The sequence below is a fragment of the Pseudomonas japonica genome (assembly GCF_900188455.1).
GTDB lineage: Bacteria > Pseudomonadota > Gammaproteobacteria > Pseudomonadales > Pseudomonadaceae > Aquipseudomonas > Aquipseudomonas japonica.
Genome location: NZ_FZOL01000007.1, coordinates 1 through 57,671 on the forward strand (window position 1 = coordinate 1; position 57,671 = coordinate 57,671).

The 57,671-nt window shown below is 62.5% G+C and carries 52 protein-coding genes, 2 tRNA genes and 1 pseudogene (1 of these 55 running past the window's edge); 21 read left to right on the forward strand and 34 right to left on the reverse strand.

All coding sequences use genetic code 11. The annotated features are described in order from the left end of the window. Window positions 1-209: pseudogene (locus tag CHB99_RS29930) on the forward strand (hypothetical protein); the annotation flags it as partial. A gap of 97 nt (window positions 210-306) precedes the next feature. Here CHB99_RS29930 and msrQ read toward each other — a convergent pair. From msrQ to mrcB, 9 genes are all read right to left on the reverse strand, one after another. Continuing rightward, complete coding sequence (gene msrQ, locus CHB99_RS10575; RefSeq protein WP_042125809.1) at window positions 307-927, reverse strand: protein-methionine-sulfoxide reductase heme-binding subunit MsrQ; 621 nt, start codon at window positions 925-927, stop codon at window positions 307-309. Further along, window positions 927-1,940: a protein-methionine-sulfoxide reductase catalytic subunit MsrP gene (gene msrP, locus CHB99_RS10580; RefSeq protein WP_042125808.1), complete on the reverse strand. Its 1,014-nt coding sequence runs from the start codon at window positions 1,938-1,940 to the stop codon at window positions 927-929. The genes msrQ and msrP overlap by 1 nt, the downstream gene beginning before the upstream one ends. A gap of 66 nt (window positions 1,941-2,006) precedes the next feature. After that, the gene (pssA, locus tag CHB99_RS10585; RefSeq protein WP_042125806.1) at window positions 2,007-2,864 is read right to left on the reverse strand and encodes a CDP-diacylglycerol--serine O-phosphatidyltransferase; all 858 of its coding nucleotides are present in this window, start codon (window positions 2,862-2,864) and stop codon (window positions 2,007-2,009) included. A gap of 147 nt (window positions 2,865-3,011) precedes the next feature. Beyond that, window positions 3,012-4,028: a ketol-acid reductoisomerase gene (gene ilvC / locus CHB99_RS10590; protein ID WP_042125804.1), complete on the reverse strand. Its 1,017-nt coding sequence runs from the start codon at window positions 4,026-4,028 to the stop codon at window positions 3,012-3,014. Window positions 4,029-4,082: 54 nt separating this feature from the next. After that, a complete protein-coding gene (ilvN, locus tag CHB99_RS10595; protein WP_042125802.1) occupies window positions 4,083-4,574 on the reverse strand; it encodes an acetolactate synthase small subunit in 492 nt (163 codons plus the stop codon). Between the two features lies 1 nt (window position 4,575). After that, window positions 4,576-6,300 (reverse strand): acetolactate synthase 3 large subunit, encoded by a 1,725-nt coding sequence (locus tag CHB99_RS10600; RefSeq protein WP_042125827.1) that lies wholly within the window; start codon window positions 6,298-6,300, stop codon window positions 4,576-4,578. A gap of 414 nt (window positions 6,301-6,714) precedes the next feature. Next, window positions 6,715-7,047 (reverse strand): YqcC family protein, encoded by a 333-nt coding sequence (locus CHB99_RS10605; RefSeq protein WP_042125800.1) that lies wholly within the window; start codon window positions 7,045-7,047, stop codon window positions 6,715-6,717. Further along, window positions 7,044-7,793 carry a tetratricopeptide repeat protein gene (locus CHB99_RS10610; protein ID WP_042125798.1) on the reverse strand — a complete coding sequence of 250 codons (750 nt, stop codon included), beginning with the start codon at window positions 7,791-7,793 and terminating at the stop codon, window positions 7,044-7,046. The genes CHB99_RS10605 and CHB99_RS10610 overlap by 4 nt, the downstream gene beginning before the upstream one ends. A gap of 25 nt (window positions 7,794-7,818) precedes the next feature. Further along, window positions 7,819-10,140, reverse strand: a complete 2,322-nt coding sequence (gene mrcB, locus CHB99_RS10615) for a penicillin-binding protein 1B (RefSeq protein ID WP_042125796.1) — start codon at window positions 10,138-10,140, stop codon at window positions 7,819-7,821. A gap of 118 nt (window positions 10,141-10,258) precedes the next feature. On the opposite strand from mrcB, the gene CHB99_RS10620 reads away from it, so the two are divergent. The 3 genes from CHB99_RS10620 (at window position 10,259) to CHB99_RS10630 (ending at window position 12,687) form a co-directional block, all read left to right on the forward strand. After that, the gene (locus tag CHB99_RS10620; protein WP_042125794.1) at window positions 10,259-11,821 is read left to right on the forward strand and encodes a bifunctional aminoglycoside phosphotransferase/ATP-binding protein; all 1,563 of its coding nucleotides are present in this window, start codon (window positions 10,259-10,261) and stop codon (window positions 11,819-11,821) included. A gap of 106 nt (window positions 11,822-11,927) precedes the next feature. Next, window positions 11,928-12,272, forward strand: a complete 345-nt coding sequence (locus CHB99_RS10625; RefSeq protein WP_042125792.1) for a pentapeptide repeat-containing protein — start codon at window positions 11,928-11,930, stop codon at window positions 12,270-12,272. 142 nt (window positions 12,273-12,414) lie between these two features. After that, a complete protein-coding gene (locus CHB99_RS10630) occupies window positions 12,415-12,687 on the forward strand; it encodes a TfoX/Sxy family protein (RefSeq protein ID WP_042125791.1) in 273 nt (90 codons plus the stop codon). Between the two features lie 180 nt (window positions 12,688-12,867). On the opposite strand, the gene CHB99_RS10635 is transcribed toward CHB99_RS10630, so the two are convergent. The 4 genes from CHB99_RS10635 to CHB99_RS10650 are packed head-to-tail and all read right to left on the reverse strand — an operon-like array spanning window position 12,868 to window position 16,456. Then, window positions 12,868-13,767, reverse strand: coding sequence for a ChaN family lipoprotein (locus CHB99_RS10635; RefSeq protein ID WP_042125789.1), 900 nt, complete (start codon window positions 13,765-13,767; stop codon window positions 12,868-12,870). Window positions 13,768-13,776: 9 nt separating this feature from the next. Continuing rightward, complete coding sequence (locus CHB99_RS10640; protein WP_042125787.1) at window positions 13,777-14,544, reverse strand: heme ABC transporter ATP-binding protein; 768 nt, start codon at window positions 14,542-14,544, stop codon at window positions 13,777-13,779. Continuing rightward, window positions 14,544-15,527: a FecCD family ABC transporter permease gene (locus CHB99_RS10645; RefSeq protein WP_167335868.1), complete on the reverse strand. Its 984-nt coding sequence runs from the start codon at window positions 15,525-15,527 to the stop codon at window positions 14,544-14,546. The genes CHB99_RS10640 and CHB99_RS10645 overlap by 1 nt, the downstream gene beginning before the upstream one ends. Window positions 15,528-15,577: 50 nt before the next feature. After that, window positions 15,578-16,456 (reverse strand): heme/hemin ABC transporter substrate-binding protein, encoded by an 879-nt coding sequence (locus CHB99_RS10650; protein ID WP_042125783.1) that lies wholly within the window; start codon window positions 16,454-16,456, stop codon window positions 15,578-15,580. Window positions 16,457-16,593: 137 nt separating this feature from the next. On the opposite strand from CHB99_RS10650, the gene CHB99_RS10655 reads away from it, so the two are divergent. Continuing rightward, window positions 16,594-16,914 (forward strand): Rieske (2Fe-2S) protein, encoded by a 321-nt coding sequence (locus tag CHB99_RS10655; RefSeq protein ID WP_042125781.1) that lies wholly within the window; start codon window positions 16,594-16,596, stop codon window positions 16,912-16,914. On the opposite strand, the gene sfsA is transcribed toward CHB99_RS10655, so the two are convergent. Both sfsA and CHB99_RS10665 read right to left on the reverse strand, forming a co-directional pair. Then, complete coding sequence (gene sfsA, locus CHB99_RS10660) at window positions 16,904-17,617, reverse strand: DNA/RNA nuclease SfsA (RefSeq protein ID WP_042125779.1); 714 nt, start codon at window positions 17,615-17,617, stop codon at window positions 16,904-16,906. The two genes, CHB99_RS10655 and sfsA, sit on opposite strands and share 11 nt — an antisense overlap. Beyond that, on the reverse strand, window positions 17,617-18,789 hold the full coding sequence (locus CHB99_RS10665; protein WP_042125777.1) for a pyridoxal phosphate-dependent aminotransferase: 1,173 nt from the start codon (window positions 18,787-18,789) through the stop codon (window positions 17,617-17,619). Before CHB99_RS10665 ends, sfsA begins: the two co-directional genes overlap by 1 nt. 213 nt (window positions 18,790-19,002) lie before the next feature. Here CHB99_RS10665 and dksA point away from each other — a divergent pair, with 213 nt between their 5' ends. The 15 genes from dksA to CHB99_RS10740 all read left to right on the forward strand — a co-directional run bounded on the left by dksA (window position 19,003) and on the right by CHB99_RS10740 (window position 39,907). After that, entirely contained in the window at window positions 19,003-19,449 is a 447-nt protein-coding gene (dksA, locus tag CHB99_RS10670) for an RNA polymerase-binding protein DksA (RefSeq protein WP_042125775.1), read from the forward strand. Between the two features lie 64 nt (window positions 19,450-19,513). Continuing rightward, window positions 19,514-20,401 (forward strand): tRNA glutamyl-Q(34) synthetase GluQRS, encoded by an 888-nt coding sequence (gene gluQRS / locus CHB99_RS10675; protein WP_042125773.1) that lies wholly within the window; start codon window positions 19,514-19,516, stop codon window positions 20,399-20,401. A 152-nt stretch (window positions 20,402-20,553) separates the two neighbouring features. After that, window positions 20,554-20,730 (forward strand): hypothetical protein, encoded by a 177-nt coding sequence (locus CHB99_RS10680; RefSeq protein ID WP_003250005.1) that lies wholly within the window; start codon window positions 20,554-20,556, stop codon window positions 20,728-20,730. Next, window positions 20,714-23,668, forward strand: coding sequence for a sensor histidine kinase (locus CHB99_RS10685; protein WP_167335867.1), 2,955 nt, complete (start codon window positions 20,714-20,716; stop codon window positions 23,666-23,668). The genes CHB99_RS10680 and CHB99_RS10685 overlap by 17 nt, the downstream gene beginning before the upstream one ends. A 22-nt stretch (window positions 23,669-23,690) precedes the next feature. After that, window positions 23,691-25,127 (forward strand): sigma-54-dependent transcriptional regulator, encoded by a 1,437-nt coding sequence (locus CHB99_RS10690; protein WP_042125768.1) that lies wholly within the window; start codon window positions 23,691-23,693, stop codon window positions 25,125-25,127. A gap of 716 nt (window positions 25,128-25,843) precedes the next feature. After that, window positions 25,844-27,232, forward strand: a complete 1,389-nt coding sequence (locus CHB99_RS10695) for a polynucleotide adenylyltransferase PcnB (RefSeq protein ID WP_042125766.1) — start codon at window positions 25,844-25,846, stop codon at window positions 27,230-27,232. A 5-nt stretch (window positions 27,233-27,237) separates the two neighbouring features. Then, window positions 27,238-27,714, forward strand: a complete 477-nt coding sequence (gene folK / locus CHB99_RS10700) for a 2-amino-4-hydroxy-6-hydroxymethyldihydropteridine diphosphokinase (RefSeq protein ID WP_042125764.1) — start codon at window positions 27,238-27,240, stop codon at window positions 27,712-27,714. 249 nt (window positions 27,715-27,963) lie between these two features. Next, a complete protein-coding gene (gene panB, locus CHB99_RS10705; RefSeq protein ID WP_042125762.1) occupies window positions 27,964-28,764 on the forward strand; it encodes a 3-methyl-2-oxobutanoate hydroxymethyltransferase in 801 nt (266 codons plus the stop codon). Next, the gene (panC, locus tag CHB99_RS10710; RefSeq protein ID WP_042125760.1) at window positions 28,761-29,618 is read left to right on the forward strand and encodes a pantoate--beta-alanine ligase; all 858 of its coding nucleotides are present in this window, start codon (window positions 28,761-28,763) and stop codon (window positions 29,616-29,618) included. The genes panB and panC overlap by 4 nt, the downstream gene beginning before the upstream one ends. Window positions 29,619-29,782: 164 nt before the next feature. Next, on the forward strand, window positions 29,783-31,447 hold the full coding sequence (gene pgi / locus CHB99_RS10715) for a glucose-6-phosphate isomerase (protein WP_042125758.1): 1,665 nt from the start codon (window positions 29,783-29,785) through the stop codon (window positions 31,445-31,447). Between the two features lie 141 nt (window positions 31,448-31,588). Further along, a complete protein-coding gene (gene acs, locus CHB99_RS10720) occupies window positions 31,589-33,523 on the forward strand; it encodes an acetate--CoA ligase (RefSeq protein ID WP_042125756.1) in 1,935 nt (644 codons plus the stop codon). A gap of 104 nt (window positions 33,524-33,627) precedes the next feature. Continuing rightward, window positions 33,628-34,497, forward strand: coding sequence for an oxygenase MpaB family protein (locus tag CHB99_RS10725; RefSeq protein WP_042125754.1), 870 nt, complete (start codon window positions 33,628-33,630; stop codon window positions 34,495-34,497). A gap of 108 nt (window positions 34,498-34,605) precedes the next feature. Further along, the gene (locus CHB99_RS10730) at window positions 34,606-35,784 is read left to right on the forward strand and encodes an acetyl-CoA C-acetyltransferase (protein ID WP_042125752.1); all 1,179 of its coding nucleotides are present in this window, start codon (window positions 34,606-34,608) and stop codon (window positions 35,782-35,784) included. A gap of 78 nt (window positions 35,785-35,862) precedes the next feature. Continuing rightward, entirely contained in the window at window positions 35,863-36,879 is a 1,017-nt protein-coding gene (locus CHB99_RS10735; protein ID WP_042125750.1) for a class I SAM-dependent rRNA methyltransferase, read from the forward strand. A gap of 100 nt (window positions 36,880-36,979) precedes the next feature. Beyond that, window positions 36,980-39,907 (forward strand): DUF748 domain-containing protein, encoded by a 2,928-nt coding sequence (locus tag CHB99_RS10740; protein ID WP_042125748.1) that lies wholly within the window; start codon window positions 36,980-36,982, stop codon window positions 39,905-39,907. 106 nt (window positions 39,908-40,013) lie between these two features. On the opposite strand, the gene CHB99_RS10745 is transcribed toward CHB99_RS10740, so the two are convergent. The 16 genes from CHB99_RS10745 to rlmE all read right to left on the reverse strand — a co-directional run bounded on the left by CHB99_RS10745 (window position 40,014) and on the right by rlmE (window position 55,973). Then, window positions 40,014-40,364 (reverse strand): BON domain-containing protein, encoded by a 351-nt coding sequence (locus CHB99_RS10745; RefSeq protein ID WP_042125746.1) that lies wholly within the window; start codon window positions 40,362-40,364, stop codon window positions 40,014-40,016. A 263-nt stretch (window positions 40,365-40,627) separates the two neighbouring features. Then, a complete protein-coding gene (gene pnp / locus CHB99_RS10750; RefSeq protein ID WP_042125744.1) occupies window positions 40,628-42,733 on the reverse strand; it encodes a polyribonucleotide nucleotidyltransferase in 2,106 nt (701 codons plus the stop codon). 253 nt (window positions 42,734-42,986) lie between these two features. Then, window positions 42,987-43,256 carry a 30S ribosomal protein S15 gene (gene rpsO / locus CHB99_RS10760; protein ID WP_009404303.1) on the reverse strand — a complete coding sequence of 90 codons (270 nt, stop codon included), beginning with the start codon at window positions 43,254-43,256 and terminating at the stop codon, window positions 42,987-42,989. Between the two features lie 151 nt (window positions 43,257-43,407). Next, window positions 43,408-44,325, reverse strand: a complete 918-nt coding sequence (truB, locus tag CHB99_RS10765) for a tRNA pseudouridine(55) synthase TruB (protein ID WP_042125742.1) — start codon at window positions 44,323-44,325, stop codon at window positions 43,408-43,410. A 3-nt stretch (window positions 44,326-44,328) separates the two neighbouring features. Then, window positions 44,329-44,730: a 30S ribosome-binding factor RbfA gene (gene rbfA, locus CHB99_RS10770; protein WP_042125740.1), complete on the reverse strand. Its 402-nt coding sequence runs from the start codon at window positions 44,728-44,730 to the stop codon at window positions 44,329-44,331. A 113-nt stretch (window positions 44,731-44,843) separates the two neighbouring features. Then, window positions 44,844-47,363 carry a translation initiation factor IF-2 gene (infB, locus tag CHB99_RS10775; protein ID WP_042125738.1) on the reverse strand — a complete coding sequence of 840 codons (2,520 nt, stop codon included), beginning with the start codon at window positions 47,361-47,363 and terminating at the stop codon, window positions 44,844-44,846. A gap of 26 nt (window positions 47,364-47,389) precedes the next feature. Further along, window positions 47,390-48,871: a transcription termination factor NusA gene (gene nusA / locus CHB99_RS10780; RefSeq protein WP_042125737.1), complete on the reverse strand. Its 1,482-nt coding sequence runs from the start codon at window positions 48,869-48,871 to the stop codon at window positions 47,390-47,392. A gap of 58 nt (window positions 48,872-48,929) precedes the next feature. Next, window positions 48,930-49,388 (reverse strand): ribosome maturation factor RimP, encoded by a 459-nt coding sequence (gene rimP, locus CHB99_RS10785; RefSeq protein ID WP_042125825.1) that lies wholly within the window; start codon window positions 49,386-49,388, stop codon window positions 48,930-48,932. Between the two features lie 130 nt (window positions 49,389-49,518). Further along, a tRNA-Met gene (locus CHB99_RS10790) sits at window positions 49,519-49,595 on the reverse strand. A 97-nt stretch (window positions 49,596-49,692) separates the two neighbouring features. Next, window positions 49,693-49,778 (reverse strand) — tRNA-Leu (locus tag CHB99_RS10795). A gap of 19 nt (window positions 49,779-49,797) precedes the next feature. Continuing rightward, window positions 49,798-50,184, reverse strand: a complete 387-nt coding sequence (gene secG, locus CHB99_RS10800) for a preprotein translocase subunit SecG (protein ID WP_042125734.1) — start codon at window positions 50,182-50,184, stop codon at window positions 49,798-49,800. 3 nt (window positions 50,185-50,187) lie between these two features. Further along, window positions 50,188-50,943 (reverse strand): triose-phosphate isomerase, encoded by a 756-nt coding sequence (tpiA, locus tag CHB99_RS10805; RefSeq protein ID WP_042125732.1) that lies wholly within the window; start codon window positions 50,941-50,943, stop codon window positions 50,188-50,190. A gap of 66 nt (window positions 50,944-51,009) precedes the next feature. After that, window positions 51,010-52,350, reverse strand: coding sequence for a phosphoglucosamine mutase (glmM, locus tag CHB99_RS10810; RefSeq protein WP_042125729.1), 1,341 nt, complete (start codon window positions 52,348-52,350; stop codon window positions 51,010-51,012). A 17-nt stretch (window positions 52,351-52,367) separates the two neighbouring features. Next, window positions 52,368-53,219 (reverse strand): dihydropteroate synthase, encoded by an 852-nt coding sequence (folP, locus tag CHB99_RS10815; RefSeq protein ID WP_042125727.1) that lies wholly within the window; start codon window positions 53,217-53,219, stop codon window positions 52,368-52,370. An 8-nt stretch (window positions 53,220-53,227) separates the two neighbouring features. Next, entirely contained in the window at window positions 53,228-55,135 is a 1,908-nt protein-coding gene (gene ftsH / locus CHB99_RS10820; RefSeq protein ID WP_042125725.1) for an ATP-dependent zinc metalloprotease FtsH, read from the reverse strand. A 211-nt stretch (window positions 55,136-55,346) separates the two neighbouring features. Then, complete coding sequence (gene rlmE / locus CHB99_RS10825; protein WP_042125723.1) at window positions 55,347-55,973, reverse strand: 23S rRNA (uridine(2552)-2'-O)-methyltransferase RlmE; 627 nt, start codon at window positions 55,971-55,973, stop codon at window positions 55,347-55,349. 103 nt (window positions 55,974-56,076) lie between these two features. On the opposite strand from rlmE, the gene yhbY reads away from it, so the two are divergent. Then, window positions 56,077-56,385, forward strand: coding sequence for a ribosome assembly RNA-binding protein YhbY (yhbY, locus tag CHB99_RS10830; protein WP_042125721.1), 309 nt, complete (start codon window positions 56,077-56,079; stop codon window positions 56,383-56,385). 12 nt (window positions 56,386-56,397) lie between these two features. On the opposite strand, the gene CHB99_RS10835 is transcribed toward yhbY, so the two are convergent. The 3 genes in view from CHB99_RS10835 to carB are tightly spaced (each overlapping or abutting the next) and all read right to left on the reverse strand, a layout consistent with a single transcriptional unit that may run on beyond the window. Continuing rightward, the gene (locus CHB99_RS10835; RefSeq protein WP_052419453.1) at window positions 56,398-56,847 is read right to left on the reverse strand and encodes a hypothetical protein; all 450 of its coding nucleotides are present in this window, start codon (window positions 56,845-56,847) and stop codon (window positions 56,398-56,400) included. Beyond that, window positions 56,825-57,307, reverse strand: a complete 483-nt coding sequence (greA, locus tag CHB99_RS10840; protein WP_170946377.1) for a transcription elongation factor GreA — start codon at window positions 57,305-57,307, stop codon at window positions 56,825-56,827. Before greA ends, CHB99_RS10835 begins: the two co-directional genes overlap by 23 nt. Beyond that, window positions 57,304-57,671: the 3' end of a carbamoyl-phosphate synthase large subunit gene (carB, locus tag CHB99_RS10845; RefSeq protein WP_042125719.1), read on the reverse strand. It continues 2,854 nt past the right edge of the window; the window shows 368 of its 3,222 coding nt (coding positions 2,855-3,222); the start codon falls outside the window, past its right edge; the stop codon is at window positions 57,304-57,306. Before carB ends, greA begins: the two co-directional genes overlap by 4 nt.

Below are 57,671 nucleotides of genomic sequence, written 5' to 3' on the forward strand. Positions count from 1 at the left end.
CTTCAACCGAGGCGCGCATTCTACGCTTTCCTCTAAGTCTGTCAAGCGTTTATTTTGAAGTTTTTCAGAATTTCTCGTTCAACTTCAAACACTTGACTCGCTGCGATCTCTCGTTAGCGGGAGGCGAATTCTACAGCGTTACAACCTGCTGTCAACTGCCTTTTTCAACCGCCTTCGTAGATGACCGAAGCACTCCCGATACCACCTGAAACATCCAACTCGTTGATTCTCAAGGAGTTTTCCGTTTCGACTGCGCCGGAAGTGGGGCGAATTATAGAGAGATAAAACAGCACGTCAACACTTTATTTAAACTTTTGTTACGGGGCGCATTTTTCGACTGCCAAACCGCGGCAAACGTTGGGTGATCGCAGGGACGCGCAGAAACAGCAGCCCCACGCCAATCAAGGCATAGACGCTCCACTCCTTGAGATCCGCGCGCACGATCCAGAGAAAATGCAGCAGCCCCAGGCCAAGAATCACGTACACCAATTTGTGCAGGCGCTTCCAGCGTGCCCCGAGCCGACGCTGGCTGTAACGGTTGGAGGTCATCGCGAGACTCAGCAACCCGAGGAAGCCCAGCACACCGACGATGATGTATGGCCGTTTGCGCAACTCCACCGCCAACTGCCCCCAGTCGAGACCAAGAATGAAGAAGAGATAGGCACTCAGGTGCAGTGCTATATAAGCAAAGCACCACAAGCCCAACTGCCGGCGGACCACGATCCAACCGGACCAACCTGTCATCCTCTGCAGCGGCGTCATCGCCAGGGTGATCAACAGAAAGATGAGCCCACCCAACCCGAGGCGATCCACCAACACCTTGCCCGGATCCGGTCCCAGCGCGAAGATCCACGCCTGATACAGCCAGAACAACGGCCATACGGCAGCCAGAACGAAGATGCACAGGCGCAACCATGGATAGCGCATCAGTAGTTCTTCCTCAGGTCGAGACCGGTATACAGCGAGCTCACCTCTTGCGCATAGCCATTGAACATCTGCGTCTCACGCACATTGGGGCTGAACAGACCGCTCGGTAAACGGCGCTCCCGTGCCTGGGTCCAACGCGGGTGATCCACCGAGGGATTGACGTTGGCATAGAAGCCATACTCCTCCGGCGCAATGCGTTGCCAGGTGGTTTGCGGCTGCTCGCTGACCAGACTGATGCGCACGATCGACTTGATGCTCTTGAACCCGTACTTCCACGGCACCACCAAGCGCAGCGGTGCGCCATTCTGGTTCGGCAGCTCGCGGCCATACATTCCCACCGCGAGAATCGCCAGGGGATTCATCGCCTCATCCAGGCGCAAGCCTTCAACATATGGCCAGTCGATCAGGGCAAAGCCGGAACGCTGCCCCGGCATGTGCTTGGGATCCTGCAGCGTTTCAAAGCGCACGTACTTCGCCTTCGACGTCGGCTCCACTTCCTTGAGCAACGCGGCAAGCGGAAAGCCCAGCCAGGGAATGACCATCGACCAAGCCTCCACACAGCGCAGCCGGTAGATCCGCTCTTCAAGCTGATAGGGCTTCACGAAGTCTTCGAGCGCGTAACGCCCTGGCTTGCCAACCTCACCATCGATGACAACGGTCCAGGGTGAGGTGGGCAAACCACCGGCATTCTCCGCCGGATCCCCCTTGTCAGTGCCGAACTCATAGAAGTTGTTGTAGTGGGTCGCGTCCTTGAACGGCGTGATGGCCTCCCCTTGCACGGTTACCGCCTGCCAGCGGGTGGCTGGCAATTTCTCGGTAAACCAGGCCGGCGCTGCACCCGGCTCCGCATCGGCATAACGCGACACCTCGCCCGCACCAGCCCACCCCGGCAGTCCGGCAATAGCCAGACCCGCCACGGAAGCACCGAGCAGAGAACGACGGGAAAGATAGAGCGACTCAGGCGTGACCTCCGACTCAGAGCAGTCGGAGGTCCGGGGGAACTTGATCAGCATGATGACTCCGCAGAACTGCAGGACAGATGCTGCAGTAGACTACGGAGTCTGAGAAATATTGCAGCCCTACTCCGCGTTTTTCCGGCGACGCATGCGTAACAAATATTGAGCCGGACCGGACGCCGCGTAGGCGAGGAAAATCAGCAGCAGGATACGCGGTGGATCACTGAAGACCACGGCAAATACCAATACCACGGCGAGAATCGCCACGAACGGCACGCGACCTTTCAGATCCAGCTCCTTGAAGCTGTTGTACTTGATGTTGCTGACCATCAGCATGCCTGCGCCCGCAACCAGCAACGCTACCAGGAACGACAACTTCGACCCCTGGATACCGTAGTCGCTGAAGGCCCAGACCGTACCGGCGACGACACCCGCCGCGGCCGGGCTGGCCAGGCCAATGAAGTAGCGTTTGTCGGCCTTACCCACCTGGGTATTGAACCGAGCCAGACGCAGTGCCGCACCGGCGACATAGATGAAGGCGACCATCCAGCCGACCTTGCCCATGTCACCCAGCGCCCAGCCGAACGCCAGTAGCGCTGGCGCCACACCGAAGGCGACCATGTCGGACAGCGAATCGTACTCGGCACCGAAGGCACTCTGGGTATTGGTCATGCGTGCAACGCGACCGTCGAGACCGTCGAGCACCATGGCGACGAAGATGGCGATGGCGGCGAAGGCGAAATACTTGCTCGCCTCGCGAGGATCACCGGCACTCAGGGCACTCTGGGCACTCATCGAGTTGATGATCGAATAGAAACCGGCGAACAGGTTCGCGGTGGTGAAAAGGTTGGGCAGCAGATAAATGCCGCGATGACGGACTTTGCGTCCTTCGGCGTCATGTCCTTCTTCGACATGTTCATCGATCGGTAGCAGGCTTTCGGCGTCAGAGGCCTTGTTCGGCTCTTCGGGACGTTCGCTCATGGAGATTACCTTGCAACGGTTTGGAAAGTTTCGACAATGGTTCGCGGCGAGGGTTCGCCGACAAACGGATGGAAAGCTTATACCAGAAGCTGACCCCGGAAATGAAAAAACGCGGCCGAAGCCGCGTTTTCATTGCATCAAAACCAATCAGTTCTTGGTCTTGTCGACGATCTTGTTCGCCGAGATCCAAGGCATCATCGAGCGCAGTTGCTCGCCGATGATCTCGATGCCGTGAGCGGCGTTGTTGCGACGCTTGGCGGTCATCGATGGGTAGTTGGTAGCACCTTCACTGATGAACATCTTCGCGTACTCGCCGTCCTGGATGCGCTTCAGAGCGTTGCGCATGGCCTTGCGGGATTCTTCGTTGATGACTTCAGGACCGGTCACGTACTCGCCGTATTCGGCGTTGTTGGAGATCGAGTAGTTCATGTTGGCGATACCGCCTTCGTACATGAGGTCAACGATCAGCTTCAGTTCGTGCAGGCACTCGAAGTAGGCCATTTCCGGCGCGTAGCCAGCTTCGACCAGGGTTTCGAAACCGGCCTTGACCAGTTCGACGGTACCGCCGCAGAGAACGGCCTGCTCACCGAACAGGTCGGTTTCGGTCTCGTCCTTGAAGGTGGTTTCGATGATGCCGGTACGACCGCCACCAACGCCAGCAGCGTAGGACAGCGCGACATTCTTGGCGTTGCCCGAAGCGTCCTGGTAGACAGCGATCAGGTCAGGGATACCACCGCCCTTGACGAACTCGGAACGAACGGTGTGACCCGGAGCCTTCGGCGCGATCATGATCACGTCGAGGTCGGCACGCGGAACGACCTGGTTGTAGTGGATCGCGAAGCCGTGGGAGAAGGCCAGGGTAGCGCCCTTCTTGATGTTCGGCTCGATTTCGTTCTTGTACAGGGTGCCCTGGAACTCGTCCGGGGTCAGGATCATGACCAGGTCGGCAGCGGCGACGGCGGTAGCGACGTCAGCGACTTTCAGGCCGTGGGCTTCAGCCTTGGCAACGGTAGCCGAACCTTTACGCAGACCGACGGTGACATCCACACCGGAGTCCTTCAGGTTGCACGCTTGAGCGTGGCCCTGGGAACCGTAACCGATGATGGCAACTTTCTTGCCCTGGATGATCGAGAGATCGCAGTCTTTGTCGTAGAAAACTTTCATGAAAATACCCCTGTTATCTCGGCCTTGTTCAGGCCATTCGCTAATTTTGTCGAGTTAGATGCTGAGCACTTTGTCGCCGCGGGCAATGCCGGTGACACCGCTACGCACGGTTTCCAGGATGGACGCGGTGCCAATTGCCTGAATGAAGCTGTCGAGCTTGTCGCTGGTGCCGGTCAACTGCACGGTGTACACGCTGGCGCTGACGTCGACGATCTGCCCACGATAGATATCGGTGGTGCGCTTGATCTCGGCACGCTGGGCGCCAGTGGCCTTCACCTTGACCAGCATCAGTTCGCGCTCGATATGAGCACTTTCCGACAGGTCGACCAGTTTGACCACCTCAACCAGTTTGTTCAGGTTCTTGGTGATCTGCTCGATCACCTCATCATGGCCCACCGTGGTCAGCGTCAGACGCGACAGGGTCGGGTCCTCGGTCGGTGCTACGGTCAGGCTTTCGATGTTGTAGTTGCGCTGCGAGAACAAGCCGACGACGCGGGACAGGGCACCGGGTTCGTTTTCCAACAGCAGGGAAATAATGTGCCGCATATCAGGTCCGCTCCGTCTTGCTCAGCCACATGTCGCGCATCGAACCATCCTTGATCTGCATCGGATAGACGTGCTCGCTGTTGTCGACCTGGATGTCGATGAACACCAGGCGATCCTTGAGGGCGAAGGCTTCTTCGAGCTTGGGCTTGAGGTCCTTCAGGCTGGTGATGCGGATGCCCACATGACCATAGGCTTCAGCCAGCTTGACGAAGTCAGGCAGCGACTCCATGTAGGAGTGCGAGTGACGGCTGTTGTAGGACATGTCCTGCCATTGGCGAACCATGCCCAGTACACCGTTGTTCAGGTTGACGATCTTCACCGGCAGGTCGTACTGCAGGCAGGTCGACAGTTCCTGGATGTTCATCTGGATACTGCCCTCGCCGGTGACACAGGCCACGTCGGCCTCCGGGAAGTTCAGCTTGACGCCCATGGCCGCCGGGAAACCGAAGCCCATGGTGCCCAGGCCGCCAGAGTTGATCCAACGGTTCGGCTTGTTGAAGCGGTAGTACTGCGCCGCGAACATCTGGTGCTGGCCCACGTCGGAGGTGACGAAAGCGTCGCCCTTGGTGACTTCGCAAAGGGTCTCGATCACGGTCTGCGGCTTGATGACGCTGCCGTCGCCCTTGTCGTAAGGGAACAGGCCGCGGTCGCCGCGCCACTCTTCGATCTGCTGCCACCAGGCATCGATGGCCGCCTTTTCAGGCTTCTCGCCGATCTCGCGAACGGCAGCGAGCATCTCGGTGAGCACGCTCTCGACCGGCCCGACGATCGGGACGTCGGCCTTGACGGTCTTCGAGATCGACGCCGGATCGATGTCGATGTGGATGATCTTGGCGTTCGGGCAGAACTTGGCCGGCCCGTTGATCACGCGATCGTCGAAACGTGCGCCGACAGCCAGGATCACATCGGCATGGTGCATCGCCAGGTTGGCGGTGTAGCTGCCGTGCATGCCGAGCATGCCGACGAACTGGCGATCGGTACCCGGATAGGCGCCCAGGCCCATCAGGGTGTTGGTCACCGGCACGTTGAGCAGTTGCGCCAGTTCGGTCAGCGGCTCGGAGCCACCACCGAGGATCACGCCGCCGCCGGCATAGATGATCGGACGCTTGGCCGCGAGGATCATTTCCGCCGCCTTGCGGATCTGGCCGGAATGACCACGGACCGCTGGGCTGTAGGAGCGCAGCTTGACCTTCTTCGGATAGACGTACTCGAACTTTTCAGCCGGGTTGGTCATGTCCTTCGGAATGTCGACGACAACCGGGCCTGGACGGCCGGACTGGGCGAGATAGAAGGCTTTTTTCAGGACTTCCGGGATTTCCGAGGCATGTTTGATCATGAAGCTGTGCTTCACGATCGGCCGGGAAATACCGATCATGTCGGTTTCCTGGAAGGCATCGGTACCGACCATGGTGCTGGGCACCTGACCGGAGAGGATGACCATCGGGATGGAGTCCATGTACGCGGTGGCAATGCCGGTGATGGCATTGGTCGCGCCCGGACCGGAGGTCACCAGTACCACACCGGCCTTGCCGGTGGCACGGGCGTAGCCGTCCGCCATATGGGTAGCTGCCTGTTCGTGACGAACCAGGATGTGGTGCACTTCCGGTTCTTTGAACAGAGCATCGTAAACATGAAGGAGAGCACCACCAGGGTACCCATAGATGTGCTTAACGCCTTCGTCACGCAAAAAGCGGACGACCATTTCAGCGCCAGATAAAAGCTCCACGTTGTTCACCTCTAAAACGCCAGAATACCGTTCGCTCCGGAACGGGTCTTAATAGGTTTACTGCCAAGCAGAGCATGAGCGACGGAATCGCCGAGTACGTCAGCACTGACTGAGCAAGTATTGGGAGCGCCCCAAAGTGTTGCGGGGTTTTCCCACCCAGCGCGAGGTAACGCGTTGCGGGGTGTAACAGGTCGGCGCGGGTGTGCGCCTCATGATCTGCTTAGCGGGTCTGCTTCTGGCAGTCCCCCTACAGCGGACTTTGGATTGTTCTGATTCGAACTGCGCAAGTCAAGTGACTTCATGGTTTAAATTCCGCCGCAACACCTCTGCCAGCCGGGCGGAAACGTTTGCGCATGCCCGCGCCAAACGAAACGGGGCCGCAAAAGCGGCCCCGAACGATAAACGGCAGAAAAATCAGGCAGATGGACTGATCAATTGATCGAACTCCGCCAGCAGCTTGCGCAATTGACGACTTTCCTCTGGGCGATCGACGTACACCGTCTCGGCCATCGCCAGGATGCCCGAGGCATTGGGTAGCGCCAGGCCACGCTCGAGGATCTCCTTCATCCGCGGCAGGAAGATCCACTGCAGCCACTGCTCGAAGCTCATGCTGTCGACGGCGAAGGGCACCGTACTGGCCAGCGCCTCGGCACTCGGGGCCACATCGCTCCACCAGCCCTGCACATGCAGTTCGCGCTCGATCAGCAGCAGGTGATCGGCGATATCCAGGATGCGCGGATCCATCACAGCGTGGCCTGGGCTTTCTGCCGCGCCAGGGCGGCGCCGGCGGCGTCACCCTGCTTGTCGCGGGCCTGGGCGATGATGTTCCACAACCCGGACTGCAGGTCGGGACGGCCATTGGCGTAAGTCAACGCGCGGCGCGCCAGTTGCTCGGACTGCGCGGCATCACCTTGAGCCAGGCGGACCTGGGCCAGACGGTAAAGCACCTGCGGCTCCCGCGGTGCGATGCGCTGCGCGCGCTCCAGGCTCGACGAAGCACCGTTGTAGTCGCCGCTGCCCTGCTGCTGCTGGGCAGTGGTCAACAGCGCCAGCACCGGACCATCCAGTTGCTCGTCCGCCGACAGGCCACCCGTGCTGCTGCTCGCCCGCGGGATGCCGGTCGGTGCGGACGGCATGGTGTAGCTGCCCGCGTTGCTGCTCGGGGCCGGGGTGAATGGCTGCGAAGTCACAGGCCCCGGCGTGATCGGCCCGGTGCTGATTCCGGACGGCGCGGTTGAGGCCGGGAAGGTCTGGATCGGCGTGGCACCGCTGCCTTGCGGGATCATCACGGTCACGCCGCTGTCCTGTGGAAGCGACTGGGTCTGGCTGGTGCCGCTGCGCACCGCCGCGGTGCCGGCACGATTGGCCTGGACCCGTTCACTGTTGGACACCCGGGTACCCGAATCCACCACCGGAATCGAGCCACGCTGCACGGTGGCGCAGCCGTTGAGCAAGGCCAGCGCCGTCAGGGCAGGAAACCACCATTTTTTCACGTCACGTCCTCTTGGCAATCGCCGATTAATTCATCCAGCCCTTGACCCAGTCCATGACCGAGTCGGCTGGTGTCTGTTCACCGCCACAGGCTGCGCCCGCGACCGGCTCGCTGCCGCGAATATACGGCATCTGCACCGCGCCCGGGCAGCTCGCGTCGGAGCCCTGGCCAGTACGCGGATCGACCCACGCCAGCACCACGTTATCCGGTTGCGGCATATCCAGCGGCAACGGATCGGCCTTGCGCATGAAGCTGGTCCACACCTGCAAGGCACCCGTGGCACCGGTAAATGGCGTCTTGCCGTTGTCGTCGCGACCGAGCCAGACCACCGCCAGCAGGTCCTGGCTGAAGCCAGCGAACCAACTGTCCCGCGAGTCGTTGCTGGTACCGGTCTTGCCTGCCAGGTTCAGCGAACTCGGCAGCACGCTGTAGACCGAGCGCCCCGTACCTTCGCGCATCACCCGCTGCATGGCGTTCTGCACCAGGTAGATGGAACCCGGGTCGAAACGCTGCTGGATCTGGAACGGATAGCGCTTGAGCGGTTCGCCCTCGGCGGTCAACACGCTGCGGATGCCGCGCATCGGTGTGTTGAAGCCACCATTGGCCAGGGTCTGGTACATGGTCGCTACTTGCATCGGCGACATGCCGCCGGCGCCCAGAAGCATCGACGGGAACGCTGGCCAGTCGACCTCGACACCCAGTCGTCCTATGGTTTTGAGCACATTCGGCACACCCAGTTCCAGACCCAGCTTGGCCGTCGACAGGTTGTAGGAGTTGGCCAGGCCCTGGTACAGGTAAATGGTGCCGTGAGGACGACGATCGTAGTTCTGCGGCTTCCACACCTGACCATCGGCGCCTTTGACCGAAAACGGCTCGTCCTGCACCCAACTGGTCAGGGTGTACTGGCTCGGTTTCTCCAGCGCGGTCAGGTAGACCGCCGGCTTGACCAGCGAGCCGATCGGACGCACCGCGTCGATCGCTCGGTTGAAACCGGCGAATCCGGCCTGACGACTGCCGATCAGGGCCTGAACCTCACCGGTTTCAGGATTGGTCACCACCATCGCCGCCTCGACTTCGTCCGCGCCCTTGCGCCCGCCCAGGCGCTTGAAGGTGTCAGCCATCGAGGACTCGGCCTTCATCTGCAGGATCGGGTCGAAACTGGTGAAGATGCGCAGCCCTTCTTCGGTGAGGTCTTCGTCGCGGTAGTCCTGGCGCAGTTGCCGCTTGACCAGATCGAGGAAGCCGGGGAACGAGCTATCGGCCAGGCTGCCACGCTTGGTCACGCCCAACGGCATCTTCTTCGCCGCTTCGACCGCTTCCGGCGTAGCCACGCCCTGCTCCGCCAGCAGGTCGAGGACCAGGTTGCGCCGCTGCAGGGCGCGCTCCGGATAACGCCGCGGGTTGTAGTAGGACGGCCCCTTGACCATCCCCACCAGCAGGGCCACCTGCTGCAGCTTCAGTTCCGACAGCGGCTGGCTGAAGAAGAACTGGCTGGCCAGACCGAAGCCATGCACCGCGCGCTGGCCGTCCTGACCGATGAACACTTCGTTCAGGTAGGCCTCGAGGATTTCCGGCTTGTCGTAATGCAGCTCCAGCAGCACCGCCATCATCGCTTCGGTGAGCTTGCGGCTGAGGCTGCGCTCGTTGGTCAGGAAGAAGTTCTTCACCAACTGCTGGGTCAGGGTACTGCCGCCCTGACGCATGGCGCCGGACGAGGTGTTGACCCACATCGCCCGGGCGATGGACTTGGGCGAGACCCCCAGGTGGTGATAGAAGTCGCGGTCTTCCACCGCCACCAGGGTTTCCAGCAGGTACGGCGGCACCTGATCGAGCTTGATCAGGATGCGGTCTTCGAGATTCTTCGGATACAGGCCGCCAATCAGCAGGGGTTCCAGGCGCACCACCGCCAGCTTGGCGTCGTTGGCCGCGCTGAGGCCGGCCACATAGTCGCCGGAGAAACGCACACGGACTTTCTGCGCAGCTTCCAGGCCTTCATAGAACTGGAAGCCGCGCGTGTTCAGGTCGACCGTATTGCCGCTGACCGCCGCCGCGCCGGGACCATTGGCCACGCTTTCACGGCGATAGCCGAGTGCATCGAGCTCGACGAGGAAATCCTCCTTGCTCAGCTTCTGACCGACGAACAGCTCCAGTGGCCGGGCATACACCTTGGCCGGAATGGTCCAGCGCTTGCCGGAGAATTTTTCCTGGACGATTGCATCGAGATAGACGGCAAAACCGGCAAGCACCACAAGACCGACCAGGCTGAGCTTGATGGCCCAGCCGAGCCAGGCGCGAGCGCGACCAGACGGTTGTTTTTTCGGGGTACGGGAGGATCGGGTACGTGTCATGGGCGCGGATTATACGCACTTTATCGTTCATCGACAGACGCCCTCCGGCGGTTTCCAGACGGCATGCTTGCCGCCATAATGGCCGATTGAAATCCCATTTGTCCCGGAAGGATCGCCCGTGAGCCAAGCCTTGATCGCAGCCCTGCAGAACCCCGCCCTATACCCCCATCCGGTGAAGGATTTCCGGGTTATCGAGACGCATATTTCCTGGGTCGTGCTCACGGGCGATTACGCGTACAAGGTCAAGAAACCGATGAATTTCGGCTTCCTCGACTTCACCGAGCTGTCCAGTCGTGAACACTTTTGCAACGAAGAACTGCGCCTGAACCAGCGCCTGACCGATGGCCTGTACCTGGATGTCCTGCCGATCACCGGCAGCGCCGAGGCGCCGCAACTGGGTGGCGCTGGCCAGCCGATCGAGTTCGCCCTGAAGATGCGCCAGTTCCCCCAGGAGCAGATGCTCAGCACCCTGCAGGCGAATGGTGAACTGACCGCCGCGCACATCGACCAGATGGCCAGGCAGATCGCCGAGTTCCACCTGCAAGCACCACGGGTCGCCGTCGAACATCCGCTGGGTACGCCGGAAAGCGTGATGGCACCGGTTGAACAGAACTTCGAGCAGATCCGTCCGTTCCTCAGCGACAAGGCCGACCTGCAACAGCTCGACGCCCTGCAGGCCTGGGCCCGCAGCAGCTTCGACCGTCTGCACAAGCTGCTGGCGGAGCGCAAGGCGCAAGGCTTCATCCGCGAATGCCACGGCGATATCCACCTGGGCAACGCCACCGTCATCGACGGCAAGGTGGTGATCTTCGACTGCATCGAGTTCAACGAACCGTTCCGCCTCACCGACGTCTACGCCGACACCGCCTTCCTTGCCATGGACCTGGAAGACCGCGGCCTGAAGTCGCTCTCGCGGCGTTTCGTCAGCCAGTACCTGGAACTCACCGGCGACTACCAGGGCCTGGAACTGCTGAATTTCTACAAGGCCTACCGCGCCCTGGTGCGGGCCAAGGTCGCACTGTTCAGCATGCCGGCCAACGCCGATGGCGTGCAGCGCGCCACCACCCTGCGCCAGTACCGCAACTACGCCAACCTGGCGGAGAGCTACAGCGCCATTCCTTCGCGCCTGCTGGCAATCACTCACGGCGTTTCCGCGGTGGGCAAGAGCCATGTGGCGATGCGCCTGGTCGAAGCGCTCGGCGCGATCCGCCTGCGCTCGGACGTGGAACGCAAGCGCCTGTTCGGCGAACAGAGCGCAGCGGCGGCAGGCCAGCTGCAAGCCGGCATCTATAGCACCGACGCCAACCAGGCCACCTATGCGCGCCTGCATCATCTGGCCGAAGTGATCCTGCGCGCTGGTTTCCCGGTGGTGATCGATGCCACCTACCTGAAACAGGCACAACGCCAGAACGCCGCCGACGTTGCCAGCGAGACCGGCGTGCCGTTCCTGATCCTCGACTGCAATGCACCGCAAGCCGTCATCGCCAGCTGGCTGGCGCAGCGTCAGGCGGACCAGAACGATCCGTCCGACGCCACCCTGGAAGTGGTTGCCGCGCAGCAGGCCAGCCGCGATGTCCTGAGCGCCGAGGAACTGCTGCAGAGCAAGCGCGTGGAAACCAACGAAAGCACCAGCCTCGACGACCTGGTCAAGCAGATCCGCCAACGCCTGCCAGGCCTGTAAAACCGCCAGAGGCGTGAAGCAGTCCACACTTCACGCCTCTGCTCCGCAGCTTCCGCACCGGGTGACACTATAATGCCATTACATGGCCACCCAGGAGGCGCGTTCCATGAATCAGCCACGGCAACTCGACAGCTCGCTGTACGCATTGATTCACAACGAGGACATCACCGGGTTCAACCGCGAGAAACCGCGAGACGCCAGCATCGATTTTCGTGATGGCGACTTCCGTGGCCTCGACCTGCGCAATCTCGATGCATCGGGCATCGACTTCAGCGGTGCCTACTTCCGCGCCGCCGACCTGCGCGGCCTCGACCTGCGCGACGTACCGCTGGAGGGTGCGAGCCTGGCCCACGCGCAGATCTCGGGGACCTGGTTCCCGCCAGAACTGAGCGCCGACGAGATCCTCATGTCGGTGAACTTCGGTACCCGCCTGCGCTATCGCACACGCTGAAACGCTCCGGCGCGCCCCGCCGGACAGCTTCTTCCCAGCGGCACTGGCAAATAGCCGCGTTATCGCCAAGTGCCGCTACACTCCTCATTGATTACCCGCGACTTCCTCCACAAGATCCGTTCAGCCGGCGCAAGGAGGCTTGATGAACGACGAACTCCAGCACCTGAAGAATCTTGGCAAGACCTCGGCGCAATGGCTGCACGCGGTAGGCATCCACAGCGCATCGGACCTCCGCCGCCTCGGTGCGGTGGATGCCTATCGGGCGGTACGCACGCGGGGATTCCGGGCATCGAAGGTGCTGCTGTACGCGATTGAAGGCGCTCTGCTGGATATCCACTGGAACGACATACCCTTGGAGCGCAAGAACGCCCTGAACCAGCAATTCGATGCGACGACCCAGCGGAAAAAAAATTGAAAAATTGTGGATTGGCCGATTGACTTCGAAATGAGAATCGTTATGATTATCACAACTGGTCGCGAGACTGGTTGGATAAGCTGAAAGACCTTGGTTCGGACTCTCAGATTATCTCCTCATCAGGCTAATCACGGTTATTGACCCGGCAGTTTTGCCGGGTCTTTTTTTGCCCGCGATTCTTCATTTCAGATCGGCGCAGTAGTCCCGCTTCGGCAGGGCTGCGGTGAACCAGACATAATCCGCTTCCTGCGCATCGACCGGCTCGCCGACCTGCACCAGCATCAGCACCTGGTTATCCGAGGCCGCACCGAGATCCGCCAGATGCAGCGGCACACCGACATCCTTGCGCGCGTGCTGCCCACCGGCCAGCAGCAGCGCCGGCGCGGGCGCCTGAAGCAGGCGCTGGGCCATGCGCCGATCACGTTGCTGCTGCACCGCGAGCATGGCGGGCAGTTGGCTCTCCGGAAGCATGCCGCAATGGCCCGCGCGCACCTCTTCCAGCAACACCTCCCGCACCGCCGGCGCGTTGGAGCGCGGGCCGCTCAATGCCGGGGGATTACGATAGATGCTCTTCATTTCGTCGCGATCAAGATTGGCCGCCAGCAGCGGATAGCCGCGGGTGAACGCGTCGCGCAGCAGCGGGGCATAGAACGTCCAGTCCCACCCCTGGCGCCAGTCGATGGCGGCGGCCAGATCATCCGACAATGGTTGCTGCTGACGTACTGCATCGACCTTGACCTGCTGCACCGGCTCGAGCATTTCCAGCAACAGGCTGCCCTGCGGCCGCTGCTGGTTCAGCGCCTGCAACAGCCAGAGCTGCAGCGCGTGGTGATCGGGATTGTCGTGCTGCTCGCCCACCACCACCCGCGGCGCCGCGGCCAGCCGCTCAACCAGTTGCGATGGTGTCAGCAGCTTGCCGCTGGCGGTTTCGCGGATCTGGCCCAGTTCGGCGTGCTCGCGCCCTTCCGGGCTCTGCCATTCCGGCAACGCCGGTAACGGCGGCAGCGCGGCAGTGGAGTGACATCCCGCCAGACTCCAGGCCAGCAGAAACAGGATGGCAAAAGACCAGGACCGGGACATGCGCAACTCCTATCGGGCAATGATGAGCGGATGCCCTCGCTCGGGATGAGGCTGGACCAGCACGTCGAGGCCGAACACTGCCTTCAGCGCCTCGGGCCGCAACACCCGCTCGGGCGTATCGAAGGCATGAGGCTGGCCGCTTTCCAGCAACAGGATACGATCACAATAGCGTGCGGCCAGGTTCAGGTCGTGAAGGATCACCAGCACCGCGGCGCCACGATCGGCAAACCCGCGCACCGCCTGCAGGGTGGTGTGCTGATGCAACGGGTCGAGCGCGGAAGTCGGCTCGTCCAGCAGCAGGGTCCTGCCCTCCTCGCCCGGCCACAACTGCGCCAGGACCCGCGCCAGATGCACGCGCTGACGTTCGCCACCGGAAAGTGCCAGATAGCTGCGCCCGGCCAGGTGCAAGGCATCCGTCGCTTGCAGCGCGGCGCTGACGATCTCCCGATCGCGGTCCTGCCCGGTGCGATGGGGCAAGCGCCCCATACCCACCACTTCCTCGACCTGGAAAGCGAAACCCAGGCTCGATGCTTGCGGCAGCACGGCCAGGCGTTGGGCGCGTTCATGCCCTGGCCAGTCCGACAGCGCACGCTCATGCAGCAACACGCGTCCACGAGTGGGTGCCAGTTCGCCACACAAGGCACCGAGCAAGGTGCTCTTGCCGGCCCCGTTGGGCCCGAGCACGCCCAGTACCTCGCCGGGTCGCACCCCGAGCTCGATGCCGTCGAGCACGGTGCTGCGCCCGCGAACCACCTGCAGATCCTCGACCTGAAGCATCAGGCACGCCCCCGCAACAACAAATAGAGAAAGAACGGCGCGCCGATGAAGGCGGTCACGATACCGATCGGCAGTTCCGCCGGCGCCAGCGCCAAGCGCGCGATCAGATCGGCGAACAGCAGCAGCGAAGCCCCCGCCAGCAAGGAAGCCGGCAGCAACACACGGTGATCCGGCCCGACCAGGAGACGTACCAGGTGCGGCACCACCAGGCCGATGAAGCCGATCAACCCCGCCGCCGCCACCGCCGCACCGACGCCCAGGGCGGTGCAGAACACCAGTTCACGCTTGAGTTTCTCGACGTCGAAGCCCAGGTGCCGCGCCTCCGACTCGCCCAGCAACAAGGCGTTCAGCGCTTCGGCGCGGCGCGGCAACCACAGCGCCACGGCACTCGCCACCAGCACCAGCGGCCACAGGCGCTGATAGCTGGCACCGTTGAGACTGCCCAGGTTCCAGAAGGTCAGGGTGCGCAGGGTGGCGTCGTCGGCCATGTAGGTGAACAGGCCCACCGCCGAACTGGCCAGCGCGGTCAGGGCGATCCCGGCGAGCAGCATGGTGGCGACGCTGGTCTGCCCGTCGCGCCGCCCCAGTCGATAGACCAGCGCGGTCACGCCAAGGCCGCCGAGAAAAGCGCACAGCGACAGCAGGTACGGTGCGAACGCTTCCGGCACGCCTCCAGCCCAGGAACTGCCGACAATGGCAATCGCCGCACCGAGTGCCGCACCGCTGGACACCCCGACCAGACCGGGATCGGCCAGCGGGTTGCGAAACAGGCCCTGCATGGCCACGCCAGCCAGGGCCAGCACCGCGCCCACGGCCAGACCCAGCAGGGTCCGTGGCAGGCGGATCTGACCGAGGATCAGTTCGGCCTGCTCCAGTCCGTCCCCGGTCACCGGCATACCGAGCAGACGCAGACCGGCGCGCAGGGTATCCAGCAACGGCAGGCTGACCGGCCCGAGCGCCAGCGACAACCAGGTCGCCAGCAGACACAGCACGCCAAGGGCGATGAACAGCGTGCGTGGTTTCACCAGTCGGATCATGGCGCCAGTCGCGCCTTCGCCGCCGGATAGAAGGCCTGGGCCAGCGCATGCAGGCCGGCCGGCAGCCGTGGACCGAGACCGCCGACCAGCAGGGTCGGGTCGAGGTCGACCAGGCGTTTTTCCTTGGCCGCGCGGGATGCGGCCAGGGCCGGGTTCTCCTTGAGCAGCGCCTGCAGGGCCGCGTCACCGGCCAGGGCGCGGTCGGAGAACACCACCACCTGCGGGTTCAGCGCCGCCAGGGTCTCGCTGGAGAAGTTCTTGTAGCCCTCGTGGTCCGCCAGATTGTGTCCGCCCGCCTGCTCAATCAGCCAGTCGCCTGCGGTGCCCTTGCCGGCGATCATCGGTTTGGCACCAGCGTGGCCTACCAGCAGGATCACGCCGGGTGCCTTATCCGCACCCTGAGCGGTTTTGATTCGCTCGCGCAGGCTGTCGAGCTGCTTGCGGTAGTCGCTGTAGCGCTGCTCGGCCTGCTCCGGCTTGCCCAGAAGCTCGCCGAGGTGCTTGAGGTTGAGCTGCACGGCCTCAAGATCGGCGCGACTGGAAAACAGTTCGACCCGCACCCCGGCGCCGCGGATCTGCGCCAGTACCGGCGGCGGCCCCATTTCCTCGGTACCGACCAGCACGTCAGGGCGCAGGCTCAGCACCCCCTCGGCGGACAGCTGACGCTGGTAACCGATGCTCGGCAAGGCTTTCAGCGATTCGGGATGCTGGCTGGTGGTATCGACGCCGACCAGACGCGACTCGGCGCCGAGTTCGGCGATCCACTCGCTCAGCGCGCCACCGGCGCTGACCCAGCGTTGCGGCAGTTGCTCCGCCTGCACCGGGTTGAAGACAAGCCCGATACAAAGGGCGATCAGGCTGGCACATCGGCGCATTGGGAAGCTTCCTGTTCATGACGGTTCAAGGGAGGCAACGGACAGGGTATAAAGGCGTCCGGCGCCATCGGGGCCAGCAATTTGATAATTATTTGCATTTGAGCGTCAAGCCGCCAGCAATCGCCACGGAACTCCCTGTGAAGCACTTCCTTTGTCATTCCGCCGAACTGGGCGAAGGCCAGAGCCGAGGATTCAGCCACGCCGGCCTGGAACTGCTCGGCGTGCGCCGCCAGGGCCAGGTCTACCTGTACCGCAACCGTTGCCCGCACCGCGGGATCCCGCTGAACTGGCAGCCGGAACAGTTTCTCGACAGCAGCGCCAGCCTGATCGCCTGCGCCCATCATGGCGCGCTGTTCCTGATCGAAAGTGGCGAATGCGTCGCCGGCCCCTGCGAGGGCGACGCCTTGCAGGCCCTGGACTGCCACGAAGACAGCCAGGGCATCTGGCTCAAGGATTGAGCAGCACCGGCAAGGCACGATCGATGCGCACCTGCTGGTTGTCCAGCGCAACGCCGTAGGCCAGCACTTCCACACCGTCGAGCTGCGCCGCGCGCAAGGCCATGGCATAGCCCGGGTCGATTTCTTCTGCCGGGCGCACGCCTTCGATACCGCCGAGGTTCACACAATAGAGCTGCACCGCGCGCACGCCCTGGCGAGCCAGTGCCGCCAGTTCGCGCAGGTGCTTGGCGCCACGCTGGGTGACCGCATCGGGAAAGGCGGCGATGGTGCTGCCGTCGAAACCGAGCGTCACGCTCTTGACTTCGACATAGGCCAGACCGCTGTCGAAGGTCAGTTGGAAGTCGATGCGGCTTTTCTCTTCACCGTAAGGCACTTCACGGCGCAAGGAGGTGAAGCCTGCCAGCTCACGGATCACCCCGGCCCGCAGTGCTTCCTCGACGATGGCATTGGCCCGCCCGGTATTGACGCAAGCCAGGCGCCCCTGCGGGGTTTCGCTGATTTCCCAGGTACCCGGCAGCTTGCGCTTGGGGTCGCTGGAGCGGCTGAACCAGACCTGGCCACCCTCCTTCATGCAATTGAGCATCGAGCCGGTATTGGGGCAATGAATGGTCAGTTGCTCGCCGTCGAGGGTTTCGATATCGGCGAGAAAGCGCTTGTAGCGCCGTACCAGTCGGGCCTCTTCGAGCACAGGAGAAAAGAACATCAGCCTTGCCAGCTCCGCAGACCGCGGGCAATCCGCTCCACCGCCTCGTGCAGGCGCGGCAGGCTCTGGGTATAGGCGAAACGCACATGATGACTGGCCTGGTGGCGGCCGAAGTCGATGCCCGGCGTGAACGCGATGTGCTCGGTTTCGAGGAAGTGCCGGCAGAAGGCGAAGGCGTCACCGCCGAACTTGCTGATGTCGGCATATAGATAGAAGGCACCTTGCGGCACCACGGCGATGCCAAAGCCCAGTTCACGCAGGGCCGGTAGGAGGAAATCGCGGCGGCGGGCAAATTCGGCGCGGCGCTCCTCGAGGATTTCGATGGTGCGAGGCTCGAAGCAGGCCAGCGCGGCATGCTGGGCCATGCTCGGGGCACTGATATAGAGGTTTTGCGCCAGCTTCTCCAACTCGGGGATCGCCGCCGGTGGCGCGACCAGCCAGCCGAGACGCCATCCGGTCATGCCGAAATATTTTGAGAAACTATTCAGGATAAAGGCCTGGTCGTCGACTTCCAGGGCGCTGGGTGCATCCATGCCGTAGGTCAGGCCATGGTAGATCTCATCCACCACCAGGTGGCCGTTGTGCGCACGGGTCGCCCGGGACAGCCCGGCCAGGGCGTCACGGTCCAGCACGGTGCCGGTCGGGTTGGCCGGCGACGCCACCAGGGCGCCGACGGTGTCGTGGTCCCAATAGCGCTCGACCAGGTCGGCGTTGAGTTGATAGTTGACCTCCGGCCCCACCGGCACCAGTTGCGCCCCACCCTCCACCAGACGCAGGAAGTGGCGATTGCAGGGGTAACCCGGGTCGGCCAGCAGCCAGTGCTTGCCCGGATCGACCAGCAGGCTGCTGGCCAGCAGCAGGGCCCCGGAACCGCCAGGTGTAATAAGGATGCGTTGCGGGTCGATGCTCAAGCCGTAGCGCGTGGCATAGAAACCGGAGATCGCTTCGCGCAGCGCCGGCAGGCCGCGGGCCGCGGTGTAGCGGGTATGCCCGGCGGCCAGCGCGGCCTGCCCGGCTTCGACGATGGGGGCGGCGGTGGAAAAGTCCGGCTCGCCGATCTCCAGGTGGATCACGTCGTGACCGGCCGCCTGCAGTTCGTTGGCCCGCGCCAGCAATGCCATGACATGGAAAGGTTCGATGGCGCGACTGCGCGCACTGTAGGGCTGAGCCATTGGCCTTCTCTCAATTGGTACTAAACTGATGATTCTACCCGCGCGCCGCGGCGAACGTCTGGGTAAACCTCGCTGTCCTACCGGAGATAACCGGGAGTAGCGCACCCCGATCCTATCTGGTAAGTTCGGCGGCTCGCAGTCGCAGGGCCGGCGGTCGCCGGAGATGGAAGTAATCCTGCGCATTGGATCAGATGAGTGAGAGGCGGTCTATTCATGTCCACCGTAGAAAAGCAAAAAGCCGGTCATTCCATGTACGGTGTCGATGCCTATGTGGAGACCAAGGGTGAGGAGTACATGGGCGAGCCCATGAAAAAACACTTCACCAAACTCCTCGGTGCCTGGAAACAGGACCTGATGACCAGCGTCGATCGCACCGTGGACCACATGAAGGACGAAGCCGCCAACTTCCCCGATCCGGCCGACCGTGCCAGCCAGGAAGAAGAGTTCGCCCTGGAACTGCGCAACCGCGATCGCGAGCGCAAGCTGATCAAGAAAATCGACAAGACCCTGCAGAAGATCATCGACGACGAATACGGCTGGTGTGATGCCTGCGGTGTCGAGATCGGCCTGCGGCGTCTGGAAGCACGTCCGACCGCGGACCTGTGCTTCGACTGCAAGGAACTCGCGGAGAAGAAGGAAAAACAGGTCGGCAAGGCCTGATCCTCACTCCAGCAAAACGGGGCGCTTCCAGCGCCCCGTTTCATTTATACAGTCCGCACAGATCATGACCGACTCCCGTTACATCGGACGCTTCGCCCCTACTCCCAGTGGATTCCTGCACTTCGGCTCGCTGGTGGCAGCCCTGGCCTCCTGGCTCGACGCCCGTGCCGTCGGCGGTCGCTGGCTGCTGCGCATGGAAGACATCGATCCGCCACGGGAAGCCCCCGGCGCCCAGGCGGCGATTCTCAAGACCCTGGAAAGCTACGGCCTGGAATGGGACGGAGAAGTGGTCTATCAGCATGACCGCCACGCGGCGTATGCCGAAGTGGTCGAGCGCCTGTTTCGCCAGGGGCTGGCCTACGCCTGCACCTGTTCGCGCAAGCAACTGGAGGCCTATGGCGGCATCTATCCCGGGCTGTGCCGCAACCTCGGGCACAGCCCGGAAGACGCGGCAATCCGGATACGGGTGCCGGAACTGACCTACGGCTTCGATGACCGCGTCCAGGGGCATTTCCAGCAGCACCTGGGTCGCGAGGTCGGTGACTTCGTCATCCGCCGCCGCGACAACCTGTACGCCTACCAACTGGCAGTGGTGCTCGACGATGCCTGGCAGGGCGTGACCGATATCGTCCGCGGTGCCGACCTGCTGGACAACACACCACGCCAGTTGTACCTGCAGGAACTGCTGGGCCTGTCACAACCACGCTACCTGCACGTACCGCTGATCATCCAGCCGGACGGCCACAAACTGGGCAAGACCTATCGTTCCGCGCCGCTGCCGGCGGAGCAGGCCACCCCGCTGATCCTGCGGGCCCTGCGCGCGCTCGGCCAGAGCACCGAGGTCGGCATGCTCGAGGCCCGGCCCGACGAGGTCCTGGCCCATGCCGCCCGCCACTGGAATGCACACGCGATTGCGCAGCGCCTGACCGTCCCTGAAGCGGATCTGCACTGAGTGCTTGCCCGAGAACAGAAAGGCCAATAGATTCAACCCCTTGGGCCATGACCACCAGCCCGTTTGCAGGCGTCGGGGCTTCCGTTACCATCACCCGCGTTTTGCGCCAATAATAAGTCCAGTTCGAAGCGCACAAATCCAGTGAGGCCAGCATGTACATCTATCGTTTGGTCCTGCTCCTGGTCGTGGGGATCTACCTGTTCTCCCCGGCCATCATGGACTGGTGGATCGAGCCGACCGGTGCGTGGTATCGCCCTTACCTGCTCTGGCTGATCCTGATCGTCGTGACCTTTATCCTGCAGAGCCAACGTGATGCCGATGAGCTTTAGCCTGACCCAGATGATCCTGATCAGCGCCGCCTACCTGCTGGTGCTGTTCGGCGTGGCCTGGATCAGCGAACGCGGGATGATCCCCCGGGCGATCATCCGCCATCCCCTGACCTACACCCTGTCGCTCGGTGTCTACGCCAGCGCCTGGGCCTTCTACGGCTCGGTCGGCCTGGCCTATCAGTACGGGTACGGCTTCCTCGCCTGCTACCTCGGTGTCTCCGGCGCGTTTCTGCTGGCACCGGTGCTGCTCTATCCGATTCTCAAGATCACCCGTACCTACCAGCTGTCGTCACTCGCCGACCTGATCGCCTTCCGTTTCCGCAGCACCTGGGCCGGCGCCCTGACCACGGTGTTCATGCTGATCGGCGTGCTGCCACTGCTGGCCCTGCAGATCCAGGCAGTAGCCGACTCCATCAGCATTCTCACCGGCGAGCCGGTGAAGAGCCGCGTGGCCCTGGCCTTCTGCGCGATGATCACGCTGTTCACCATCTTCTTCGGCTCGCGACACATCGCGACCCGCGAAAAACATGAAGGCCTGGTCTTCGCCATCGCCTTCGAGTCGGTGGTCAAGCTCCTGGCCCTGGGCGGGATCGGTCTGTATGCGCTGTACGGTGTATTCGGCGGCCCGCATCAACTGGAGGTCTGGCTGCTGCAGAACCAGACCGCCCTCGCCGCCCTGCACACACCGCTGCAGGAAGGTCCGTGGCGCACCCTGCTGCTGGTGTTCTTCGCATCGGCCATCGTCATGCCGCACATGTACCACATGGCCTTTACCGAGAATCTCAACCCGCGCTCGCTGGTCAGCGCCAGCTGGGGCCTGCCGCTGTTCCTGCTGCTGATGAGCCTGGCAGTACCGCTGATTCTCTGGGCCGGCCTCAAGCTCGGCGCCAGCACCAATCCGGAGTTCTTCACCCTCGGCCTGGGCATCGCCGCCAACAACCAGGCGCTGGCCTTGCTCGCCTACATAGGCGGACTGTCCGCCTCCAGCGGCCTGATCATCGTCACCACCCTGGCCCTCTCCGGCATGGCCCTGAACCACCTGGTGCTACCGCTGTACCAGCCACCCGCCGAAGGCAACATCTACCGCTGGCTGAAGTGGACCCGCCGTGCCCTGATCGTTGCCATCATCGCCGCCGGTTTCGGTTTCTACCTGCTGCTCGGCGCGCAACAGGACCTGGCCAATCTCGGTATCGTCGCCTTCGTCGCCACCCTGCAGTTCCTCCCCGGCGTGCTTTCCGTGCTGTACTGGCCGACCGCCAACCGCCGCGGTTTCATCGCCGGTCTGCTCGCTGGCATCACGGTGTGGATGGTGACCATGCTGCTGCCCCTGGTGGGCAACCTGCAAGGCTTCTACATCCCGCTGCTGAACATGATCTACGTGCTGGACGACACCAGCTGGCACATGGCGGCGATCGCCTCGCTGGCGGCCAACGTGCTGTTGTTCACCCTGATTTCCCTGTTCACCAATGCCAGCTCCGAGGAAGTCTCGGCTGCCGAAGCCTGTGCGGTGGACAACGTGCGCCGCCCGCAACGCCGCGAACTGTATGCCGCCTCGCCGCAGGAGTTCGCCACTCAGCTGGCCAAGCCACTGGGGGCGAAGGCCGCGCAGAAGGAAGTCGAACAGGCCCTGCGCGACCTCTACCTGCCTTTCGACGAACGCCGCCCCTATGCCCTGCGCCGCCTGCGCGATCGCATCGAGGCCAACCTGTCCGGCCTGATGGGGCCGAGCGTGGCCCAGGACATGGTGGAGACCTTCCTGCCCTACAAGTCCGGCAGCGAGAACTACGTCACCGAGGACATCCACTTCATCGAAAGCCGCCTCGAGGACTACCACTCCCGACTCACCGGCCTCGCCGCCGAACTGGATGCCCTGCGCCGCTATCACCGGCAGACCCTGCAGGAACTGCCGATGGGCGTCTGCTCCCTGGCCAAGGACCAGGAGATCCTCATGTGGAACAAGGCCATGGAGGAGCTCACCGGGATTCCCGCCAAGCGCGTGGTCGGTTCGCGCCTGAGCACCATCGTCGAGCCCTGGCGCGGCCTGCTGCAGGGTTTCATCAACGTCCCCGACGAACACCTGCACAAGCAGCGCCTGGGCCTCGATGGCCAGACCCGCTGGCTGAACCTGCACAAGGCAGCCATCGACGAACCCCTGGCCCCCGGCAACAGCGGTCTGGTACTGCTGGTGGAAGACCTCACCGAAACTCAGATGCTCGAAGACAAGCTGGTGCACTCCGAGCGCCTGGCCAGTATCGGCCGCCTGGCCGCCGGGGTCGCCCACGAGATCGGCAACCCGGTGACCGGTATCGCCTGCCTGGCGCAGAACCTGCGCGAGGAGCGCGAGGACGACGGCGAGATCACCGAACTGAGCAGCCAGATTCTCGAACAGACCAAGCGCATCTCGCGCATCGTCCAGTCGCTGATGAGCTTCGCCCATGCCGGTAGCCACCAGCACAGCGACGAACCGGTATGCCTGGCCGAAGTGGCGCAGGATGCCATCGGTCTGCTGGCGTTGAACCGGCGCAATTTCGAAGTACAGTTCTTCAACCTGTGCGATCCCGAACACTGGGTCGAGGGCGATCCACAACGCCTCGCGCAAGTGCTGATCAACCTGCTCTCCAACGCCCGTGACGCCTCTCCCGCCGGTGCCGCGGTACGAGTGCGCAGCGAGGCCAGCGAACATACCGTCGACCTGATCGTCGAGGACGAAGGCAGCGGTATCCCGAAAAACATCATGGACCGCCTGTTCGAACCCTTCTTCACCACCAAGGACCCGGGCGAAGGAACGGGGCTGGGGCTCGCTCTGGTCTATTCCATCGTGGAAGAGCATTATGGACAGATCACCATCGACAGCCCGGCCGATACCAAGAGCCAACGTGGTACGCGGATCCGTGTGACCCTGCCACGACATGTCGAAGCGACGTCCGCTGTGAACTGAGACCGTCGAGAGAATTGAATCAATGCCTCATATTCTGATCGTCGAAGACGAAACCATCATCCGCTCCGCCCTGCGTCGCCTGCTCGAACGCAACCAGTACCAGGTCAGCGAGGCCGGCTCGGTGCAGGAAGCCCAGGAGCGATTCAGCATCGCCACCTTCGACCTGATCGTCAGCGACCTGCGCCTGCCCGGCGCCCCCGGCACCGAGCTGATCAAGCTGGGTCAGGGCACGCCGGTGCTGATCATGACCAGCTATGCCAGCCTGCGCTCGGCGGTCGACTCGATGAAAATGGGCGCGGTGGACTACATCGCCAAGCCCTTCGACCACGATGAAATGCTCCAGGCCGTCGCGCGCATCCTGCGTGACCGGCAGAACGCCCCCTCGGCCCCGGCCGAACGCGCCAACGGCAAGACCCCGGTCGCCGACAAGGCCACTGCCGGAAACGCCAACGGCGAAATCGGCATCATCGGCTCCTGTGCGCCGATGCAGGACCTCTACAGCAAGATTCGCAAGGTCGCCCCTACCGACTCCAACGTGCTGATCCAGGGCGAGTCTGGGACCGGTAAGGAGCTGGTGGCCCGCGCCCTGCACAATCTGTCACGCCGGGCCAAGGCACCGATGATCTCGGTGAACTGCGCGGCGATTCCGGAAACCCTGATCGAATCCGAATTGTTCGGCCACGAGAAGGGCGCGTTTACCGGTGCCAGCGCCGGTCGTGCCGGCCTGGTGGAAGCCGCGGACGGTGGCACCCTGTTCCTCGACGAGATCGGCGAACTGCCGCTCGAAGCCCAGGCCCGCCTGCTGCGTGTGCTGCAGGAAGGTGAAATCCGCCGGGTCGGCTCGGTGCAGTCGCAGAAGGTCGATGTCCGCCTGATCGCCGCGACCCATCGCGACCTGAAAAACCTGGCCAAGATCGGCCAGTTCCGTGAAGACCTTTACTACCGCCTGCACGTCATCGCCCTCAAGCTGCCCGCCCTGCGCGAGCGCGGCGCCGACGTCAACGAAATTGCCAACGCCTTCCTCACCCGCCAGGCCGCACGCATCGGGCGCAACGACCTGAAATTCGCCCACGACGCCGAACAGGCGATCCGCCACTACTCCTGGCCGGGCAATGTGCGCGAACTGGAAAACGCAGTGGAGCGTGCGGTGATTCTCTGCGAGAGCCCGGAAATTTCCGCGGACCTGTTGGGTATCGATATCGAACTGAGCGACCTGGAAGACGACGAAACCTTCGACAGCCTGCCAACCATCAGCAATGCGGCCAACACCACCAGCCACGAACCCACCGAGGACCTGTCGCTGGAAGACTATTTCCAGCACTTCGTCCTCGAACACCAGGACCACATGACCGAGACCGAACTGGCACGCAAGCTCGGCGTCAGCCGCAAGTGCCTGTGGGAACGTCGGCAGCGCCTGGGCATTCCGCGACGCAAGAGCGGCGCCACCAGCGAAAGCTGAGCGGCAGGCTGCGGCACGGTGTCACCCCCTGCGGGTAACACCGCGCTTCGGCCAAAAACTGTTACCTCATGACGAGGCCGTAACAGAAACCGGGGCTTACGGTAACGAAATCCCGGTTTTTTTTCGCCTCAAAAACACCCCAGACCTCGCCTAACCCCTTGTTTTACTGGGCTTTGCAAAAGTTGGCACGGCACCTGCTATATGTTCGGTACAAGAACAATAACAAGCACTGCAAAACACAATAAAAATAAGACGAATCGGCTCACGCACAATAAGAACAAGACGGCGGAGGCGCAGCTAACTGATTCTTTTGGAGATGAGTTGTGTTTGGGGCTTGCCCCACAACCAGGCAGAGAACAACAAAAACTGCACTCTAGCAGAGCCTGAACTGGTTGGATCGATAGATCATCGCAACATCGGCGATCAAAGCAATCCGTTTGCTCTTGTACTCCCGGTTAGGGAGACAGTCCACCAGCCTCACGGCATTGGGTGGTCAGGGCACTCAACAAAAACAAGAAGCCCGACAAAAAAATAATAAGAGCACGCAACTACTTCTTGGGGAGCTTCGGCTCCCCTTGTAGTTTCCGCGTTCCGACAATCCCTTTCGTACCGTTTCTCGGGCGCCTACACCCTTTTCCGACTAAATGCTAGAATCCGTGCCCATCATGCGGCCATTCTACGTTTCTGGCCGAAAATTCCTTCAAACAGTGCATCCCATGCTGAAGAAGCTGTTCCAGTCTTTCCGTCCTCCGGCGCGTATCCAGCACCACAGGCGCACCACGCCCGAGGTGATCAACCATGCGCAACATTCGTTGCAGCGCCACCAGTTCAGCCGCCATGCGGTGAACATCGTCGAACGCCTGCAGAGCGCCGGCTACCAGGCCTACCTGGTCGGTGGCTGCGTGCGCGACCTGCTCCTGGGCATCACGCCCAAGGACTTCGACGTCGCCACCAGCGCCACGCCGGAACAGATCCGCGCCGAGTTCCGCAACGCTCGCGTGATTGGCCGGCGCTTCAAGCTGGTCCACGTGCATTTCGGCCGCGAGATCATCGAAGTAGCCACCTTCCGCGCCAACCATCCGGTCGACGAAGAAGAAAACAGTCACCAGTCGTCCCGCAACGAAAGCGGACGGATCCTGCGCGACAACGTCTACGGCACCCTGGAAGACGACGCACAACGCCGCGATTTCACGATCAACGCCTTGTACTACGATCCGGTCAGCGAGCGCATCCTCGACTACGCCAACGGCGTACACGACATTCGCAACCGCCTGATCCGCCTGATCGGTGACCCGACCCAGCGCTACCAGGAAGACCCGGTGCGCATGCTGCGCGCGGTGCGTTTCGCCGCCAAGCTCAACTTCGGTATCGAGAAGCACACTGTGCTGCCGATCCGCGAACTGGCGCCGATGCTCCGGGAGATTCCGGCGGCGCGGCTGTTCGAGGAGTCGCTGAAGCTGTTCCTGTCCGGGCATGCCGCCGACACCTTCGAGATGCTGGTCGACCTGCAGCTGTTCGATCCACTGTTCCCGGCCAGCGCCCAGGCGCTCGAAGACCAGCCGACCTACACCCACACGCTGATCAGCCAGGCCCTGATCAACACCGATCTACGGGTCAGGCAAGGCAAGCCGGTGACCCCGGCGTTCCTCTTCGCCGCCCTGCTCTGGCCAGCCTTGCCGGCGCGCGCCCTGTACCTGCAGAGCCGCGGCATGCCACCGATCCCGGCCATGAACGAAGCCGCCCACGAGCTGATCTTCGAGCAGTGCCAGCGCATCGCCATTCCGAAGCGCTTCACCCTGCCGATTCGCGAGATCTGGGACATGCAGGAACGCCTGCCACGGCGTAGTGGCAAGCGCGCTGACCTGCTCCTGGACAACCCGCGCTTCCGTGCCGGCTACGATTTCCTCCTGCTGCGCGAAAGCGCTGGCGAGGAAACCGACGACCTCGGCCAGTGGTGGACCGACTACCAGGAATGCAACGAAAGCGAGCGCCGCGAGATGATCCGCGAGCTTGGCAGTCGTGACGAAGGCAGCGGTGCCGGTCCGCGCAAACGCAAGCGCAGCCCCGGCAAACGCCGTCGCGCCGATGGCGGTGCGGACGAGTGAGCCCGATGCAGCGTGCCTACATCGGCTTGGGCAGCAACCTGGCCAACCCGCGGGAACAACTGCACAGTGCCCTCGATGCACTGACGCAGTTGCCCGATACGCAACTGGCGGGTATCTCGTCCTTTTATGCCAGCGACTCGCTGTCCCCCGGCCAGCCACGCTACACCAATGCCGTGGCGGCGCTGGACACCCGTCTCGCGCCCCTGGTCCTGCTCGACGCCCTGCAAAGCATCGAAGCCGACCAGGGCCGCGAGCGCAAGGAGCGCTGGGGCCCGCGCACGCTGGACCTGGACATCCTGCTCTACGCCGACCGGATCATCGACGAGCCGCGTCTGACAGTGCCGCACTACCACATGCATGCCCGTCCCTTCGTGCTCTATCCCCTGGCCGAACTGGTGCCCGAAGACTTCCGTCTGGCGGACCAGCGCCCCCTCGCGCAATTGCTCGCGGACTGCCCGTTCGTCGGTCTGGAACGCCTGTAGCCAGGCGTTCCCCCAGCGGTAACGCCCGTAACACCGCTGACGTAACAATGCGGTAACACGGTAATTGACTTCCCTCCCCGCGCTCACGACTATAGGCGTCCCGTGGCACGCCCGTGCCGTAAACAAGGCGTAACCAGGACCGGAACGGGTTCACCCAAACACCACACTCGATGATGTGCCGTTCCAGAAGATGAATACATGCGTTGTACGCAGTGGTCTTTCACAGCGCCTGAACGAGGATTGCTTTTCATGCCAGACGTAACCCTGACCACCCTGCAGGCTCTCAAGGCCAAGGGTGAGAAAATCGCCATGCTGACCTGCTACGACGCGACCTTCGCCCAGGTCGCCGCCCGTGCCGGCGTAGAAATCCTGTTGGTAGGCGACTCCCTGGGGATGGTCCTGCAAGGCCACGACAGCACCCTGCCGGTGACCAATGCCGACATGGCCTACCACGTCGCCAGCGTCAAACGCGGCAACGAAGGTGCGCTGATCCTCGCCGACGTGCCGTTCATGGCCTACTCCACCCCCGAGCAGGCCTTCGCCAACTGCGCCGAGCTGATGCGCGCCGGCGCGCACATGGTCAAGCTCGAAGGCGCCGCCTGGCTCGGCGACACCGTGCGCCAGCTGGCCGATCGCGGCGTGCCGGTGTGCGTCCACCTCGGCCTGACCCCGCAGGCGGTCAACATCCTCGGCGGCTACAAAGTCCAGGGACGTCAGGAAAACCAGGCACGGCAGATGCGCGCCGACGCCATTGCCCTGGAACAGGCCGGTGCCGCCATGCTCCTGCTCGAATGCGTGCCGAGCGAGCTGGCCGCGGAGATCACCCAGGCGGTGGGCATTCCGGTGATCGGTATCGGTGCCGGCAGCGCCACCGACGGTCAGGTACTGGTCATGCACGACATGCTCGGCCTGTCCCTGAGCGGTCGCGCGCCGAAGTTCGTGAAAAACTTCATGGCCGGCCAGGCGGACATCCAGAGTGCCTTCCAGGCCTACGTCAAAGAGGTGAAGGACGTTACCTTCCCCGGCAGCGAACATGGGTTCAGCGCATGAATACCGTCAAAACCGTTCTTGAGGTGCGTGCCGCAGTGGCCCGCGCCCGTGGCGAGGGCAAGCGCATCGCCTTCGTGCCGACCATGGGCAACCTGCACAGCGGTCACGCCGCGCTGGTGACCAAGGCCGCGCAGCGCGCCGACTTCGTGGTCGCCAGCATCTTCGTCAACCCGCTGCAGTTCGGCCCCAGCGAGGACCTGGACAAGTATCCGCGCACCCTCGCCGCCGATCAGGAAAAACTCCTCGAAGCCGGCTGCCACCTGCTGTTCGCCCCCAACGTCGAGGAAATGTACCCGGACGGCATGGGCGTGCAGACCCGGGTCAGCGTTCCGCAACTTTCCGAAGGCCTCTGTGGCGCCAGCCGCCCCGGGCATTTCGAAGGCGTGGCGACAGTGGTCAGCAAGCTGTTCAACATGGTCCAGCCGGACCTCGCCGTGTTCGGTCAGAAGGACTTCCAGCAACTGGCGGTGATTCGTGCCATGGTCCGCGACCTGAACATGCCGATCCAGATCATCGGCGAGCCCACGGTGCGTGCCGAGGACGGCCTGGCACTGTCGTCGCGCAACGGCTACCTGAACGCCGAGCAGCGTGCCACCGCGCCCGTGGTGTACCGCACCCTGAGCCAGCTGGCCGATGCGATCCGCCAGGGCCGCCGCGACTACCCCGCGCTGATTGCCGAAGGCCAGCAGGCACTGATCAGCGCAGGCCTCAAGCCCGACTATCTGGAAGTCCGCCAGGCGCTCAACCTGCGCACCGCCACGGACGCCGACCGCGACCTGGTCATCCTGGTCGCGGCCTACCTCGGCAATACCCGCCTGATCGACAACCTGCACCTGAATCTCGACGCCAACTAAGCTCGGGAAATGCCCCGAGGGCTCACCACGGGCCCAGGCTGCGGCGAAATGACATAACTCAATGGCTTTTACCGGCCCGCCGCGAAATAATCCGCGACGGGCCGGTAACGGCTACGCGTTCTCCGTGTCCAAGGCAGCTCAAGCAATCAAGGAAACCTGCAGCGATGGCGTATTACCGTACTCCTCATGATGTCACCGCTCTGCCAGCCTGGCAGGCACTCCAGCAACACCGCGAAGCCATGCAGGATTTCAGCATGCGCGAGGCGTTCAACGCCGACCCGCAACGTTTCAACCAGTTCTCCCTGAGCAGTTGCGGCCTGTTCCTCGACTACTCGAAAAACCTGATCAGCAGCGAGACCCGCGACAAGCTGGTCGGCCTGGCCAATGAAGTGGGCCTGAAGGACGCCATCCAGGCGCTGTTCGCCGGCGAGATCGTCAATGCCTCCGAAGGCCGTCCGGCGCTGCATACCGCGCTGCGCCGGCCAGTGGGCGACAAGCTCAGCGTCAACGGCGTCAACGTGATACCGGAAGTGCACAAGGTGCTCAACCAGGTCACCGAACTGGTCGGCAAGATCCATGACGGCCTGTGGCGCGGCTACAGCGAGAAGCCGATCACCGACGTGGTCAACATCGGTATCGGTGGCTCCTTCCTCGGCCCGGAACTGGTTTCCGAGGCCCTGCTGCCCTATGCCCAGCGCGGCGTGCGCTGCCACTACCTGGCGAACATCGATGGCAGCGAGTTCCATGAGCTGTCGGCCAATATCCGCGCCGAGACCACCCTGTTCATCGTCTCGTCGAAGTCGTTCAACACCCTGGAAACCCTGAAGAACGCCCAGGCCGCCCGCGCCTGGTACCTGGCCCAGGGCGGCTCGGAAGCCGAGCTGTATCGCCACTTCATCGCCGTTTCCAGCAACAAGGCCGCGGCCGTGGCGTTCGGGATCCGCGAAGAGAACATCTTCCCGATGTGGGACTGGGTCGGCGGACGCTACTCGCTGTGGTCGGCCATCGGTCTGCCGATCGCCCTGGCCATTGGCACCGCCAACTTCAAGGAACTGCTGTCCGGTGCCTACACCATGGACCAGCACTTCCAGAACGCCTCGTTCGAACAGAACATGCCGGTGCTGCTGGCCCTGCTCGGTGTCTGGTACGGCAATTTCTGGGGCGCGCAGAGCCACGCGATCCTGCCGTACGACCACTACCTGCGCAACATCACCAAGCACCTGCAGCAGTTGGACATGGAATCCAACGGCAAGCATGTGCGCCAGGATGGCACGCCGGTCAGCCATGACACAGGTCCGGTGATCTGGGGTGGCGTCGGCTGCAACGGCCAGCATGCCTATCACCAGTTGCTGCACCAGGGCACCCAGCTGATCCCGGCAGACTTCATCGTCCCGGTGGTGAGCTTCAACCCGGTCGCCGACCATCACCAGTGGCTGTACGCCAACTGCCTGTCGCAGAGCCAGGCGCTGATGCTCGGCAAGACCCGCGCCGAGGCCGAGGCCGAGCTGCGCGACAAGGGCATGAACGAAGCCGACGTGCAGCGTCTGGCGCCACACAAGGTGATCCCGGGCAACCGTCCGAGCAACACCCTGGTGGTCGAGCGGATCAGCCCGCGGCGTCTCGGCGCGCTGGTGGCGATGTACGAACACAAAGTCTTCGTGCAGAGCGTGATCTGGGGCATCAACGCCTTCGACCAGTGGGGCGTGGAGCTGGGCAAGGAGCTCGGCAAGGGCGTCTACCAGCGCCTGATCGGCGGGATCGAGGAGCCCGTCGAAGACGCCTCGACCCAGGGTCTGATCAACTACTTCCGCGGCCGTCACCGCGGCTGACCCCCGGTCGCTGCCCCCGAACATGGCCGGGGGCAGCGTCTACACTGTCCTGACCCGGCGGCCTTCGAACGTCACGGCGCAGACCGCTTCGCCGTCGATGAGGGCACGCCGTCCAATAATGACAGGACAGGTTGCGTGCCCATGTTCGATATCCGTCAATTCCCCAAAGCCGATGCCGTCAGCCGTGCCGCCGAACTGAGCCAGGGCGACTACGATCGCCTCTATCGTCAATCCATCGAGCAACCCGAGCAGTTCTGGAGCGAGCAGGCGCGCCGCCTGGACTGGATCAGCCCGTGGAGCACGATCCAGGATTGCGACATCCGCACCGGCAAGGCCATCTGGTTCAAGAACGCCAAACTCAACGTCAGCTACAACTGCCTCGACCGTCACCTGGCACAACGCGGCGACCAGCCGGCGATCATCTGGGAAGGCGACGACCCGACCCGCTCCGCCAGCCTCAGCTATCGCCAGGTGCATCAGCAGGTCTGCCGCCTGGCCAACGTCCTCAAGCAGCGCGGGGTGAAGAAAGGCGACCGGGTGTGCATCTACATGCCGATGATTCCTGAAGCCGCCTTCGCCATGCTGGCCTGCGCGCGTATCGGCGCGATCCACTCCGTGGTGTTCGGCGGCTTCTCGCCGGACGCGCTGCGCGACCGCATTCTCGATGCCGACTGCCGTACCGTGATCACCGCCGACGAGGGCGTGCGCGGCGGCAAGACCATCGCCCTCAAGCAGAATGTCGACAAGGCCCTGGCCAGTTGCCCGAATGTCAGCAGCGTGGTGGTGGTCCGGCGTACCGCTGGCAAGGTCGAGTGGAACCCGTCGCGCGACCTCTGGTACCACGAAGCCATTGCCAGCGTCGGCGACGACTGCCCGCCCGAACCCATGGACGCCGAAGACCCGCTGTTCATCCTCTACACCTCCGGCAGCACCGGCAAACCCAAGGGCGTGCTGCACACCACCGCCGGCTACCTGCTACAGGCGACCCTGACCTTCAAGGTGGTGTTCGATTACCGCGATGGCGAGGTGTTCTGGTGCAGCGCCGACGTCGGCTGGGTCACCGGCCACAGCTACATCGTCTACGGCCCCCTGGCCAACGGCGCCACCACGCTGATGTTCGAAGGCGTGCCGAACTATCCGGATGCCTCGCGCTTCTGGCAGGTGGTGGACAAGCACAAGGTCAACATCTTCTACACCGCGCCCACCGCCCTGCGCGCGCTGATGCGCGAAGGCGAAGGGCCTCTGCGGAGCACGTCGCGGCAAAGCCTGCGGCTGCTCGGCAGCGTCGGCGAACCGATCAACCCGGAAGCCTGGGAGTGGTATTTCAACGCAGTGGGCGAGCAGCGCTGCCCCATCGTCGATACCTGGTGGCAGACCGAGACCGGCGGCATCATGCTCACCCCGCTGATCAGCAACCGGCATATCAAGCCGGGCTGCGCGACCCGGCCGATGTTCGGCGTACAACCGATGCTGCTGGACGAAAAGGGCACGCCGATCGAAGGCCCCGGCGCCGGGCTGCTGGTGATCAAGGCCAGTTGGCCGGCGCAGATCCGCAGCGTCTACGGCGATCATCAGCGCATGATCGACACCTACTTCAAGCCTTTCCCCGGTTACTACTTCACCGGCGACGGCGCCCGTCGCGACGAGCAGGGCGACCTGTGGATAACCGGGCGCATCGATGACGTGATCAACGTCTCCGGACACCGTATCGGCACCGCCGAGGTGGAAAGCGCACTGGTCCTGCACGACAGCATCGCCGAAGCCGCGGTGGTGGGTTATCCCCATGACGTCAAGGGCCAGGGCATCTATGCCTTCGTGACGCCGATGAAGGGAGTCGAGCCGGATGACCAGCTCAGACAGGAACTGCTGGCGCTGGTCAGCAAGGAGATCGGCAGCTTCGCCAAGCCCGAACTGATCCAGTGGGCCCCGGCGCTGCCCAAGACCCGCTCGGGCAAGATCATGCGGCGGATTCTGCGCAAGATTGCCTGCAACGAGCTGGACAACCTCGGGGACACCTCGACTCTCGCGGATCCGGGGGTGGTGCAGGGGTTGATCGATAAGCGGCTGAATACCTGATAATGACGGTTCTGCGGCCGCGTTGCGGTCCATAACCCCGTAGGAGCGAGGCTTGCCCGCGAAGGGCCGCAACGCGGCCCCCGACCACTGCATGCAAGGTATCCATGGAAGTCCTACGCCGTCGTATCGAAACCCAACTGATGAGCCTCACCGGCCTTGCCCTCGGCCAGCTCGATCTGGAAAACCCCAAGGGCGACCCCGGCCTGTTCGGCCCGCAAAGCGTCAGTTGGCGAGTCCACGGCGATTTCCCCAGCATGCTGGTCGGCGGGATCAGCGCCCTGCTCCTGCAAGTCCTGCACCCCCTGGCCCTGGCCGGCGTCTGGGACCACTCGAACTTCCGCCAGGACATGCTCGGCCGCCTGCGCCGCACCAGCCAGTTCATCTCCGGCACCACCTTCGGCTCGACCCGTGACGCCGACTGGTTGATCGAGCGGGTCAGAACGATCCACCTCCAGGTCGTCGGCACGACCCCGGATGGCCAGCCCTATGCCGCCAGCGACCCGGACCTGCTGACCTGGGTGCATGTCGCCGAAGTGCGCAGTTTTCTCGCCGCCCACCTGCGTTACCGCAACCCGAACCTCAGCGATACCGCGCAGGACGCCTACTACAACGAGATCGCCCTGATTGCCGAACGCCTCGGTGCGCGCAATGTGCCGCGCTCGCGCCAGGAGGTGGCGGACTACCTGCGGAACATGCGCCCGCAACTGCGCTGCAACGAGCGCAGCCTGGAAGTGGTGCGGGTGCTGCTCGCGGCGCCGGCACCGAGTCGCCTGGCACAACCGGTGGGGAATCTGATGATGCAGGCGGGCATCGGACTGTTGCCGGATTGGGCCGGTGACATGCTCGGGCTTCGACAGAGCGCGATGAAACAGCGAATGCTGGACGTCGGTATGCAATCGGTAGCCCCGGTGCTGCGCTGGGCCATGCGCGATGGCTCGGCGCACCGGGCGCGACGGCGGATGGGGATCGCCTGATGCTGTAAAGGGACCGCTTTGCGGTCCCAATCCTCCCGCCATCTGTGCCACTATGCGCGAGCCCACCGCAGACTCAACGCCAAAACGAACAATACAGAGGACTCGAGCATGCAAGATGTCGTAATCGTCGCCGCCACCCGGACTGCGGTCGGCAGTTTCCAGGGCGCCCTGGCGAATATCCCCGCCGTCGATCTCGGCGCCGCGGTGATCCGCCAACTCCTGGCCCAGACAGGCATCGACGGCGAACTGGTCGATGAAGTGATCCTCGGTCAGGTACTCACCGCCGGCGCCGGGCAGAACCCCGCCCGCCAGGCCGCGATCAAGGCCGGCCTGCCCCACGCGGTACCCGCGATGACCCTGAACAAGGTCTGCGGCTCCGGACTCAAGGCCCTGCACCTGGCGACCCAGGCCATTCGCTGCGGCGACGCCGAGATCATCATCGCCGGCGGCCAGGAGAACATGAGCCTGGCCAACTACGTCATGCCCGGCGCCCGCACCGGCCTGCGCATGGGCCATGCCAGCCTGATCGACAGCATGATCAGCGATGGCCTGTGGGATGCCTTCAACGACTACCACATGGGCATCACCGCGGAGAACCTGGTGGAGAAGTACGGCATCAGCCGCGAAGAACAGGACGCCTTCGCCGCCGCTTCCCAGCAGAAAGCCGCCGCCGCCATCGAAGCACGGCGCTTCGTCGATGAAATCACCCCGATCCTGATTCCGCAGCGCAAGGGTGACCCGATCGCCTTCGCCACCGACGAGCAACCACGGGCCGGTACCACCGCCGAAGCCCTGGGCAAGCTCAAGCCGGCATTCAAGAAAGACGGTACCGTCACCGCTGGCAACGCCTCGTCGCTCAACGACGGCGCCGCGGCGGTGATGCTGATGAGCGCGGCCAAGGCTCAGGAGCTGGATCTGCCGGTACTGGCGCGGATCAAGGCCTACGCCAACGCCGGTGTCGATCCGGCGATCATGGGCATCGGACCGGTCAGCGCCACCCGCCGCTGCCTGGACAAGGCCGGCTGGAGCCTCGACCAGCTCGACCTGATCGAAGCCAACGAAGCCTTCGCCGCCCAGGCCCTGTCGGTGGGCAAGGAACTGGGCTGGGATGCCTCGAAGGTCAACGTCAACGGTGGCGCCATCGCCATCGGCCACCCTATCGGTGCCTCGGGCTGCCGTGTGCTGGTCACCTTGCTGCATGAGATGATCAAGCGCGATGCCAGGAAAGGCCTCGCCACCCTGTGCATCGGCGGCGGTCAGGGCGTGGCCCTGGCGATCGAACGCTGATCGACGCGGGAGGGGCCGGCCTGGCCCCTCCCTGCCACGCAACTGCTAAACTGCACGCCCGCAACCAAGGCCACGTGCATGTCCTCCTTGAATCAGGCGCTGCGCGCCGCCCTCGACTCCCGCCAATCCCTTCTCGCCGAACTGCATGCCCAGGGCACCGATTGCTATCGCCTGTTCCACGGCAGCCAGGAAGGCGCGCCCGGCCTCACCGCCGATCGCTATGGCCCGCAGTTGCTGGTGCAGAGCTTTCACCAGACGCTGGAGCGCGACGCCTTGCTGGACCTGCACGCGACCGTCGAGGCGTTTCTCGGCCAACCGCTGCTGCTGGTCTACAACGACCGTGCGCGGGGCAACAGCCGCGTCGATCGACAGGACGCGGTGTACCAGGCCAGCGAGGCGGCACTGGAGGACATGGTCGGCCACGAGTGGGGCCTCAACTATCGCGTCCGCGGACGCCACGCCGGCCAGGATCCGCTGCTGTTCCTCGACCTGCGCAATGCCCGCGGCTGGGTCAGGCAGCACAGCGCCGGCAAAAGCGTGCTGAACCTGTTCGCCTATACCTGCGGCGTCGGCCTCGCCGCCGCGGCCGGCGGCGCGCGCGAGGTGTGCAACCTGGATTTCGCCGAAGGCAACCTGGCCGTGGGCCGCGAGAACGGCGCGCTCAACCCGCAACTGGTGCCGATGAGCTTCATCCAGTCCGACTACTTCCCGGCGATCCGCCAACTGGCCGGGCTGCCGATCAGCCAGCGGCGCGGGCAGAAACTGCCCTCCTATCCACGCCTGGAGGCCCGCCAGTTCGACCTGGTGTTCCTCGATCCGCCCGCCTGGGCCAAGAGTGCCTTCGGCACCGTGGACCTGCTGCGCGACTACCAGAGCCTGCTCAAACCGGCGCTGCTGAGCACCGCCGAAGACGGCGTGCTGATCTGCAACAACAACCTGGCCAAGGTGGATATGGACGACTGGCGCGAACAGGTGCTGCGCTGCGCCGAGAAGGCAGGGCGCCCGGCGCGTGAATGGCAGGTACTGACACCCGCCGGCGACTTCCCTTCGCAGGACGGCCGTCCACCGCTGAAAACCCTGATATTACATCTCTAGCCCCTGTTCCGGGGGGTTGTCGGCGCTGGCCGACAGCCATCGGAACTCCAGTAACGTGCCATACTCTAAGCGTCCCGCTCTCTTCACGCAGATGCCGCACATGCCCAAAGGATTGACTCGCGCCATAGGCGCCTTGCTGGTTGCACTGGCCCTGTACAGCCTTCTCGGCTTCCTCATTCTCCCCGGCGTCGCCCTTCGAATTGCCAACCAGCAGCTGGCGCAATACGCCACCGTCCCGGCGCAGGTGCAACGCATTGAACTCAATCCGTTCAGCCTGGAACTCAGCGTCTGGGGTCTGCAGATTGGCGAACCTGGCAAAGAGCAGATCGGTTTCGAAAAGCTCTACGCCAACCTGCAACTGGACAGCCTGTGGACCGGCGCCCTGCACCTGGAGCAGGTCGAACTGGTGAAACCGCGCACCGAGCTGCTGTTCGCCAAGGACGGGACCTTCAACCTGGCCCAGCTGTTCAAGCTGCCAGCCAGCGAACCCAAGCCCGAAGAACCGGCCGGCGAGCCGTTCCCGCTGCGCATCGGCAGCATCCAGCTCAAGGATGGCTACCTGCACTTCGAGGATGCCCGCCCCAGCGAGCCGATCGAATTCCTCTACGACGCGATGAACCTGGAGCTGAAGAACCTCAGCACCCTGCCCGACGACAACACCGACCTGACCCTGGTCGCCAGCGGCCCCAATGGCGGGCATATCGACTGGAAAGGCAGCTTCAGCCTGTCGCCGATCGCCTCGAAAGGCTCGCTGAAGGTCAGCGATGCCAAGCTGAAAGCGTTCTGGCCCTACGTCCGCGATGCAGTGCCACTGGTGCTGGAGGACGGCACCTACAACCTGCAGAGTGACTACAACTTCAGCCTCGGCGAACGCACCGAACTGCTGCTGGAGAACACCGCATTGAGCGTGTCGTCCTTCGCCATCAAGGCGCCGGATGGTCGCCCACTGGTGCGCCTGGCCAAGCTCGATGTCAGCGAGACCTCCATCGACCTGGCCAAGCAACTGGTCAGCGTTGGCAAGATCCGCAGCGAGAAGCTGGAAACCTGGGCCGCCCTGGAGTCCGACGGACAGCTGGACTGGCAGAAGCTTTTCGCCAGCCAGCCGCCCAAGACCACAACGAAGGAAAAAGCCGAGCCAGCCACCGCCGAGCCGACCGAGAAACAGCAGGCCGTCGAGGACAAGCCCTGGCAGGTGCTGCTTAAAGACACCCAGGTGCGCAATTACCAGGTCCATCTGGCCGATCGCACGCAGAAGGAGCCGGTCACCCTGGAGGTCGGCCCGCTGAACGCCGACCTGCAGAATTTCGACAGCCTGAACAAGTCGCCCTTCACCCTGAAGCTCGACAGCGGCATCGGCAAACAGGGCAAGCTGCAGGCCTCGGGCGAGGTCAATCTGGCGCCGGTATCAGCCAGACTGAAAGTGAGCACCCAGGACATCGACCTGCGTATCGCCCAGGCCTATATCAGCCCGTTCATCCGCCTCGAACTGCGCAGCGGCATGCTCGGCAGCGATCTCGATGTCGACCTGAAGAGCACCGAACCGCTGGCCTTCAGCGTCGCGGGCAAGGCCCGGGTCAACCAGTTGCACACCCTCGACACCATCAAGGACCGAGACTTCGTCAAATGGCAGCAGCTCGATCTGGACGGCGTCGAGTACCGTCACGGCGATGCGCTGAGCATCGCCAGGGTCAGTCTGCAACAGCCCTACGCGCGCTTCATGATCAACGAAGACCGCACCACCAACGTCGACGACCTGCTGATCCCGCAACCCGCGGACAACAGCGCCAAGGTCCAGGCCAAGGCCACGCCGGGTAACGACAAGCCGCTGGGTATCCACATCGGTCAGATCGATATCAACGACGGCTCGGCCAACTTCGCCGACCTGACCCTGACCCCGAACTTCGCCACGGCCGTCCAGCAACTGAACGGCCAGATCGGCACCATCGACAACCGCCAGCCGAAGCCGGCCAAGGTGGATATCAAGGGCAAGGTCGACCGCTATGCGCCGGTGACCATCAAGGGTGCGCTCAACCCCTTCAACCCGCTGGCCAGCCTGGATATCGCCACCGTCTTCCGCCGCGTCGAACTGACCACCCTGACCCCCTATTCCGGCAAGTTCGCCGGTTTCCGCATCCGCAAGGGCCGACTCAACCTGGACCTGCACTACATGATCACCAACGGCCAGCTCAAGGCCGAGAACAAGGTGGTGGTGGAACAGCTGCAACTGGGCGAGAAAGTCGACAGCCCCGACGCCGTGGACCTGCCGATCCGCCTGGCGGTGGCCCTGCTCAAGGACACCGAGGGCAAGATCTCCATCGAACTGCCGGTCAGCGGCGACCTCAACAATCCGCAGTTCAGTGTGATGCCGATCGTCTGGCAGACCCTGCGCAATCTGGTACTGCGCGCGGCCCAGGCACCGTTCAAGTTCATCGGCGGGTTGATTGCCGGCGGCGGCGCGGAAGACCTGGGCAACGTGGCCTTCGCCGCAGGCTCCAGTGACCTGACCGCGGATGCCCAGGGCGCCCTCGACAAGCTCGCGGCGGCGCTGAAGGAGCGCCCGGCCCTGCGCCTGGAAATCGAAGGCACCAGCGCCCAGAGCAGCGACGGCCCGCTGATTGCCCAGCAACGCCTGGAGCGCGAATACCAGAGTACCTACTACAAGATCCTCCAGCGCCGCGGCGACAAGGTGCCGGCGCAGGCGTCCCTGTTGCAGGTGCCGGAAGACGACAAGCCGGCCATGCTCGAGGGCATCTACCGCACCCGCCTGAAACAGCAGCCGCCGCAGGAATGGGAACAGCTGGACACCAAGCAGCGCGTCACCAACCTGCGTGACGCGGTGCTCAAGACCTGGGCGGAAAGCAGCGTGCTCCTGCGCCAGCTGGGCCAGGCGCGGGCCAGCAGCATCAAGGACTACCTGGTGGACAAGGGCCAGCTCGGCGATGATCGGGTGTACTTCGTCGATGCCAGCCTTGGCCAGGCCGAGTCCGATGGCCGGGTGATTTCCCCCTTGCACCTGGACGCCGAATGACTGTATCGGCAAAAAGGTGAGCCCCGGCACATGGCCGGGGCTCGGGTCGCCCAAGTCCTTTTGGGCTGTCGCATGAACCGTCAGGATCAGCGAGCGGGACAATCCATCAGTTGGTTTTCAGGCCATCAGCCGAAACGGCCTGAACACCTTTGATTTTCTTGGCAATGGCCACCGCCATGTCTTTCTGCGATTCGGTCACGGCCATGTCGGAAGACAGGGACACCACACCCTTGTTGGTTTCGACCTTGATGTCGGTCCCGGGAATGCCTTTCTCGGTAACCAGATCAGCTTTGACCTTGGTGGTGATCCAGGTATCGGAAGTGGCTTCCTTCGCCTTGGTCATTTCACCGGCCGCGAGGGTCAGTGGAGCCTGGGCGGGTTGTTGAGCGAGCGCTACGTTGGCCATGGTCAGGGTCAGCGCGGTAGCGGTGGCAGCAGCAATAGCGAACTTCTTCATACGAGACACTCCTGTTTTTCGAAAAGTCTGCGCCGAGGTTCCTGGCAGCAGGTGTAACAGGGATATTGCGAAGGCTGTGCCAGTTTCTCTAAGAAAATAATTCCTTTAAAAACAATAAGTTATAGGAGTTCAAAATTCGTCTGATCGTGCATTTTGCAAGTTACCGCTTCGCGGCGCTTGCAAGATGCAAGTCGTCACATCAATTCGCGCGCATAAAAAAAGGATCCCGAAGGATCCTTTCTTTCAACGCTGAGGGCTGGAAATCAGACGCCCGAAGCCTTGGCTGCGGCAACGTCCTTGATCGACAGCTTGATACGGCCGCGGTTGTCCACGTCCAGTACCAGTACTTCGACTTCCTGACCTTCCTTCAGCACGTCGGTGACTTTCTCGACGCGGGAATCGCTCAGCATCGAGATGTGCACCAGACCGTCCTTGCCCGGCAGGATGTTGACGAACGCACCGAAGTCGACGATGCGCTCGACCTTGCCGACGTAGATCTTGCCGATCTCGGCCTCGGCGGTGATGCCCAGGACACGCTGGCGAGCAGCTTCAGCGGCTTCCTTGGTTTCGCCGAAGATCTTGATCGAGCCATCGTCTTCGATGTCGATCGAGGCCTTGGTTTCTTCGCAGATGGCACGGATGGTCGCGCCGCCCTTGCCGATGACGTCACGGATCTTGTCGGTGTCGATCTTCATCGCGATCATGGTCGGCGCGTTGGCCGACAGCTCGCTGCGGGACTGCGAAATGACCTGGTTCATCTGGCCGAGGATGTTCAGGCGCGCTTCCAGGGCCTGGCCCAGGGCGATTTCCATGATCTCTTCGGTGATACCGTTGATCTTGATGTCCATCTGCAGCGCGGTAACACCCTTGGCGGTACCGGCTACCTTGAAGTCCATGTCGCCCAGGTGGTCTTCGTCACCGAGGATGTCGGTCAGGATCGCGAACTTCTCGCCTTCCTTGACCAGACCCATGGCGATACCGGCAACCGGCGCCTTCATCGGCACACCGGCGTCCATCAGGGCCAGGGAAGCACCGCAGACCGAAGCCATGGAGCTGGAACCGTTGGATTCGGTGATTTCCGATACGACGCGAACGGTGTACGGGAATTCGTCGGAGGTCGGCAGCATGGCCTGAACGGCACGACGAGCCAGACGGCCGTGGCCGATTTCACGACGACCGGCACCACCCATGCGACCACACTCGCCCACCGAGAACGGCGGGAAGTTGTAGTGCAGCATGAAGGAGTCTTTCTTCTCGCCTTCCAGGGTGTCCAGCAGCTGTGCATCACGCGCGGTACCCAGGGTCGCGACGACCAGGGCCTGGGTTTCGCCACGGGTGAACAGCGACGAACCGTGGGTCTTCGGCAGCACGCCGACTTCGACACGCAGCGGACGCACGGTCTTGGTGTCGCGGCCGTCGATACGTGGCTTGCCGTTGACGATGTTCTCGCGAACGGTGCGGTATTCGATTTCGCCGAAGATGTCCTTCACTTCACCCGCGGAAGGCTGGCCTTCCTCGCCGGAGAACTTGGCGATCGCCAGGTCGCGCAGCTCGCCCAGGCGGGCATAGCGGTCAGCCTTGACGGTGATGGTGTAGGCCTGGGAAACGGCTTCGCCGACTTCGGCGCGGACTGCATTCAGCAGTTCGGTGTTGGCGGCGGCGGCTTTCCAGTCCCAGGTCGGCTTGGCGGCTTCGGCGGCGAATTCCTTGACGGCCTGGATCACGGCCTGGAACTCGTCGTGAGCGAACAGTACGGCGCCCAGCATCTGGTCTTCGGTCAGTTCCTTGGCTTCGGACTCAACCATCAGCACGGCGTCGGAAGTACCGGCAACCACCATGTCCAGGCTGGAGGCAGCCAGTTGCTCGTAGGTCGGGTTCAGCAGGTAGCCGGTGCTTTCATGGAAAGCGACGCGGGCGGCGCCGATCGGGCCTTCGAACGGAATGCCGGAGATGGCCAGGGCAGCCGAGGTACCGATCATCGCAGCGATGTCCGGATCGGTCTTCTTGCTGGTGGAGACGACGGTGCAGACAACCTGCACTTCGTTCATGAAACCTTCAGGGAACAGCGGACGGATCGGACGGTCGATCAGGCGCGAGGTCAGGGTCTCTTTCTCGGAAGGACGGCCTTCACGCTTGAAGAAGCCACCAGGAATCTTGCCGGCGGCGTAGGTCTTCTCCTGGTAGTGCACGGACAGCGGGAAGAAGCCCTTGCCCGGATCGGCCTGCTTGGCACCGACGACGGTGACCAGCACGGTGACGTCATTGTCGACGGTGACCAGCACGGCACCGGACGCCTGACGGGCAATGCGGCCCGTCTCGAGAGTAACGGTCGACTGACCGAACTGGAATTTCTTGATTACCGGGTTCACGGTTTCCTACCTTTTTCAGTTTGTCTTGGGGGGAACTGGTTTCTTGCGAATTCTTGGGCAGAACGGGGAATCGGCCCCATTGACCGTCCAGATAAAACTAGAGGTTGGGAGCCTGCCCTGCCCTTGCGGTAAACCGCCGGGACGAGACAGACAACCAACCTCATAGATACGCGCGGCGTGCTCGTTGGCCGTGGAAGCATAGCCCCCGGCCAAAGACTGCAGCACGCCGTGCACACCACTGGTCGGGCCGCTATTAGCGACGCAGACCCAGACGACCGATCAGGGCGCTGTAACGGGTGGTGTCTTTACCTTTCAGGTAGTCCAGCAGCTTGCGGCGCTGGTTTACCATGCGGATCAGACCACGACGGGAGTGGTGGTCCTTGCCGTTGGCCTTGAAGTGGCCTTGCAGCTTGTTGATGTTGGCGGTCAGCAGGGCAACCTGCACTTCCGGGCTACCGGTGTCACCGGCGGCTTGTTGGTAGTCGGCAACGATCTGAGCTTTTTCTTCGACGCTGAGTGCCATCTGGCTATCTCCAAATCAAGGGAAACCCGAGGGTTTCCAACAGGCCAGGGACAAGTCCCCGTATTAAGTGAAATGAGGTGTGACCATGCCTGTTGACAGCCACCCTCGTATCCGCCCGCCACGAGCCGAAGCCCGGGACTGACGGTTTCGATCATTCCGACCGAATCAGTCGACGCGGCGCGATGCGCCCGTCTTCGCTCACCTCACCGATACCGATGAAGCGACCGTTGTGATCCTGTACACGGACCATGCCGAATTTCGGCGCGTCCGGCGAACGTACCGGCTGACCATGCAACCAGTAGAAAGCACTGTGTTCGGAGAACTGCAGCAATGGCCAGTCCTGCAGACCGCTGTCGGACGGCATCAGGAAGCGATCGATCGCTTCGTTGCCACCTTCGGCGTGAGCCTGCTCGAGTTCTTCGAGCGTCACGGTCTGGGCCAGTTCGAACGGTCCGGCCTGGGTACGGCGCAGTTCGGCAACGTAAGCGCCACAGCCGAGAGCCTCGCCGATATCCTCGACCAGGGTGCGGATGTAGGTGCCTTTGCTGCAACCAACCGACAGGCGAACCCGAGTGCCTTCGCACTCCAGCAGTTCCAAGCGGCCAATAGTAACAGAACGCGCTTCACGCTCCACTACTTCCCCTGCACGCGCGAGCTTGTACAGCGGCTGGCCATCACGCTTGAGCGCCGAGTACATCGGCGGTATCTGACTGATTTCACCACGAAAACGTGGCAGAACCGCTTCGATGTCGGCACGACCAACGGTCACTTCGCGGGTCTGCAGGATCTCGCCTTCGGCGTCCGCGGTGCTGGTGGTCTGGCCCAGCTGCATGACGGTCTCGTAGCCCTTGTCGGAATCGAGCAGGTACTGCGAGAACTTGGTGGCCTCGCCGAAGCACAGCGGCAAAACGCCGCTAGCCAGCGGATCGAGACTGCCGGTGTGTCCGGCCTTCTCGGCATTGAGCAGCCAGCGAACCTTCTGCAACGCGGCGTTGGAGGTGAACCCCAATGGCTTGTCGAGGAGGATGATGCCGCTGACATCACGGCGGATGCGTTTGACCTGGGCCACCGGTTACTCCTTGTCGCTGTCCGGAGCGTCGGCGCTCTGGTGCAGGCTGTCCTCGGCAACGGCGCGTTCGATCAGCGCCGACAGGTGAGCACCACGGCTGACGCTCTCATCGTAGTGGAAATGCAGTTGCGGCACGCTGCGCAGCTTCATTTCACGACCGAGCTGCATGCGCAGGAAACCGGCTGCGGAGTTGAGGACTTTCAGGCTTTGCTGGATCTCGTCGCCACCTTCCTGGCCCATGACGGTGATGAACACCTTGGCATGGCCGACATCGCGGCTGACATCGACGGCGGTGATGGTCACCAGGCCGACACGCGGATCTTTCACTTCACGACGGATCAGCTGGGCCAGCTCGCGCTGCATCTGATCGCCGATACGTTGGGTACGGCTATATTCTTTTGCCATGTCTTGCTACCTGTAACTAAAGCGGCAAACGCCCGGCCAGGCTTTCAGCCGGACCGGGCGTTGCGTTCAGAGCGACTGCCGGAATACTCCAGTGTCGCTTCCAAGCTCGCGGATCAGAGCGTACGAGCCACTTGGACTTTCTCGAAGACCTCGATCTTGTCGCCGATCTTGACGTCGTTGTAGCTCTTGACGCCAATACCGCACTCCATGCCGTTGCGGACTTCGGAGGCGTCGTCCTTGAAGCGACGCAGCGATTCCAGCTCGCCCTCGAAGATAACCACGTCTTCGCGCAGTACACGGATCGGACGGTTACGGTAGACCGTACCCTCCACGACCATGCAACCGGCGATGGCGCCGAACTTCGGCGAACGGAACACGTCACGCACTTCGGCGATACCCAGGATGTTCTCGCGAACATCGCTGCCGAGCATGCCGGTCAGGGCCTTCTTGACGTCTTCGATGATGTCGTAGATCACGTTGTAGTAACGCATATCCAGACCTTCCTGCTCGACGATCTTGCGCGCGCCGGCATCGGCACGCACGTTGAAGCCGAACAGGACCGCATTCGAAGCCAGCGCCAGGTTGGCATCGCTCTCGGTGATACCACCGACACCGCCGGCGACCACACGAACCTGCACTTCGTCGTTGCCCAGGCCACCCAGGGAACCTTGCAAGGCTTCGAGAGAACCACGCACGTCGGCCTTGAGGACGATGTTGAGGGTCTTCTTCTCTTCCTGGCCCATGCTTTCGAAGATGTTTTCAAGCTTGCCGGCGTGAGCGCGAGCCAGTTTGACTTCGCGGAACTTGCCTTGACGGAACAGGGCGACTTCACGCGCCTTCTTCTCGTCAGCGACAACGCTCAGCTCGTCACCCGCATCCGGAGTGCCGTCCAGACCGAGGATCTCGACCGGGATCGACGGACCGGCTTCCTTCACAGGCTTGCCGTTCTCGTCGAGCATGGCGCGGACGCGGCCATAGTTGGAACCGCAGAGGACCATGTCGCCCTGACGCAGGGTACCGTCCTGAACCAGCACGGTAGCGACCGGGCCACGGCCCTTGTCCAGACGCGACTCGACCACGACGCCACGACCTGGAGCGGTCGGCATCGCCTGCAGCTCGAGGATCTCGGCCTGCAGCAGAACCGCTTCGAGCAGTTCGTCGACACCGGTACCCATCTTCGCCGAAACCTTGACGAACGGAGTGTCGCCACCCCAGTCCTCGGAAGTCACGCCGTGGACCGACAGTTCGTTACGAATGCGATCGAGGTCGGCACCCGGCTTGTCGATCTTGTTCACCGCGACCACCAGCGGCACACCAGCAGCCTGGGCGTGCTGGACGGCTTCGACGGTCTGCGGCATCACGCCGTCGTCCGCCGCGACCACCAGGATCACGATGTCAGTGGCCTTGGCACCACGAGCACGCATGGCGGTAAACGCGGCGTGACCCGGGGTATCGAGGAAGGTGACCATGCCGCGGTCGGTTTCCACATGGTAGGCGCCGATGTGCTGGGTGATACCACCGGCTTCGCCAGCGGCAACCTTGGCACGACGGATGTAGTCGAGCAGCGAGGTCTTGCCGTGGTCGACGTGACCCATGACGGTCACCACCGGCGCACGGGATACGCTCTCGCCTTCGAACTTCAGCGATTCGGCCAGGGAATCTTCCAGGGCGGTGTCGCTGATCAGGGTGACCTTGTGACCCAGCTCTTCGGCGACCAGTTGAGCGGTCTCCTGGTCGAGCACCTGGTTGATGGTCACCGGAGTGCCCAGCTTGAACATGAACTTGACGACTTCAGCGGCCTTGACCGACATCTGTTGCGCCAGTTCGGAAACGGTAATGGTCTCGCCGATGGTCACGTCGCGGATAACCGGACCGGTCGGGTTCTGGAAACCATGCGCGTTGCGCTTCTTCGGCTTGGACTTGCCACCACGACCGCCACGACGGAAGCCATCGCTTTCTTCGTCGGTGGTACGTGGAGCGGCACGCGGAGTCGGAGCTTTCTCTTTCTCCTTGACCTTCACCGAAACACGAGGCGCTTCGTTGCGACGCTCGCCACCGCGACGCTCGTCGTCACGGGCACGATCGTTGCGACGAGCGTCGTCCTTCTTGCGCTCGGCAGCCGGAGCAGGCGCCGCAGCGGCCTCCACGGCGGCAGGAGCCGGGGCCGGGGCCGCTGGCTGGGCCACCGGCGCGGCGGTAGCAGTAGCCTTCTCGGCGGCAGCCTGACGACGTGCTTCTTCGTCGGCGCGCTGACGCGCTTCGGCTTCGCTCTTCTCGCGCGCGGCGTTTTCAACAGCGCGACGCTCTTCCAGCTCACGCTTCTGCTCAGCCTGAATCTCTTCAGGGCTGCGCTGGACGAAAACCTTCTTCTTGCGTACTTCTACGCTGATGCTCTTGCTGCCGGCAACACGCAGGGTGCTGGTGGTCTTGCGCTGCAAGGTGATCTTGCGCGGTTCTTCCACTTTCGCCTTGTGGCTGCTCTTCAAATGGGTCAGCAGAGCCTGCTTTTCACTATCGCTCACCAGCTGACCGGCGTCGGTGTGCGGCAGACCTGCCTCACGCATCTGCTGCAGCAGGCGCTCTACCGGTGCAGCGACCTCTTGGGCCAGTTCTTTCACCGTGACTTGCGTCATGCACTTCTCTCCTCAGGCCAGCCTGCTTACTCGAACCAATGGGCTCGGGCGGCCATGATCAACTTGCCGGCACGCTCTTCGTCGATGCCGTCGATGTCGAGCAGATCGTCAATCGACTGCTCGGCCAGGTCTTCGCGGTTAACCACGCCGCGCACCGCCAGTTCCGCAGCCAGGTCCTTGTCCATACCCTCAAGCGAGAGCAGGTCTTCGGCCGGGTGGGCGTCTGCCAGTTTTTCCTCGGTAGCGATGGCTTTGGTCAACAGGCGGTCCTTGGCACGAGCACGCAGCTCGTTGACGATTTCCTCGTCGAAGCCATCGATGTTGAGCATTTCTTCCAGCGGTACGTAGGCAATTTCTTCGAGGCTGGTGAAGCCCTCGTCGACCAGCACCTGGGCCAGTTCTTCGTCGACTTCCAGCTCTTCGATGAAGTTGCGCAGGATGTCGCCGGTTTCTGCTTGCTGCTTGGCCTGGATGTCCGACTCGGTCATGACGTTCAGGGTCCAGCCGGTGAGCTGACTCGCCAGGCGCACGTTCTGACCACCACGGCCGATGGCCTGGGCCAGGTTGTCGGCGGCCACGGCGATATCCATCGCGTGGGCGTCTTCGTCAACGATGATCGCCGCCACTTCGGCTGGCGACATGGCGTTGATGACGAACTGTGCCGGGTTGTCGTCCCACAGCACGATGTCGACGCGCTCGCCACCCAGTTCCCCGGACACCGCCTGGACGCGCGAGCCGCGCATGCCGATGCAGGCGCCTTGCGGGTCGATACGCTTGTCCTTGGAACGCACGGCGATCTTGGCGCGCGAACCCGGATCACGGGACGCGGCCATCACTTCGATGAGGCCTTCGGCGATTTCCGGCACTTCGATGCGGAACAGTTCGATCAGCATCTGTGGCGCGGTACGCGACAGGATCAGCTGCGGACCGCGGTTCTCGGTGCGGATTTCCTTGAGCAGCGCACGAACACGCACGCCGACGCGGAAAGTTTCGCGGGAAATGATGTCTTCACGGGCCAGCAGCGCTTCGGCGTTGTTGCCCAGGTCAACGATGACGTTGTCACGAGTGACCTTCTTCACGGTGCCGGAGATGATCTCACCCAGACGCTCGCGGTAGGCATCGACCACCTGTGCGCGCTCGGCCTCGCGAACTTTCTGCACGATGACCTGCTTGGCGGTCTGCGCGGCGATGCGGCCGAACTCGATGGACTCGATCTTCTCTTCGATGATCTCGCCAGCAACGGCGCCCGGCTTCTTGGCCTGGGCCTGGTCTACCGCCAGCTCGATCGCCGGATCGTCCAGATCTTCGTCTTCGACCACGGTCCAGCGACGGAAAGTTTCGTAGTTACCGGTGTGGCGGTTGATTTCCACACGCAGGTCCACTTCGTCTTCAAAACGTTTCTTGGTTGCAGTGGCCAGGGCCACTTCCAGCGCTTCGAAAATCACGCCAGCCGGTACGCCCTTTTCATTGGATACCGACTCAACAACCAGCAGTACTTCTTTGCTCATCGTACGCCTCGCCTTTCGCAAGCCATTGGAACCGCGTCAACCGCGGCTCCGGCATGTCTCAGTCAAAACTGGGAATAATGTTGGCCTTGTCGATCGAGTCGATTGGCAACAGGAATTCGTGATTGTCCACCTGGATCACCACGTCCTGTTCCTCCACACCACGGATCAGGCCTTGAAAGTTACGACGACCTTCGAAGGGCGTACGCAGCTTGATCTTCACTTGTTCACCGGCATGCGAAGCGAACTGTTCAAGAGTGAACAGCGGGCGATCCATACCAGGAGAGGAGACTTCAAGGGTGTATTCGGTGCTGATGGGATCTTCAACGTCCAGAATACCGCTGACCTGGCGACTGACGATTTCGCAATCGTCCACCAGAATGCCGTCCTCTTTGTCGATATAGATACGCAGTACCGAATGCTTGCCCTGAGAGATGAACTCGATCCCCCAGCATTGATAGCCAAGCGCTTCGACCACCGGGGCCAACAAGGCCTGCAACTGTTCTAGCTTGCTCGACACCTGAACCCCCTCGTGCATGCTGTGCAAATAAAAAATGGGCAAGCGCCCATCCATGAAATACGCCGCTGAATATCGGCGCTGAGAACTGTTTAGCTAACAAAAAGCCCCTGAAAAGGGGCTACGCTAAAACTGGTTGCGGGGGCTGGATTTGAACCAACGACCTTCGGGTTATGAGCCCGACGAGCTACCAGACTGCTCCACCCCGCGACAAAGCTGGGGCGAAAGTATACGACCGAACCCTCTGGAGGGTCAATCAACCTCCACCTGCAAGAAAGCCCGCGATTGCGGGCTCTCATGCTTCAAATGGTACCGAGAAGGGGACTCGAACCCCTACACCCTATGGGCACAACCACCTCAAGGTTGCGTGTCTACCAATTCCACCACCTCGGCAATACTACTTTGAAACCCGTTACTTCTGCTCTGGAACCTGAGGAACATCACCATTGTTGCCGGCTTCGTTCTTCTGCTCCTGGAGCACCGGTACATCATCTGTTGCCGGTTTGTTCTGCTTCACTTCCAGTACCGCTGGATCTGGCAACCCTACTTGAGTCAGCTCGTGAGCTTTCTCCTTAGCAAAGTATCCTAACCCAAGAGCAGTTAAGAAGAAAGAGGCAGCTAGTATAGCAGTAACTTTACTCAGAAAGGTAGCGGAACCTTGGCTTCCGAACACAGTATTTGAAGCACCTGCGCCGAAAGATGCACCTGCTTCCGCACCTTTACCCTGTTGCAGCAGAACCAGCACTACCAAACCCAGTGCGCCCAACAGATGAAGAACGACAATAACTGTTTCCAGCATTTTTCAGTTTCCTGCGGCGCGACAAATTGCACCGAATTCGTCTGCGTTCAGGGACGCTCCACCAATGAGCCCCCCATCGATATCCGGCATGCCGAACAGCTCAGCCGCATTGGCCGCCTTCACGCTGCCGCCGTATAGAAGCCGCGTATTCTGCGCAACTTCTGCATCCTGTGCCGCCAACTGCTCGCGAATGGCTTTATGCACATCCTGCGCTTGTTGCGGCGTGGCCGTGAGGCCGGTGCCGATGGCCCATACAGGCTCATAGGCGATAATCGCGTCGGCAAATGCCTTGATACCCAACTGGCCGATGATGCTATCCAGTTGACGCCCTACTACTTCGAGCGTTTTGCCCGCCTCGCGCTCCTCCAGGGTCTCCCCTACACAGAACACCGGCTTCAGACCACACGCCTGGGCCGCGGCGAACTTTAGAATCAGGGTCGAGTCCTGCTCACCCAAAATCTGACGTCGCTCCGAATGCCCGATCAACACCAGTTCGCAACCGGCATCGACCAACTGACTCGGTGCCACTTCTCCGGTCAGAGCCCCTTGCTGGGGCTCCACCGCAGAGTTCTGCGCACCCGTGGCAATCGACTTGCCTTCAAGCCCTTCAATCACCTGAGTGATGAACAGGCTGGGCGGAAACACCGCGACATCAACACCGCTTGGCAGAGCCTGATCGCTCAGGCCCTTGATCAGCTCAGCGACGCTGGCGCGGGTACCGTGCATTTTCCAGTTACCAGCTACCATAGGGCGACGCATGCTGTACCTCGTCGGTCAAAGTGGGCGCAGATGTTACCCAACCCGATCACTACTGGCAAGCGCAAATCAGACGCAAACTTCACTTACCAGTTTTGCCAGGGCTTCGGCGTGCCCGCGGACCTGATTTTCGTCGTCGCCCTCGACCATGACACGCACCAACGGCTCTGTTCCGGACTTGCGCAGCAAGACCCGACCACGACCCGCCATTTCCTCGGTGACGCGCTCACAGGCCTCCTTGACCGCCGGGTGCACCAGCGGATCGACCTTGCTCGCACCGAAGCGCACGTTGATCAACACCTGCGGGCACTTGCGCACGGCCTGGCGCGCCTGGGCCAGGGTCTCGCCACGACGCTTGAGGGCCATAAGCACCTGCAGCGCGGCGATGATCGCATCGCCCGTGGTGGTGTGGTTGCAGCACACCACATGCCCGGAGTTCTCGCCGCCGACAACCCATTCGCGCTCCAGGAGCTCGGCCATGACGTAACGATCACCGACCTTGGCACGCACGAACGGAATATCCAGGTCCTTCAGCGCCAGTTCCAGACCGAGGTTGCTCATCAGGGTCCCGACCACGCCACCCTGGAGCTTGCCGCGCTCATGCAGGTCGCGGGCGATGATGAACAACAGTTCGTCGCCGTCGACGATAGCGCCGGTATGGTCGACCATCAGCACCCGGTCGCCGTCACCATCGAAGGCGATGCCCAGGTCGGCATGTCCGACCAGCACCGCCGCCTGCAGCGATTCGATGTGCGTCGAGCCACAGTTTTCGTTGATGTTCAGGCCATCAGGTTGAGCCGACAGGACCGTGACATCGGCACCCAGCTCACGGAATACGCTCGGCGCCACCTTATAGGTCGCGCCGTGGGCGCAGTCGATCGCCAGCTTCAGGCCGGAGAAATCGGTGCTGCTCGGCACACTGCTCTTGCAGAACTCGATGTAGCGGCCCGCGGCATCGTTGATCCGCGACACCTTGCCCAGTTGGCTCGACTCGACGACGGTCATCGGCTGATCGAGCAACTCCTCGATCATCAGTTCCACGTCGTCAGGCAGCTTGGTGCCCTGACCGGAAAAGAACTTGATGCCGTTGTCATCATGCGGGTTGTGCGAGGCGCTGATCACGATGCCGGCTTCGGCATGGAAGGTGCGCGTCAGGTAGGCGATGGCCGGCGTCGGCATCGGCCCGAGCAGCAGTACATCGGCACCCGCGGCGGACAGCCCCGCTTCCAGCGCCGACTCGAACATGTACCCGGAAATCCGGGTGTCCTTGCCTACCAATACACGGCAGTGCCCCTGCTTGCGGAAGGCCATCCCCGCGGCCCAGCCAAGCTTGAGCATGAAATCCGGCGTGATCGGGTATTCCCCGACACGGCCACGAATGCCGTCGGTACCAAAATATTTTCTGCTCATAAATGCTCCGTCACTCTTTATTCGGCGGCTTGTACCGCGGCAATCATCCGTACGACGTCGATGGTTTCAGCGACGTCATGGACGCGAAGAATGCTCGCACCCTTGGTCATTGCCAGAGCAGCCAGCGCCAGACTGCCGTACAACCGCTCGTTTACAGCCCGATTGAGAGTCAGGCCGATCATGCTCTTGCGCGAAACACCCACCAGCAGTGGGCGCCCCAGGCGCTGCAAGCTGTCCATATGTTTGAACAGGCTGAGATTATGCTCCAGGGTTTTGGCAAAACCGAAACCTGGATCAAGAATTATGCGCTCAGCCTCGATTCCGACCGCCGCGCAGGCAGCCATGCGCTCTTCAAGATAATCCCCGACCTCGCGGGCAACATCCTCGTAATGCGGGTCGTCCTGCATGTTGCCGGGCTCCCCACGCATGTGCATCAGGCACACCGGCAGGCCGGTCGCCGCCGCGGCATCCAGCGCGCCATCGCGCGACAGGGAACGGACGTCGTTGATCAGGCCCGCCCCCAGGCGCGCGGATTCACGAATCACTGCTGGAGTCGAGGTATCCACCGAGATGACCACGTCCAGCTCGCGATTCAGCGCCTCGACGATGGGCGCGACACGCTCCAGCTCTTCCAGCGCGGTGACGACACGAGCACCAGGCCGGGTCGACTCGCCACCGACATCGATCAGCGTGGCGCCCGCCGCGACCATCTGCTCGGCATGGCGCAGTGCGGAATCACGCTGGGTGAAACGACCGCCATCGGAGAAGGAATCCGGGGTGATGTTGAGGATACCCATGACATGGGTACGCGAAAGGTCAAGAACCCGGTTGCCGCAAGGCAACCGGGTCGGGTATTGCTGTGAGGTCATGTCAGCCCTTAGTGTTGCGCAGCCGGACCACCGATAGGGGATTCAGGGCGGTCACCCTGGGACGCAGCGGTGCCCGAGGTACCGGAATCGTTATCCCAGTCGCGCGGCTCACGCGGAGTACGACCCGCCATGATGTCGTCGATCTGCTCGGCATCAATGGTTTCGTACTTCATCAGGGCATCCGCCATGGCGTCGAGCTTGTCACGGTTTTCCGTGAGAATCTGCTTGGCGGTGGCATAGCACTGGTCGATGATGCTGCGCACCTCGGAGTCGATAAGCTTGGCAGTCTCGCCGGACACATTGGTGTGCTGCGAACCGGAACCACGCCCCAGGAACACCTCGCCCTCTTCCTCGGCGTACATCAACGGGCCGAGTTTTTCCGAAAGCCCCCACTTGGTCACCATGTTTCGCGCAATCTGACTGGCACGCATGATGTCGTTGGAAGCGCCGGTGGTCACGCCATCGAAGCCCAGGGTCATTTCTTCGGCGATACGACCGCCATACAAAGAACAGATCTGGCTGATCAAGGCGCGCTTGGACAGGCTGTAGCGATCTTCTTCCGGCAGGAACATGGTCACGCCCAGCGCGCGACCGCGCGGGATGATCGACACCTTGTACACCGGATCATGCTCTGGAACGACGCGACCGACGATGGCGTGACCCGCCTCGTGGTACGCGGTGTTCTGTTTCTCTTTCTCCGACATGACCATGGTCTTGCGCTCGGCGCCCATCATGATCTTGTCCTTGGCCAGTTCGAACTCCTTCATCTCGACCACGCGCTTGCCACCACGCGCCGCGAAGAGGGATGCCTCGTTGACCAGGTTGGCCAGGTCCGCACCGGAGAAGCCAGGAGTGCCACGGGCAATGACCGCAGGATTGACGTTCTCGCCAACCGGGACCTTGCGCATATGAACCTTGAGGATCTGTTCGCGACCGCGGATATCCGGCAGGCCGACCACCACCTGACGGTCGAAACGGCCGGGACGCAGCAGCGCCGGGTCGAGCACGTCCGGACGGTTGGTCGCCGCGATGACGATGATGCCATCGTTCATTTCGAAGCCGTCCATCTCCACCAGCAGCTGGTTGAGGGTCTGCTCGCGCTCGTCGTGACCGCCGCCCATGCCGGCGCCACGATGGCGACCCACGGCGTCGATCTCGTCGATGAAGATGATGCATGGTGCGTGCTTCTTGGCCTGCTCGAACATGTCACGGACACGGCTGGCACCGACACCCACGAACATTTCCACGAAGTCGGAACCGGAAATGGTGAAGAACGGCACCTTGGCTTCGCCGGCGATGGCCTTGGCCAGCAGGGTCTTACCAGTACCAGGCGGGCCGACCATCAGCACGCCGCGCGGGATGCGTCCGCCCAGGCGCTGGAACTTGCCGGGGTCACGAAGGAACTCGACCAGCTCGCCAACTTCTTCCTTGGCTTCGTCGCAGCCGGCCACATCGGCCAGCGTAGTCTTGACCTGGTCTTCCGACAGCAGGCGCGCCTTGCTCTTGCCGAAGCTCATCGGGCCGCCCTTGCCGCCGGCACCGCCCTGCATCTGGCGCATGAAGAACATGAACACGGCGATGATCACCAGGATCGGGAAACTGGCCACCAGCAACTGCGTCCAGATGCTCTGCTGCTCGGGCTGCTTGCCTTCGATCACAACGTGATTGTCGACCAGATCGCCAATCAGACCGTTGTCCTGGATCGCCGGACGAATGGTCTTGAAGGTGTCGCCGTCACTGCGCTTGCCGGTAATGACGTAGCCGTCGACCGCGACGCGCTCGACCTTGCCATCCTTGACTTGCTGAATGAAGTCGGAATAGTTGAGGGTCTGCGGCTCATTCGGGCTGGAGAAGTTGTTCATCACCGTCACCAGGACAGCCGCGATGATCAACCACAGGATCAAATTCTTTGCCATATCGTTCAATTCGCTACCCTCTGAAGCAGGTTTAGGCGCAACCGTGCCTCGCATGATAATCAGCGGCTTAACTTACTACATTACCTACAACGGCTGTTGGCGCCGTCTGTAACCCTTTGTGAATCTAGACTACACGATGTTCATCCATATCAGACAAGCGCGCTGATTGGAAAATACTATCGGTGGCCTCGAAAGCCGCCGCGCTGCCGCCTTATTCGCCGCGATATCCCCTGGCCAACAGATACTGCTCCCGAGAACGATCCCGCGAAGATGACGGCTTGCGCATCTGGACCTTGTCGAATTTCTGACGAACGTCCTTCAGATAAACGTCAAAACCTTCACCCTGGAAGATCTTGATCAGGAAATCACCACCCGGGCGCAATACCCGACTGGCCAGATCGAGTGCCAGCTCGCAGAGAAACATTGCCCGGGGCATATCCACGGCGGGCGTACCACTCATGTTGGGGGCCATATCGGAAATCACAAGGTCTACCTGCGAATTACCTACGGCTTCGAGAATCTGCGCGAGCACTTCGTCCTGGGTGAAATCGCCCTGGATGAAGGTCACGTCGGGAATGCTGTCCATCTCAAGGATGTCGGAAGCGATCAGGCGGCCCTGACCGCCGATCAGACGACTGGTCACCTGCGACCAGCCGCCCGGAGCGGCACCGAGATCGATAACGCTCATGCCCGGGCGGATCAGGCGATCCTTTTCCTGAATCTCCAGCAGCTTGTAGCTCGCGCGCGAGCGATAGCCATCCTTTTGTGCCTGCTTGACGAAAGGATCGTTGAAATGCTCTCTCAGCCAGTTTTGGCTGCTCTTGGAACGCTGCGCCACTGGGCACCTCGATGATTAAGCGTCGTGATTGACTGGGCGGAGCCATGGGCCCTCGGGTAAAATGGCCGCCATTTTTACAGAATCCAGACGAAAGGGTCAGATTATGCCGCTCAATAACGAGCAGAAGAAACAGTTCAAATCCATTGGTCACGACCTGAAACCGGTCCTGATCGTGGCGGGCAATGGCTTGAGCGAAGGTGTCCTCGCCGAACTGGAACGCGCCTTGGTAGATCATGAACTGATCAAGGTGCAGGTCAAGCTCGAAGACCGGGAGGAACGCCGGGCCGTGATGGACGAACTGAGCAAGGTCGGTCGCGCCGAGCAGGTGCAGATCATCGGCAAGATGGTCCTGCTCTACCGCCGCAACCCGCAGCCGAACAAGCAGTTGTCCAACATCCACCGCTACAAGTAAGGGTGGCTCCGGTCAGCGGCGCGGCTTGCGCGCCCTGGCCGGGACGGGCTGGGCCACCAGCACGATGCCGCTGAGCCCCAGTACGACGAAGCAGAAAACCTGCCAGCGCTCCCCCGCGGAAACGCCGTAACGCAAGGTGTAGTAACCGACGCACGCGGCGAAGCCGATCAACAGCAACTGCCCGCTGAACATCCGCCACCAGGCGGACACCCCACGAAGCCGTGCCAATACGCCCAACTGGGTTATCAGTCCCACCGCCGCCACACCGATCAACCAGCGATCGATCTGCGCGGAGATGTCCTGTACCAGCAAGGGCGCCAGGCCACTGACCTTCAGTGCCGGCACCAGGCCAACATGAAACACCCACAGGCCACCGACCCAGAAAACCTGGGCCAGTTGCCAGAGGATGGCTTCGAGGGAATGCGCGCGCAGGCCGGCGTCAGACGTGCTTGACTTCGACAATCTCGTACTCGACCGTGCCGCTCGGGGTCTTCACCACGACCACATCACCTTCTTCCTTGCCGATGATGGCGCGGGCAATCGGCGCGCTCGCCGAGAGTTTGCCCCGCTTGATATCGGCCTCGTCCTCACCAACGATCTGATAGGTCACCTGATCGCCGGTTTCGGTATTTTCGAGCTCGACCGTGGTACCGAAGATCACCTTGCCGGTGTGGGCGATGGTGGTGACATCGATCACCACCGAGTTCTGCAGACGACCTTCGATATCGCGGATCCGCGCCTCGACCATGCCCTGCTCTTCGCGAGCGGCATGGTATTCGGCGTTTTCCTTGAGATCGCCCAGCTCGCGAGCCTCACCGATCGCCTGGCTCAGGCGCGGGCGCTCGGTCTTGCTGAGGAAGGTCAGTTCTTCTTCCAGGGCGCGAGCGCCCTGGACGGTCATCGGGTACTTGGTAATGCTCATGCTTTGAGTCCTGCATGCAGATCCTGCAAGCGGCGAACGGTCTTTTCCGGACCGAACTTCAGCGCTTCACAGATAGCTTCACCGGCCGCAATGGTAGTGGTGCAGTAGATCTTGTGCTGCAACGCATTGCGGCGAATCGAGTAGGAGTCGGCGATCGACTGACGGCCTTCGGTGGTGTTGATGATCAGCGACACTTCGTCGTTCTTGATCATGTCGACCACGTGCGGACGACCTTCGGTCACCTTGTTCACGCGACGCACTTTCAGGCCGGCCGCTTCGATGATCCTGGCGGTACCGGCGGTAGCGACCACTTCGAAGCCCAGGGCGATCAGGTCGCGAGCAACGCCAGCCACTTGCGGCTTGT

What these genes read in the sequence shown, in the direction of transcription:
- msrQ (WP_042125809.1), bottom strand. Translation starts at nt 927, where the DNA reads ATGCGCTATCCATGGTTGCGCCTGTGCATCTTCGTTCTGGCTGCCGTA.
- msrP (WP_042125808.1), bottom strand. Translation starts at nt 1,940, where the DNA reads ATGCTGATCAAGTTCCCCCGGACCTCCGACTGCTCTGAGTCGGAGGTC.
- pssA (WP_042125806.1), bottom strand. Translation starts at nt 2,864, where the DNA reads ATGAGCGAACGTCCCGAAGAGCCGAACAAGGCCTCTGACGCCGAAAGC.
- ilvC (WP_042125804.1), bottom strand. Translation starts at nt 4,028, where the DNA reads ATGAAAGTTTTCTACGACAAAGACTGCGATCTCTCGATCATCCAGGGC.
- ilvN (WP_042125802.1), bottom strand. Translation starts at nt 4,574, where the DNA reads ATGCGGCACATTATTTCCCTGCTGTTGGAAAACGAACCCGGTGCCCTG.
- mrcB (WP_042125796.1), bottom strand. Translation starts at nt 10,140, where the DNA reads ATGACACGTACCCGATCCTCCCGTACCCCGAAAAAACAACCGTCTGGT.
- CHB99_RS10625 (WP_042125792.1), top strand. Translation starts at nt 11,928, where the DNA reads ATGAATCAGCCACGGCAACTCGACAGCTCGCTGTACGCATTGATTCAC.
- CHB99_RS10630 (WP_042125791.1), top strand. Translation starts at nt 12,415, where the DNA reads ATGAACGACGAACTCCAGCACCTGAAGAATCTTGGCAAGACCTCGGCG.
- CHB99_RS10635 (WP_042125789.1), bottom strand. Translation starts at nt 13,767, where the DNA reads ATGTCCCGGTCCTGGTCTTTTGCCATCCTGTTTCTGCTGGCCTGGAGT.
- CHB99_RS10640 (WP_042125787.1), bottom strand. Translation starts at nt 14,544, where the DNA reads ATGCTTCAGGTCGAGGATCTGCAGGTGGTTCGCGGGCGCAGCACCGTG.
- CHB99_RS10650 (WP_042125783.1), bottom strand. Translation starts at nt 16,456, where the DNA reads ATGCGCCGATGTGCCAGCCTGATCGCCCTTTGTATCGGGCTTGTCTTC.
- sfsA (WP_042125779.1), bottom strand. Translation starts at nt 17,617, where the DNA reads ATGTTCTTTTCTCCTGTGCTCGAAGAGGCCCGACTGGTACGGCGCTAC.
- CHB99_RS10665 (WP_042125777.1), bottom strand. Translation starts at nt 18,789, where the DNA reads ATGGCTCAGCCCTACAGTGCGCGCAGTCGCGCCATCGAACCTTTCCAT.
- dksA (WP_042125775.1), top strand. Translation starts at nt 19,003, where the DNA reads ATGTCCACCGTAGAAAAGCAAAAAGCCGGTCATTCCATGTACGGTGTC.
- gluQRS (WP_042125773.1), top strand. Translation starts at nt 19,514, where the DNA reads ATGACCGACTCCCGTTACATCGGACGCTTCGCCCCTACTCCCAGTGGA.
- CHB99_RS10680 (WP_003250005.1), top strand. Translation starts at nt 20,554, where the DNA reads ATGTACATCTATCGTTTGGTCCTGCTCCTGGTCGTGGGGATCTACCTG.
- CHB99_RS10685 (WP_167335867.1), top strand. Translation starts at nt 20,714, where the DNA reads ATGCCGATGAGCTTTAGCCTGACCCAGATGATCCTGATCAGCGCCGCC.
- CHB99_RS10690 (WP_042125768.1), top strand. Translation starts at nt 23,691, where the DNA reads ATGCCTCATATTCTGATCGTCGAAGACGAAACCATCATCCGCTCCGCC.
- CHB99_RS10695 (WP_042125766.1), top strand. Translation starts at nt 25,844, where the DNA reads ATGCTGAAGAAGCTGTTCCAGTCTTTCCGTCCTCCGGCGCGTATCCAG.
- folK (WP_042125764.1), top strand. Translation starts at nt 27,238, where the DNA reads ATGCAGCGTGCCTACATCGGCTTGGGCAGCAACCTGGCCAACCCGCGG.
- panB (WP_042125762.1), top strand. Translation starts at nt 27,964, where the DNA reads ATGCCAGACGTAACCCTGACCACCCTGCAGGCTCTCAAGGCCAAGGGT.
- panC (WP_042125760.1), top strand. Translation starts at nt 28,761, where the DNA reads ATGAATACCGTCAAAACCGTTCTTGAGGTGCGTGCCGCAGTGGCCCGC.
- pgi (WP_042125758.1), top strand. Translation starts at nt 29,783, where the DNA reads ATGGCGTATTACCGTACTCCTCATGATGTCACCGCTCTGCCAGCCTGG.
- acs (WP_042125756.1), top strand. Translation starts at nt 31,589, where the DNA reads ATGTTCGATATCCGTCAATTCCCCAAAGCCGATGCCGTCAGCCGTGCC.
- CHB99_RS10725 (WP_042125754.1), top strand. Translation starts at nt 33,628, where the DNA reads ATGGAAGTCCTACGCCGTCGTATCGAAACCCAACTGATGAGCCTCACC.
- CHB99_RS10730 (WP_042125752.1), top strand. Translation starts at nt 34,606, where the DNA reads ATGCAAGATGTCGTAATCGTCGCCGCCACCCGGACTGCGGTCGGCAGT.
- CHB99_RS10735 (WP_042125750.1), top strand. Translation starts at nt 35,863, where the DNA reads ATGTCCTCCTTGAATCAGGCGCTGCGCGCCGCCCTCGACTCCCGCCAA.
- CHB99_RS10740 (WP_042125748.1), top strand. Translation starts at nt 36,980, where the DNA reads ATGCCCAAAGGATTGACTCGCGCCATAGGCGCCTTGCTGGTTGCACTG.
- CHB99_RS10745 (WP_042125746.1), bottom strand. Translation starts at nt 40,364, where the DNA reads ATGAAGAAGTTCGCTATTGCTGCTGCCACCGCTACCGCGCTGACCCTG.
- rpsO (WP_009404303.1), bottom strand. Translation starts at nt 43,256, where the DNA reads ATGGCACTCAGCGTCGAAGAAAAAGCTCAGATCGTTGCCGACTACCAA.
- rbfA (WP_042125740.1), bottom strand. Translation starts at nt 44,730, where the DNA reads ATGGCAAAAGAATATAGCCGTACCCAACGTATCGGCGATCAGATGCAG.
- infB (WP_042125738.1), bottom strand. Translation starts at nt 47,363, where the DNA reads ATGACGCAAGTCACGGTGAAAGAACTGGCCCAAGAGGTCGCTGCACCG.
- nusA (WP_042125737.1), bottom strand. Translation starts at nt 48,871, where the DNA reads ATGAGCAAAGAAGTACTGCTGGTTGTTGAGTCGGTATCCAATGAAAAG.
- secG (WP_042125734.1), bottom strand. Translation starts at nt 50,184, where the DNA reads ATGCTGGAAACAGTTATTGTCGTTCTTCATCTGTTGGGCGCACTGGGT.
- tpiA (WP_042125732.1), bottom strand. Translation starts at nt 50,943, where the DNA reads ATGCGTCGCCCTATGGTAGCTGGTAACTGGAAAATGCACGGTACCCGC.
- glmM (WP_042125729.1), bottom strand. Translation starts at nt 52,350, where the DNA reads ATGAGCAGAAAATATTTTGGTACCGACGGCATTCGTGGCCGTGTCGGG.
- folP (WP_042125727.1), bottom strand. Translation starts at nt 53,219, where the DNA reads ATGACCTCACAGCAATACCCGACCCGGTTGCCTTGCGGCAACCGGGTT.
- ftsH (WP_042125725.1), bottom strand. Translation starts at nt 55,135, where the DNA reads ATGGCAAAGAATTTGATCCTGTGGTTGATCATCGCGGCTGTCCTGGTG.
- yhbY (WP_042125721.1), top strand. Translation starts at nt 56,077, where the DNA reads ATGCCGCTCAATAACGAGCAGAAGAAACAGTTCAAATCCATTGGTCAC.
- greA (WP_170946377.1), bottom strand. Translation starts at nt 57,307, where the DNA reads ATGAGCATTACCAAGTACCCGATGACCGTCCAGGGCGCTCGCGCCCTG.